Raw genomic sequence first — 57,671 nt, forward strand, 5'->3', positions numbered from 1 at the left:
TTTTATATTTGACTTTAACAAGCCAAAAGCCACGATAGCATTTTTCCCTTGTATATCAAGAACTTCTCCGGCAGAATTTTGTCCTTTTAGACGCACAGCATCTCCAACAGTTATTACATCAGGACGAAATATTTCCTTTTGTTCTTTCTGAAGAGAATTTTTCTTCTTCTCTTCACGTTCTTTTATTTTTTGTATTTTTCGAGAAATTTTATCGTCTATTTGAATTTCTCCTGATATATGACTTTTAAAATCATTCAACTGACGACGTATCTCCCGGGTTTTTTCTTTTTCAGCCTGGACTTCCTTTATCTGACGAATAGTATTTTCAATACGTGCGTTTGTTTCTGACAATATCCTTTCTGCTTCAGCCTTAGCTGTAGCTAAAATTTCTTTACGCTGTTTCTCTAACTTCTTAATATCTGCTTCATAGCGTTCGGTAATCTCCTCCAAACGTTTTTCTTTCTGTCGTATGTTCTGTCTTTTACTTTCCCAATAACGTTTGTCTCTAACGATATCCTGTAAATATTTATCCATATCGACATAATCAGAACCAACTTTATCTGACGCTTCTGCAATGACATCTTCCGGCAAACCGATTTTTCGAGCGATTTCTATGGCAAACGAACTACCGGGGTTACCAATTGATAATTTGAATAACGGCTGCATTAAATGGCGATCATATAGCATAGCTCCGTTGATGATGCCTTCTGTATCTTCTGCAAAATGTTTTAAATTTTGGTAATGTGTCGTAATGACTCCATAGGTATGTTTTTGATTAAATCGGTCAAGTAATGCTTCAGCTATAGCTCCACCAATCTGAGGTTCTGTTCCTCCTCCAAACTCATCGATTAACAAAACTGTACTCTCGTTACTATTCTTCACAAAGTACTTCATGTTAGTAAGATGAGAACTATATGTACTTAAGTCATTTTCAATAGACTGCTCGTCTCCAATATCAATGAAAATATTATCGAATATTCCACATCTCGAATTTTCATATACAGGTATTAATAAGCCGCATTGCAACATATACTGCAATAGTCCCACCGTCTTTAGACATACGGATTTTCCTCCTGCATTCGGACCGGAAATCAGCAATATCCTGTTCTTTTCGGTCAACATGATATCCAAAGGAACTACTTGTTTATGCTGTTTCTGTAACGATAAATATAAAAGCGGATGCACTGCATGATACCAATCTATTTGCCGGCAATTTTCGACAACAGGTAAAAGAGCATTTACTTGTAAAGCAAACAAAGCTTTGGCTCGTATAAAATCGATATCTGCTAAAAACTCATAAGAATAGAAAATATCCTCGGATAATGGCCGCAATTCATCTGAAAAAGAAGTTAAAATTCGGATAATTTCCCGACGTTCTTCACTTTCAAGTTCTCGTATCCTGTTATTGGCTTCTACAACTTCAGCAGGTTCTATAAATACCGTTTTACCACTGGCTGATTCATCATGTACAATCCCTCGTATTTTTCGTTTAAAAGCTGGCATAACCGGAATTACCAAACGTCCGTCACGCATAGTTGGAGTAACATCTTTATCTACGATGCCTTCGGTCTGAGCTGTTTTTAATATATTACTTAAACTTCTGGATATTCCCGATAGAGTGGACGATAATTCTCTTCTGATTCGTGACAGTTCGGAAGATGCATTATCTTTTATTCTTCCAAACTTATCTATCATCTGGTCTATACGTGAAATCAGATGCGGAAATACCGATACATTTCCTGACAATTCAGATAAATACGGATACAAAGGTTTTTCGTCATCTTCATCAGTTTTGAAAAATTTTACAATATTCCTTATTGTATCCAAAGACCTGCGCAGGTCAAACAATTCTACCTCATCGATATAAGTTCCCTCTACCCGGATTCGTTTTAATGCCGGCCGTACGTCAAAAAAATAATTTGCTGGAAACTCATTTTTCCCATTTAATACAGCAACAAATTCCTGAGTTTGATGCAATAATTTTGTTACCTCGTCATATTTATTCAGAAATACCATCTTTGATACACGTTCCTTACCAAGCGTACTAAGACACTTATCGGTTATCAATTCTCGAATTTTGTCAAATCCGGTTTTCTGTTCAAAATTATCTGGATATATCACTTAATTTTATAATAATAATTAGTCCGTCAAAGATAATAAAAATCCTCTTAATAAAGAGAGTTCGTAAAACATGAACAAAAGTAATCGATAATCGTTATTGCAATAAAAATGTTGTTTTATATAAGATAATAGTTCAAACAACAATTTTTTGTTCTATGCTGATAAATTGATGTCGTAAAAATAATAATAACATTTAAATTTGATTAATTATGGAGGTTGTAAACAAGGCATTTGACGATGTCAAAGAATTTCTAAAATCTGTGGTTCCTCCCTGTACTGCTACTATTGATGACCACTATCATTATGAAGTATGGGCTATAAAGGAAGAAGCAAAGCTATCACAAGAAAATCATGTATTTTTCGGTTCGGTAATAAAACATGCCGATAGTATTACTGTTACTTTTAATGATAAATTAGGCAAAGAAAATTCTAAAGAACTTTTCTCTGATTACTTATTGCAAAAAATGCAACATGGTCGCATTTGTATTCATGAAATGAACCGTCAATTACACGAAGATTTACAAAACGCAGTACAAAATCTGACAAGGTATTATAATAGCATGGGATGGATATAAGCTCAAAATATTTTTAATCATGTCCAGAAAAAAAGTGGACATGATTAAAAATAAACTCATGTCTCCAATTAAATGATAACACACTCTGATAACATCTGTTTTTTATTACACTAAAATATTGAGTATATTTTCTCTATTTTTTTTCGAATAGTATATATTTTTCAGCCGAATCTATTATTTTTGGAGCAAAATAAAACAGCTAAATAATGTTTACGGTAAAAAAGACTCTTGAAATTTCGGCTTCACACAGTTTAAAGTTATCATATGAAAGTAAGTGTAGCCAATTACATGGACATAATTGGATTATCACTATTTATTGTCGTTCAAAAGAATTGAATGAAGATGGGATGGTAATAGATTTTACCCTTATAAAAAAGAAAATACAGGATAAACTTGACCATAAAAATTTGAATGAAGTACTGTCCTTTAACTCTACAGCAGAGAATTTAGCATACTGGATATGTAACCAGATTCCCCAATGTTTCAAGGTCGAGGTTCAAGAATCAGAAGGAAATATTGCAATTTATGAAAAAGATTAATGAAATATTTTACAGTCTACAGGGCGAGGGGTATTACACAGGAACTCCAGCTGTTTTTGTAAGATTTTCAGGATGTAATTTGAATTGTGATTTTTGTGATACGGAACACTTATCCGGAGTATTTATGTCTGATAATGAAATCTTAACTGAAATAACACAATATCCTACAAGGCACATTGTTTTGACTGGCGGAGAACCAACTTTACAAATAGATGTCCCTTTTATGCAAATGCTAAAAGAAGATAATTGGTATATTCAAATTGAGACGAATGGGACATTGACTTCTGGATTATCGATTGCTGACAGATGGGCTGATTGGGTCACATGTAGTCCCAAAAAAGATTGTATTCGAGAAAAGGCAAATGAACTCAAGGTTGTATATACAGGCCAAGATATGTCTCAATATGATTCCTTTATATGTGACATACGATCATTGCAACCTTGCTCTATGCTCAATACACAAGAAGTTATTGATTATATAAAAAAACATCCTCAATGGAGGTTAAGTTTACAAACACATAAAATGCTCGATATAAGGTGAGCTGATATATCCTTTATGTATAAATATGATATAAATACTACCGGATATATATTAATTATTGATATATTTGCAAAAATTTTTTGATACTTGTTTAGATTAATGACATATGACACAAATTGAAAATAACGAAGAAGAAAAAAGAAGCCTTAATTTCATTGAAATTGCTGTCGAGAATGATTTGGCTGCTGGGAAAAACGGAGGTCGTCTAAATACCCGTTTCCCTCCAGAGCCAAATGGATATTTGCACATAGGACATGCTAAGGCTATATGTATGGACTTTGGTATTGCTCAAAAATATGGAGGTACATGTAATTTGCGCTTCGATGATACAAATCCTGTTAAAGAAGATGTGGAATATGTTGATTCTATAAAAGAAGATATTCACTGGTTGGGTTTCGACTGGGGAGACCGTCTTTACTATGCATCTGATTATTTCCCCAAGTTATGGGACCTTGCAGTAAAGATGATTGAAGAAGGAAAAGCTTATGTAGATGAACAATCTGCAGAGGAAATAGCACAACAGAAAGGGACTCCGACCCAGCCGGGTACTGAGAGTCCATATCGAAATAGGAGTGTTAAAGAAAATCTTGATTTATTCACTCGTATGAATAAGGGAGAGTTCGAAGAGGGTTCGATGGTACTTCGAGCCAAAATAGATATGACTTCTCCCAATATGCATATGAGGGATCCGATCATGTATCGTATTATCAAACATCCTCATCATCGTACGGGGAATACTTGGAATGTATATCCCATGTATGATTTTGCACATGGACAATCAGATTACTTTGAAGGAGTTACCCATTCTATTTGTACTCTTGAATTTGAAGTGCATAGGCCTCTATATGATTGGTTTGTTGATGAATTGGCTGATGATAGCTATCGCCCCCGTCAGTTAGAGTTTAATCGACTAAATCTCACGTATACGGTCATGAGTAAGCGTAAATTATTGCAACTCGTGAAAGAAAACTTAGTGGCCGGATGGGATGATCCTCGAATGCCTACTATATGCGGACTGAGAAGGAGAGGGTATACCCCTTCATCTATCAGGAACTTTATTGACAGAATCGGATATACCAAATATGATGGATTGATCAGTGTATCTTTATTGGAACATAGTATACGCGAAGAGCTTAATAAAACTGCAAATCGAGTATCGGCAGTTATTAATCCAGTAAAATTGGTTATAACGAACTATCCCGAAGGGCAGGTTGAAAACTTAATAGCAGAGAATAACCCAGAGAGTCCAGAAGCAGGTTCTCATGAAATTCCTTTCACTCGTGAACTTTACATCGAACGTGAAGATTTTATGGAAAATCCGCCTAAAAAATTCTTCCGTATGACTCCGGGACAAGAAGTTCGTTTGAAATCGGCTTATATAGTAAAATGTACTGGCTGTAAGAAAAACGAGGCAGGAGAGGTCGAGGAAATATACTGTGAATACGATCCCTTGACTAAAAGTGGTATGCCTGAAAGCGGTAGAAAAGTAAAGGGAACTTTACATTGGGTATCAGCTCAATATAATCAAAAAGTGGAAGTCAGATTGTATGACCGATTATTCAATGTTGAAAATCCTGCGGAGGAGAAGGAAAGAGATTTTAGAGAATTGTTGAATCCTGATTCGTTAATTGTAAAAACGGACTGTCGTATCGAGCCTTATTTGGCGAGCATTGCAAAACCTGGTGATAGATTCCAATTTCAACGTATGGGATATTTCTGTGTCGATTCAGACTCAACATCTGACAAATTGATATTTAATCGGACTGTCGCGCTAAAAGACAGTTGGGAAAAACAAAAGAACAAATAATCTTATTTAAAACTTATAGTTACGAGCTGCTGTCTATCGAAACGGTACACGGCAGTTCGGTTTTTATATAAAATGTCCGAAAAAAAAGGATCTGGCTTGTTAGCTCGTTATGAGCAAATGCTAAAGGAAAAGGGAAATTACTATTTCGATGCCGATGAATGGGAGGAAATAGCTTATCAGTATGAACTTACTGATAGATACAAAGATGCTTTGGAAGCCATAAATCATGGGCTATCGATACATCCGGGAAATATTTCTTTGAATATAAAAAAGGCTCGTTATTTACTGGATATTGATGCAGTAGAAGAGGCCGAAAAGTTAATCTATTCTCTTCCTAATGATTCGGTAGATGCAATATTGATCCGGGCTGAAATCCATTTTATTCAAAATAGGCCTCAAAAAGCCAACCACCTTTTGCGAAATCTTCTTAACAGTGAAGAAATTTCTTGTGATTTATGTTTTGAAATAATGGACATGTACCTTGATTTTGGCTATTTCGATGAATTAGTTGAATTCGTTAATGAAGCAGACAATCTATTAAGTGATGGCTCAGAATTATTACGAGAAATGGCCCTCATTTATGAAGATAAACAGGATTTAAATAAATCTATAGAAATATACAATAAACTTATCGATAGGAACCCTTATTCTACAGTAGACTGGTTTAATTTAGCCAAAGTTTATGCATTACAGAAAAAATATGAGAAGGCAATAGATGCTTGTGATTTTGCCTTGACTACCAAAGATGATGACGAGAACATATTATCATTCAAAGGGTACTGTCTTTATGACCAAGGATCATATAGGGAAGCAATCGACGTCTTCCTCGAATATGCTAAAGTTGCTGATGAAAAATCAATAGCATATGAATTGGTTGCCGAATGTTATGTAAAACTGGAACAAAATGGCGAAGCGATAAAGTACTTGAATGAAGCATTATCTCTTTCACCCGAAAGTTCAAATTTATATTATCAGTTGGCAACTAATTATTATGATATGGGGAATACTCCCAAAACAATTGAATGTTTGATTAAAACATTAGAAATAGACCCGGAAGACGCAGAAGCTCTTGTATTTATGGGGGAAATAAAAGTAGATGAAAAAAAACTCGATGAAGCAAAGCAATACTTAGTCCGAGCATTTAAAATAGACTCGTCAAATATAGATGTCTTGACTCTTTTGGGTGATATTGCGACAGAGCAAGAAGACATAGAAGAATCTATCTTGTATTATGAAAAGGCATTAGAAATAAACCCTTATGATGTAAAACTCATTTTTAAATTGATTCTGGCTCATTACAATACCGGAAACCAAGATAAAGCTGCTTCATTAATAAAGCATTTGGACGAGAGTACTTTAAAAATTGATGATATTGAAGAAATTTCAGAAGAAAACAAAAATGAACTGAAACAAACAAAAGAAATGCTGGATAAACTGCGAAATATCCTTCGAAAAAATTTGGATGAAAATTTATAACTATAGGATAAAATAAAAATGAGAAAATCAAAAGATTATTTGTTATTAGCTCTAAAAGGCATGGGAATGGGAGCTGCAGATGTTGTCCCTGGTGTTTCTGGTGGAACAATAGCTTTTATTGTTGGCATTTATGAAGAGCTTATTGATTCGATAAAAAGTATAAATCTAAAAACAATAAAACTTTTTTTTACTCTAAGATGGGTCGCTTTTTTTAAAGCTATCAATGGATCATTCTTATTTTCTGTTCTTGCGGGTATACTCATCAGTGTATTTTCGTTGGCAAAACTTATTACATGGTTACTTGAAACACATCCGATTCTTGTCTGGTCTTTCTTTTTTGGATTAGTTTTGGCTTCTACATATTTCGTCTCAAAACAAATTGAAATATGGGATTGGAAAAGATGGTTATCTTTTGTCATTGGAGTAGGGACAGCTTATTATATTACGATAGCTACTCCGGCACAAACACCCGATTCCTTACTGTTTATTTTTATGTGTGGATCCATTGCTATTTGTGCTATGATTCTACCAGGGATATCAGGCAGTTTCATACTGTTACTCATGGGAAAATATGAGTTTATTATGAACGCAGTCAAGTCATTAGACATAGTTATTATCGTTATATTTGCTGTAGGTGCAGCAATCGGGCTTATCCTATTTTCTAACGTACTGTCTTATTTATTAAAAAATTTTCATGATATTACTATTTCTGTCCTATCAGGCTTTATGTTAGGTTCCTTAAACAAAGTTTGGCCATGGAAAGAAACTATTCAAACTTTTACCGATAGTCATGGCAACATAAAACCTCTTATAGAACAAAATGTACTGCCCAATGAATATCTTTGGCAAGCCATATTACTCATGATTATGGGATTTCTTATGGTATACATCATTGAAAAAATTTCTGGTAAAAAAGAGAAACACGAATAAAATAAAAGTTTCTCATCCTCTCTCATAAAAATATAACATGATTCTATTATTCTGGACAAACAAAAATTAGGACTAAAATCTTTCTCCTTATTACGATGCACAGAATAATAGAATTTTTGTAAAAATCAAATTCATTGTAAATCTACTTTTGGCATATTGACCAAAGAGGCAGAAGGAAAATACTTATTCATATATAATTTTATTATCTGTAGTGTATCATCTTCTATAATTTTATCAGTTGACGGATACATGTTATATATTACTTTATACAATTTTATACCTCTTTGCAACAATGCTTCAAAACACAATAAAGTATGACTGATGCTTCCCAGCCGTCCTGATGTTACCAATATAACCGGGTAAGCTCGTTGTGCAATGTAGTCAATAGTCAATAAATCTGTTGTCAAAGGTACCATAGGCCCTCCGGCACCTTCTAACAAAACTATGTCATATTGGTTTGCAAGCTTTTCTGTTGCTTTCGATATTATTTCCAAATCAAGATTTTGGTTATCGATCCGAGAAGCCAAATGAGGAGATGCTGGGTATGAAAAAATTACTGGGGCAGTAAGACCTTTTTTATCTACTTCAGTAAAATCTATACCCATTATTTTACGATGCAATTCTATATCTTCAGAATAACCACTATTACCAGTTTGTACAAGTTTTTGTGTTATAACAGAGCGACCACAATCAAATAGCTGCTTAGCCAACCATCCAGTAGCAATTGACTTTCCTATATTCGTATCAATTCCGGTTACAAAATAAGTCCCATTCATATTCATCTTTTTTTTCGTGCTATAATATATATCGGATGATATGTCAGTGTTAGACCATTTTCCGACATATGTTTTTTTTTATAATTTTCACAAAACGATACAACCTGACTTGGAGATAAAGGATTTTCATTCAGTCCATTAACTCCTGTTTTTTTTAAATGTTTCAATACTTCTATTGGAGTTTCAAAAAAAAGAGGTACAAATTCTTGAGAAATAGTTATCATTTCAAATATTTCAGAAATAATAGAAATCCATCTTTCAAGGGAATAATAAGACAATCCTCTATTTGTAAGTGTTTTTATTTCCTTTAAATTGTCCAAACCAAATGTAGATATAGCTATTATCCCGTTTTCAGACAAATTTTTTTCTATTTTTCTTAAAAAAGATTCTATGTCTTCAAACCACTGTATAGTAGAACTACTTATAATCAGGTCGTATTTACCATCAAAATTCAATTGCTCTGCGTCTCCCGGAACAAATATTATACTATCTTCCCACGAAGAGTTGAAAAATACATCACAAAGATCATTAACAACAAATTTTATAGGATGGAACAATCGATAAAGTTCTCGGGTCAATAAACCTGTTCCACAACCAATTTCAAGCACATATGGGAAACAGGTACCTTGGGTGCGAATAAGGGTATTTAATAAATGCTTTATTATCGTTCGTTGAGCATAAGCTTCCCCGTCATATGAGATAAATGATTGAGTAAATGCATTTTTTATCTTTTCTTTATTTATACTCTTCTTCATCTCTTAATATAAAATTGAAATTAATGTAATGAGATGCCGGAATGACATTACAACAGGCTTGGCCATTCCAAGCATTCTTTTGGTTAGCAGTTGTAAATATCAGATCTTTATCACCGATAAAAATTTCATCCCAATTAAATATCGGAGTAGGAGAGGACAGTGCTGTTTTTCCTATCATCATCAATTCTCTTTTAACACTATCTAAGGTTCTTTGGGGCTTATGTTCCATAAAGAGAGCCAATAAATCCTTTCCATTACACATACGACGGTAAAATTTCAATAAAGATTTTTCCGTCAAAGAATGCAACGTTGCATCATAGATTTCCGGAATCAATCCTTTATTGTAATCAATCGGATAAAGAGTACCATTTATCGCTATTTTTTTTTCAAATTTTAATCTCTTATGTTGTAATAAAAAAGATGCAACCCAAACGCCCATTGACCAACTAACTAACTTTATATGATTATACTCAACAAATAAGCTTTCATTAAAATTCATTTCTGCATAATCATAACAGATACATACATCACCGTTGAACTCTCCCAATTCAGGAAAGACGTGATAATCCATTCCCCAACCGGCAAAGAACAATAATAAACGGCTCTCGTTATTATGTTTAAGAAAATAATACTTCATTCCGATTTGTCTTCTTTCATGATTATAGATAATAACTCTTTTGTATCTTGCAAAGAGCAATCCGCAGTAAGTGAAATACGTAATCGTGCCGTCCCCAAAGGTACAGTTGGCGGACGTATCGGTAATACATAAAATCCTGCTTTTTGTATCTCTTTAGCCAGATGGCTTGCTCGCTCAGAGGCTCCAACTATATAAGGAACTATATGGCTACAACTTTGGTGTTGCTCTCCGTTTAAACGATTCAAAGGGGTGTATAATATTTGGCTAATTTTATGTAAATGCATTCTTTTATCAGACATTAGAATCGCTTTATTCAATATAAATAGTGTCCATTCCAAATTCACAGGCGGTAAAGCTGTTGTAAAAATGAGAGTACGCATTGTATTTATAAGAAAATCCCGACATCTACGAGTACAAATTACATAAGCTCCCATCGATGCAAAAGCTTTTCCAAAAGTTCCTACTAAAAAATCTATCTTGGAGATAATGCCCCGTTCTTCACAGCATCCCAATCCCTGTTTCCCTCGTACTCCAACAGCATGAGCCTCATCAACGTAAAGCATAACATTCTGATAATTATTTTTTATTTCCACCAAGCGATTGAGTTCCGCTTCATCACCATCCATACTGAAAATACTTTCAGTAACTATAATGACTATATCAAAATGAGATGTTTTAGTATCCAATATTTGTTCTAACTGTGCATAATCGTTATGTCCATATCGAATACACTGCGCATCAGATAGGCGAATTCCATCGATTAAACTGGCATGAACCAATTTATCTGCCAATATAAGAGACTTACGTGTCGTGACAGCTGGCAATATTCCTATATTTGCATGATAACCACTATTGAAAACCAGTGCAGATTCTGATTCGTACAATTCTGCCAAACGGCTTTCCAATCGATTATAAACATCGTAATTGCCCGTCAACAAACGAGAAGATGAAGAACCTGCAATAAAATGTTCAGCTGTCAGTCCTTCTAAAAATTCGTTTCTTAACTCAATATTGGATGCTAACCCTAAATAATCATTCGAAGATAAATTCAGTAACCACCGGTCTTCATAATAAATCTTATTTTTTTTATGTACAAGAGTAGAAAGTGTACGATAATTTCCATTATGAATGATAGTAGATAATTGATTCTGAAAGATATTTTTCATCCTATTTTTGTTGTTTAATGACGTGTAATAACGCAGATATAAGAATATCAAGCTGTTCCTCCTTGATAATGAAAGGAGGCATTACATATACCAATTTCCCGAATGGCCGTACCCAAACGCCGGAATCGACAAATTGTTTCTGGATAGTTGCCATATCCACAGTATTTTTCATCTCTATCACACCGATAGCCCCTAAAACTCTAACATCAGCAACTTGAGGATACTCCCTTGCTGGAGCTAATGATTGCATTAGCCGTTGTTCTATCCAGTGTACTTTATTTTTCCAATTTTCTTCGAGTAGGAGAGACACAGATTCTTTAGCTACTGCACAAGCCAGAGGATTGCCCATAAAAGTAGGCCCATGCATGAATACTCCAGGCATTCCCGTTGATAGAGTCGTTGCTATATCATCCGTTGCTAATGTAGCAGCCATAGTCATATATCCTCCTGTCAGAGCCTTTCCTATGCACATAATATCTGGATAGATATTGGCATGTTCGCAAGCAAACAATTTGCCTGTTCGTCCAAATCCTGTTGCTATCTCGTCAAGAATCAGTAATACATCATGTTTCTTACATAAACGGCGCGCTTCTGTAAGGAAACGAGGATGATAAAAATTCATACCGCCGGCACCTTGTACTACTGGTTCCAAAATGAGTGCAGCTATTTTATCGGAATTTTGAACCAGACATTTTTCCAACGGTTCCATACAAGAATCCTCCCACTCATCATAATAACGACACGAGGGGGAAGGTATAAAATAACGCTTAGGTAGGGTATTTCCAAATATAGAATGCATACCCGTTACCGGATCACAAACAGACATAGCATTCCATGTATCGCCATGGTAGCCCGAACGAATTGTAACGAAGTTACATTTTTCAGAAAGCCCTTTCGCATACCAATATTGTACCGCCATTTTGAGTGCAACCTCTACTGAAACAGACCCTGAATCACAATAAAAAATCTTCTTTAAGTTTTCAGGCACAATTCTCAATAGCAAACGTCCCAACTCCACTGCTGGACGATGAGTAATTCCTCCAAACATAACATGAGACATCTTTTTAAGTTGTTCATTCACAGCGTGATTAAGCCTGGGGTGATTATAACCGTGAATAGCAGCCCACCAAGAAGACATACCGTCAATTAGCTTTCTCCCATCTTTTAAATTCAAATATACATTGTTTGCACTTTCTACTTCATATACAGGTAAAGGATTAACAGTGGAAGTATAAGGATGCCATAAATGCTCTTGATCAAATAAGTATAAATCGTCTATATCCAGTTTATAATTCATATCCAGCTTTCTTAATAAGTTTATAATCTTCGTCGATTTTAGAACTTACAGTAGTCAACATGTCTCCGACAATAGTAGCGTTAATGCCTATTTTCAGGGCTCTCAACTGTATACTTTCAGAAATTTGGGCACGTCCTCCGGCAAAGCGCAAATAAGATTTGGGATGGATAAACCTGAATATAGCTATTGTTGTCAATATTTCATCATCCGAAAGGCCACAAATATTTTCAAGTGGAGTGCCTGATATAGGTTGCAGTATATTGATAGGAATAGAACATACATTTAATTCTTTTAGTTTAAAAGCCAGTTCTATGCGCTGTTCCATCGATTCCCCCATTCCTATAATTCCACCCGAACAAATCTCCAATCCAACTTCTTGAGCATCTTTTATCGTTTTTATTTTTTCCTCCTGAGTATGTGTTGAACATAATTTTCCAAAATAAGATGGAGCTGTCTCAAGATTACAATGGTATCGACTGACACCGGATGCCTTCAATGCTGACAAGTTTTCTTTCGACAATAATCCCAAAGATGCACATAGAAACATGTCGGTTTTCTTCGATAATAAATTATATATTTTACAAATTTCAGACATTGAATTTCCTGTAACTCGTCGTCCGCTGGTAACCAAAGAAAAACGTTTTACTCCTTTTTTCTGATTCCATAAAGCATGTTCAAGTGACACCTCCGGAGATACCAAATCATAAACTTTTATATTTGTTTGGTAATGTACCGATTGTGCACACCATTTACAATCTTCGGGACAACGGCCAGAACGAGCATTGATAATAGAACAAGTATCGAATTTCTCCGTATGAAAAAAATGAGTTATTTCTTCTGCGGCTTCATACAGTAATTCTTTATTTTCTATCCTGACTAATTTTAATGCTTCGGAAAACTCAATTTGTCCTCCTGCCAAAATTCTCTTTTTAATTTGTGACACCATATTGGTATAGTTTTTATAAATAAAAATCCGGAATAGGTATATAATTATACCTATTCCGGATTTGGTAATTAAGTGCAAATTAAATTTTACGTAGTTGTCCCTTTTTGCCGAAATATTTTCCAACAAAATAAGTAAATATTCTTTTTCCCATAAGCCTATATCCGACTCTTCTAAATCGACTTCTGACCCAATCAAAAAAGTAGAATATTCTTTATTTGTATAGTATAGTGAAAAATGTCTTTGCTTACGGAGAGATGCTTCTATAACACTTTTAGATAATGTTCCTATATTCACACAGCGACCTAAACTGTAAAATGCAGCATAACGATTCCGGCTCCAACGCCGAAATCGAATATGATCGGATGTAATAGAAAACTTCTGTATCATTTTTCTAAAAATAGTAATACAAAGATAGCGAAATAACTGAAAGTTTTTGATTTTTCTCTATTTCAAAAAACACGATTTAATAAATCTTTATGCAAGATTTACATCATTCTTAGTATATTTGGAGATTGAATATCATATAACAAAAAGCTATATACAGTAAGAATATGATAAAAACTAAAAAGTATCACACAGTATATTTATTTACATTTATTTTCTTATTCTTTACATGCTATCTTGATGCAGCATCTATGGTTCGGCGCAAAAAAAAAGACAATCCAGATGATTTGGCAAGCAAAGAATTTCTTTTTATGGAAAAGAACTTTACGTCTCAAAGCTGCACTCAATGGAAGCAAGGAGATAAATTTGTCTATTTAAGTGATGATTTAAGCGTTTTACTACATCCGGAAACGCCATTGGATAATCCGAATCAATCCTTTAAAAATAAAATATTTACATTTGAAGGAATGACAGAAGAATCTATTTTGGGATACAAATCATACGTTAATCTCATTTTTGACTGTGAAGGAATTAAATATAGATTTGAGACTGGTAAGAGTAAAGATGATATGAATAAAACTTCATATAAACCTTTATTACCAGACCTCATACAATTATCTGTATTAGAAAAGGCTAGAGAACTGTTATCTGGAAAAAAATTATACATACGTACCTCAATCTGGTATAATGATGAAGGTTATGAGATAGAAGGCCGTAAATATATTCCTGTGACTATAATAGATGTATTACCTGGAAATAATATTTTGCCTATACAATTCCGATTTGTAGATGATATTGGTAAAGAAGGCCGTGTGTTTGGCACTTTGTTTCCTGATGCAAATATCGGACAGTTTATCTCTTTTGATCGATTATTTACTTTTGATAATCCTCGGGACAAATATAAGACTATCAACAATGAAAATTGGTCAAGAATAACTTCTGGTAAAGTATCTAAAGGTATGACAAAAGAAGAGTGCCGATTATCGTTGGGTCGTCCCAATGAGGTAAAAAGGATTCCTACATATGAGGGATTGAAAGAACAATGGTTCTATAATACCGGAGCTTACCTATTTTTTGAAGATGGACTGCTGACAAGTTTCAGACAATAAGTAAATACAAACCAATATTATAAATGCACAATGATTATCAAAGAAAATTACTCATTACAAGCTCATCATACATTCCATTTGCCAATTAAATCTCGTTGGTATATTGAATATAAATCTATTGAAGAATTAAAAAAGATCCTGAAAGAGGATTTATTAAAAAAACATTCGTTTCTGCATATTGGAGGAGGGAGCAATTTGCTTTTTATACAAGATTATAATGGAGTTATTTTACATTCTGGTATACAATACATTGATATTTTAGAAGAAAAAGATGATAGTATTTTATTAAAAGTTGGTTCCGGAATGATTTGGGATGACTTTGTCAAATATTGTGTAAATAATAATTGGGGAGGGACAGAAAATCTGTCCATGATTCCTGGAGAAGTAGGAGCTAGTGCTGTACAAAATATAGGAGCTTACGGTGCCGAAGTAAAAGATATTATTGAAAATGTCAATACTATAGAAATTGCAACAGGGCACGAGCGAACATTCAAAAACATGGATTGTAAATACAATTATAGAGAAAGTGTTTTCAAGAAAGAACTGAAGGGAAAATATATTGTTACATCAGTTGAGTATCGGGTAAGAAAGAATCCTGTTTTCAATCTCTCTTATGGAAATCTAAAAGAGGCCCTTTCCAATTATGATACTATAACCTTGCAAAATATAAGAGAAGCTGTAATGACTATTCGTGAAAGTAAACTTCCTGACCCTAATACTTTCGGTAATGCAGGAAGCTTTTTTATGAATCCTATAATTTCTTTGAAACAATATAAAAAACTCCAAGAGAAGTATCCCGATATGCCCCATTATCCTATAGATGATAAGCATGTGAAAGTACCAGCTGGATGGATGATAGACCGATGTGGTTGGAAAGGAAAAGAGCATGGTGGTGCTGCTGTATATGATAAACAAAGTCTGGTTCTTATAAATAAAAATGATGCGACTCCGAAAGACGTTATCGAACTTTCTCAACAAATACAAAAATCGATAAAAGACACTTATGATATAACTATTTACCCTGAGGTAAATTTTATTTAAAAATGATTTTGAGGTAAAAAATGATGCAAATAGAATTTTTGGGAACTGGCACATCTACCGGAGTTCCTCAAATAGGTTGTAAATGTGAAGTTTGTACTTCTCTAAACATAAAAGACAATCGGCTGCGAGCATCAGCACTATTTTCTGTCGACAATAAAAATATACTTATTGATTGTGGCCCTGATTTTCGCCAGCAAATGTTACGTTCAGGTATAGAGAATATAGATGCAGTACTTATTACCCATGCCCATTATGACCACACTGGCGGCATAGATGACTTAAGACCATATTGTGCACACTTTCCTGTTCCCATTTATTTGGAACCAGAAGTTGCCGGTGCAATAAGGACAAGACTTCCTTATTGCTTTTCAGATAAACGATATCCCGGTATACCAGACCTTCAGTTAATAGAGATAGATACTGAGCCATTTGAAATACAGGGAATTCCTATTATCCCTATTAGAGCTATGCATTTCAAACTGCCTGTTTTAGGTTTTAGAATCGGGAGAGCAGCCTATATTACAGATATGTTGACCCTTCCCGAAAGTGAGTATAATAAGCTCAAAGATTTAGATGTACTTATAATCAACGCTTTACGACATACGGAGCATATATCTCATCAAAATCTGAAGTCTGCATTACAAGTAATAGAACGTATTGCCCCCAAAAATGCATATCTAACACATATGAGCCATCAAATGGGATTACATGAAGTTGAATCAAGACAATTACCTCCCAATGTCCAGTTTGCGTATGATGGGCTTATTATTAAGGTTTGACATTGAACTAATCTTTTAGAATACTTGTTTTAGTCATAATCAGTTACTCCTTAATATTTTTAAATTATGGCTAAAGCAAAAAAAATAAAAGTAGAAACTGGGTCTAATATGGCTCCAGAATCTTACTATATTAAAGTTACGTCTGACGGGCCTTATCTTGTATATGGAAATCCGCCTATTGACCAAGAAATCATTTTGCCTAACGAAGAGGGTTCTTCTTGGGTTTATCGTAAAGGAAAACATTTCACACCAGACCCTGCCCATACAGCTTTATGTCGATGTGGCGAATCAAAACACAGCCCTTTTTGTGATGGTTCCCACGAACATGCCCATTGGAACCCCAAAGAGACTAATAACAAACGCCCTTTGTTAGAAGACGCTGAAGAATTTGAAGGTCCTACTATGATTTTGGCCGATAATGAAAAGTATTGTGCTTTCGCTCGTTTTTGTGATGCCTACGGACGTATATGGAATTTAGTTCAAGAAGCCAAAACCGAAGAAGAAAAAGAGATTGTACGTCATGAAGCCGGTCACTGTCCTGCTGGGCGTTTAGTGTTATGGGACAAAGAAAAAGAAAAAGTTTTTGAACCACCTTTCGAACCCTCTATCGGAATTATTGAGGATCCAGGAATAAAAGTAAGTGGTCCTATTTGGGTAAAAGGAGGTATCCGCATCGAAAGTGCCGATGGTACAAGTTATGAAATAAGGAACCGAGTAACTTTATGCCGATGTGGACATTCCTCTAACAAACCATTTTGTGATGGAACACACGCATCTATGGAATTTAGGGATGGAATACCTTTTGCAGATACTGATAAAGAATGGTAACTGTTACAAATTGAAAATAAGGAATATACGAAAAAATATTCCTTATTTTCAATCATTTCGCATTCAGAGAATAAAAGATAGATTTTGAAATTTCAGGAAAATAATGTAACCTTGCGCACTTGAATCGATAAATTTTCAAAACATGGAAGAACTGACATTGACGACTCCGTCTCTTTTATTTTCAGCCGTATCTCTCATTATGTTGGCATATACCAATCGCTTTTTGTCGTATGCGCAAATTGTAAGAACATTGAAGACTGAATATGACTTGCATCCATCTAAAATCACGGCTGCACAAATAGAAAACTTGCGTTCCCGACTATATTTAATACGTATGATGCAAATTTTAGGAATTGTCAGTTTATTGCTAAGTGTAGTCTGTATGTTTTTAATATATGTAGGTCTTCAAACATTTGCTGTAATTGTTTTTGCAATATCATTACTATCCCTTATTGCGTCTTTAGGAATATCTATAGGAGAAATTATTATTTCTGTCCGTGCTCTCGAACTGCATTTAAGTGCGATGGAGCATAGAAAACCCGAATAGTGTAGGGGAATTAAGCAATCCATTTTTCGACCAATGGAATCAGTAAAGATGTCATAATGCCCATCAAGCCTATTGCCAATCCACTGATAGCTCCCTCGACTGCTCCGAGTTCTATAGCTCGAGCAGTACCTAATCCATGAGCTGCCGCACCTAATGCAAGACCTTGTGCAACTTTGCTTCGCACATGAAGTTTACGGAGTATAAACGGTCCTATAATTCCTCCTAATATACCGCACAAAACTACTGTTACAGCTGTTAACGACGGTATTCCTCCTGAACGAGCAGATAAGCTCATTGCAATAGGCGTAGTGACAGATTTAGGCTCCAAAGATGCTATAACCGAATGGTCAACATTCATTAACTTACAAATCAAAATAACGCTGACAATACCGACAAAACTGCCAACTATGATAGAGCTGGTTATAGATAAGACTTTTCCTTTTAAATAGCCGATTTGTTCATATAGAACATAGCCTAAAGCCACTACAGAAGGTCCTAACATAAAATTAATAATATAGCTCCCATGAAAAAATGTATCATAATCTATGCCTGCCCATTTTAGCACTCCAATTATTACAGCTATACTTATTATGATAGGATGCAGAAGAGCAATATGGCTTTTTGTATATATAAAAACGCCCAACAAATAACTGCCCATCACCAAAAAAAGGAGAAATGGTTCCGAAATCAATAACTCATGCATAATAATACTACTATAACCTTTAGATTTTCTTTTCTAATTTATCTTGCATAATACCTACTACTGCTATAATAACAGCAGTAGTAACAACTGATACGACCAGCAAAGCTATCCAATATCTGGCAACTAATTCATAAGAAGCCATCAATCCTACACCTGCTGGGACAAAAAATAAAGCCATATTTTTGGTCAATGTATTCGATACACTCTGAACATCTGTCGGTTTCACTATTTTTGCGACCAACGACAGAAATAACAAAATCATACCACATACACTTCCTGGGACTATACCCCCGATAAAATGACTGATACATTCCCCCAAAAAGTAAAACAACATTATTAATGCAGCACCTTTAATCATAATTTTGCTTATTTATTCTATAAAGTCCATTTTCACAAATTACAAAATTTTCATCACATAGAAATCGTAAAGTCTCAATTACTTTGTCTTGAGGATAAGAGATATTTTCGACTAAAGTTCCTAATTCTGCAGCACCTTCAGCAAGATACGTCCGAATATCCTTTTCTATATAAGAAAATTTTTCTGTTGACAATTTACCTCCTAATTTATTCTTACAAACATCGCAATTACCGCAATCATCAATTCTCTCTCCAAAATAAGAAAGCAATGTTTTTACACGACAATTATCATCTTCTACAGTATATTTAAGTATACTGTTTACTCGATGTTCAAACCTATCTTTTCTTTCCTCATATATTTTCCGAGTAAGCATAAGATATTGGCTTTCGACCCGACGTGAGGTATATATGATATAAGGTGTTTTTTTTCTTGGAATGTAATGTATAACATGTGATTTAGAAAGGAATATCAGCCCTTCATATACATCCTGCTTTGTCAGTCCACTTCTATGGGCTAATAAATCTTCCTGAATAAATACATAATCAGCAAATAATCCAGTATATGATCTTAGTAATGTTTGTAATAGTCGTTCGTTCTTTTCGCTTTGGTTAAATTTGTACAGTTCATCTTTGTTTACAGTTACCATAATACGCGAAAGTGAATCGATTTCTTCCGTAAATATAATATATTCAGCTTGTTCCAAAATTTTTAGAGCATTGAAAGTTGGTAGTAATGGATACTTGTAAGCTGCGCAAAACTGATTTAGATTAAATTCAAACATTGTATCGGTACCTTCTCCTTCCGCTATTTTCAAAAAATATCCCAACGAGTCATATACTTTTCTGATAAATTCTTTTTCAGGAAATGTATCACTTATCCTCTTTTTCAATTTACTTTTGTCTGCCTTTGACCAAATAATAACAGCGTAGGCTCGTTTTCCATCTCTTCCGGCACGTCCAGCTTCTTGGTAATATTCTTCGGGAGAATTTGGCAAGTCGAGATGTACAACTAATCGGACATCAGCTTTGTCTATACCCATTCCAAAAGCATTGGTCGAAACAATGATTCGGCATTCTCCCGATTTCCATTTTTGTTGTTTTTCATTCTTAATTTCAGTCAATAATCCTGCATGATAAAAATCAGCACTATACCCATTCCGTGAAAGTTCTTCTGCTATTTCTTTCGTTCTTTTCCGACTTCTTACATAAATAATTGCAGTTCCCGGCACACGGTCTAAAATATACATTAATTGTTGCATTTTATTTTCACCATACCGTACTACATATGATAAATTGGGCCGGTCAAAACTTTTCCTAAAAATATTTTTTTCTTTGAATTCTAATTTATCTTGTATGTCATCGGCAACCTGTGGTGTCGCAGTTGCTGTGAGTGCTAAAACTGGAATTCCAGGCAAATATTCCCGAATACCGGCAATCTGTAAATATGATGGTCTAAAGTCATATCCCCATTGGGATATACAATGAGCTTCATCTACAACCAGTAAACATACATGCATGGCTTTTAGTTTCGCTTGAAATAATTCTGTATAAAGTCTTTCCGGAGAAACATAAAGAAACTTATAATTGCCGTATATGCAATTATCCAATGCTATTAACGTCTCGTGACGAGACATTCCAGAGTGTATATAATTAGCTTTAATTCCCTTTTGACGCAAATTATCTACTTGATCTTTCATCAAAGCAATAAGAGGTGTTACAACGATGCAGATACCTTCCATTGCCATCACTGGAACTTGAAAAGTCAAAGATTTTCCTCCTCCCGTAGGCATCAAACCCAATGTATCTTTCCCCTCTAATACAGAACGAATGATATCTTCTTGCAGAGGCCTGAACTCATCATAGCCCCAGTATTGCTTCAATATTCCATATATCTTTTGCGGCATATCAATGCTTTTTGCTCTGCAAAATTAATAATAGTAACGTCAGATTATAACATATTCTTTTCATTTTTTATAATAATTCAGTCTTACATATGTGATTACGGTATAAATATCTGTAATTTGTATAAATGCAAGATAAACAAATCAGATTATATTTGCATATATTTAAAATAGATATTTGATTTATGAACATTTTTAACTTCCAAAACCATACTATGATGTGGTGTATATTGATAATATTGATTTTAGGAATAACCGTATTTGCATTTGTTAATCAACGCAGTTTCGGAAGAAATCCTCAGGGTGAACGTTTAGATAGAATCAAACATTCTCCCCATTATTACGACGGTGAATTCCATAACAAACATGAAACCCCGGTCATGACTTCCGATGAAAACCGGTTTAAAGGCTTTATGAAATTTCTTTTCGGCAAAAGAAGTAAGAAATTACGGCCAGATACTCCATTAACCGTAATAAAAACAGATTTAAAAAATATAGATGTCGACAAAAATATGATAATTTGGTTCGGTCACTCATCATATTTAATGCAAATTAGCGGTAAGCGAATTCTTGTTGATCCTGTTTTCCATATAGCATCTCCTGTTTCATTTATCAATAAACCCTTCAAAGGTACAAATATTTATCAACCGGAGGATATGCCAGAAATAGATTATTTGGTTATTACTCATGATCATTGGGATCATCTTGACTACAAAACTGTAATGGAATTGAAGGGGCGTATTGACAAAGTAATTTGCCCATTGGGAGTAGGGGAGCATTTTGAATATTGGGGATTCAAAAAAGAATGTATTATTGAACTCGATTGGGAGGAGCATGCAAATTTGGAAAAAGATTTTACTTTTTATTGCTTGCCTACTCGGCATTTTTCCGGTCGAGGATTGACGCCAAATCCTACTTTATGGGCTTCGTTTTTACTCGAAACGCCTTGCTTAAATGTATATATCGGTGGAGACGGAGGGTATGATACTCATTATACAGATATTGGCACTCGTTTCCCTAATATAGATTTTGCTATTCTTGAAAATGGACAATATAACGAGGATTGGAAATACATACATTTGATGCCCCAGTATATGGCTCAAGCAGCGAAAGACCTAAAAGCAAAAAAAATAATGACAGTTCATCATTCTAAATATGCACTGGCACGACATGCTTGGGACGAGCCATTAAAAAATGAGCAGAATATGATACAAAAAGATTCTTTAAATTTAATTATTCCTCAGATTGGAGAAATTGTAGTATTAGAAAGATAAAAAACTATGATATCAAAATTGAAACATGACATTTAAGTATAGAGTTTTTATTACCGACAAAAGTACCTTTAATACAGAACCTGTAATATGGGTATAATTCTCTGTAACTTATATACAAAACATATAAGATTTTCAATTATTTTTGTAAAGCGATATTCTTAGTGAAATAGAATTTATACGAAAAGAAAGAGCAAATTCCGGATATTAATCGAACCACAATAAATAAAAATTATGTTACGAACTATCAGACTAACAGTGGCCATTGTATGTTTTATTCTCATCACCTTACTGTTTCTTGATTTTACAGGAACATTACATACATGGTTTGGATGGTTGGCAAAAATACAGTTTCTGCCAGCTCTTTTAGCTTTAAACATTGGAGTTTTAATATTTCTTATATTATTAACTTTTTTGTTTGGTAGGATATATTGTTCAATAATTTGTCCACTTGGTATATTTCAAGACATTATTTCATGGATAGCTGGGAAAAAGACCAAAAACAGATTTCGCTATTCTCCCGCTGTAAAGTGGTTGCGGTATGGGATTTTAGGAATATTTATAGTATCCATAATTATCGGATTACACTCGGTTGTCGCTTTACTGGCACCATATAGTTCTTATGGCCGTATAGCGTCCAGTCTAATTGCCCCTTTCTGGCAATGGGGAAATAATCTTCTGGCTTACTTTGCTGAACGAATTAACAGTTACACATTTTATGAAACAGATATGTGGCTCAAAAGCATTTCAACTTTTATAATAGCCATAATTACATTGGGAACTCTTGTCATTTTAGCATGGAAAAATGGCAGAACTTACTGTAATACGATATGTCCTGTTGGGACAATATTGGGATTTATATCACAGTACTCTATATTCAAACCTGTAATCGATACATCAAAATGTAATAGCTGCGGGCTTTGTGCACGCAATTGTAAATCTTCATGTATAGATTCAAGGAATCATACTATCGACTACAGCAGATGTGTCACATGTATGGATTGTATTGGAAAATGTAAGCAAGGAGCAATAAAATATGCCAGACCTATAAAAAAAATCAATTTTACTGAAAATAATCAGGTTACAACAGAACAAATAAACGATGCCCGCCGTACCTTTTTATCCATATCAACCATGCTTGCGGCAAATACGGCACTTAGAGCTCAGGAAAAAAAAGTTGATGGAGGGCTGGCAATCATTGAAGAAAAGAAAATTCCTCAACGAGCGACCTCTATTATTCCTCCTGGGGCAAAGAATTTTCGTCATTTTGCTCAGCATTGTACTGCTTGTCAATTATGTGTATCTGTATGTCCTAATCAGGTACTACGTCCTTCCAGCAAACTACAAAATTTTATGCAGCCGGAAATGTCTTATGAAAGAGGATATTGTCGTCCGGAATGTGCCAAATGTGCTGAGGTCTGTCCAACAGATGCTATCCATCTTTCTGGATTGGCCGAAAAATCAGCAATACAAATTGGACATGCTGTATGGATTAGGGAAAATTGTGTCGTACTGACTGATAAAGTAAGCTGTGGGAACTGTGCCCGACATTGTCCAACAGGGGCAATACAAATGGTTCCTTTAGAGCAAAATTCAACAGATTCTCTCAAAATTCCAATAGTAAATACAGAACGTTGTATCGGATGTGGAGCATGCGAAAACCTCTGTCCGGCACGACCGTTTAGCGCTATTTATGTCGAAGGTCATCAAATGCATAGAACTGTATAAACACTTTTATTATGAATTTATGAAAAAGAGAAAAGAAATAAATCGGAGAGATTTCCTTAAAGTTTTAGGTACCAGTACTGCATCGGCTGCACTTCTTTATGGCTGTACTTCAAATAATAATTCTATATCAAGCAAAGCGTCGGTACAAGGAGAAATTCCTACAGACAAAATGACCTATCGGACATCTTTATCTGGAGACAAAGTTTCTTTATTAGGTTATGGATGTATGCGTTGGCCTCTCAAGGCTTCACCCGATGGAAATGGTGAAATAATAGACCAAGATGCAGTAAATGAATTAGTTGATTATGCTATTGCTCATGGTGTAAACTATTTCGATACGTCACCTGTGTATGTACAAGGTTTTTCGGAAAAAGCAACAGGAATTGCCCTGAAAAGACATCCAAGGGAAAAATTTTTCATTGCAACTAAAATGTCTAATTTTCAGAACTATACTCGGGAAAATTCTATTGCTATGTACTACCAATCTTTTAAAGAGTTGCAAGTCGATTATATTGATTATTACTTATTGCATTCAATAGGTGGGGGCAGTGGCATAGACACTTTTAAAGAACGTTATGTCAATAATGGAATCCTTGATTTCTTACAAAAGGAAAAGGAGGCCGGACGTATAAGAAATCTTGGTTGGTCATTTCATGGTTATGTTGATGTTTTTGATTATTTGTTATCTTTGGATATAAAATGGGATTTTGTCCAGATTCAAATGAATTATGTAGATTGGCGACATGCTTCTGGTAGAAATGTAAATGCAGAATATTTATATGGAGAACTGGCCAAACGAAATATCCCCGCTATCATTATGGAACCATTGTTGGGAGGTCGCTTATCTAATCTAAGCGATAATCTTGTAGCCAGATTAAAGCAAAGGCGTCCGGATAGTAGCGTAGCTTCTTGGGCTTTCCGATTTGCCGGATCATACCCAAATATTCTTACTGTATTGAGTGGTATGACTTATATGGAACATTTACAAGACAACCTGCGTACTTATTCGCCATTACAACCTCTAACAAATGAAGAAATGGATTTTTTAGAGGAAACGGCCCAGCTAATGTTACAGTATCCCACTATTCCATGTAATGATTGTAAGTATTGTATGCCATGTCCTTATGGTTTAGATATACCAGCTATTCTTGTACATTATAATCGATGTGTCAATGCAGGTAATGTTCCCAAAAGCTTACAGGATGAAAATTATTTTCAAGCTCGACGAGCATTTCTAATTGGTTATGATCGCAGTGTACCTAAGCTCAGGCAAGCAAGCCACTGTATCGGATGCGAACAATGTAATTCTCATTGCCCCCAGAATATAGATATACCTAAAGAACTTCACCGGATAGATGATTTTGTAGAAAAATTGAAACAAAAGAAAGAAATAAGTTTAGGGTAAATACATCATTTATAAAGCAAGAGGGTGTGTCAAAACTTAATTTTTGAAAATATAAACTTTCAATTTGAAATTTAAGCGCCTTAAAAGACAAAAAGGTCGTATCATTACTCAAAACGAAGGTTGATACGACCTTTTTTAGGTATTATAGTTACAATCTATAACTTTTCGGATTGGTCATTTTAGTTTTGACACACCTTTTAGTTTTATATTATCGTTTTTCCAGAGGAATAAAAGATTTATTTTCTGCCACATTTTTATATGCGGGACGAATAATACGTTTGCTGTCAAAATTCAGTTCTTCAATACGATGAGCTGTCCATCCAGTAATACGGGACATAGCAAATAGGGGAGTATAAACCTCCTTGGGAAGTCCTATCATCTCATACACAAATCCCGAATAAAAATCGACATTTGCGCATACTCGTTTTTTTACCTGATTTCCTTTGAATTTCATAAATGTCTCGATAGCTCTTTCTTCTATTAATTCAAGAAAAGCAAATTCTTTATCCAGGCCTTTCTCTTTAGCTAAGTCTCGAGCCCATTTTTTCAGTAATAATGCTCGAGGATCAGAAATCGTATATACTGCATGACCAATTCCATATATTTTACCGGTTTTATTATACACTTCCTTTTTCAGCATTCGTGTCAAATAAGCGTCTATCTCATCTGTATCGGTCCAGTCACTAATAGCTTCTTGCAAATGATGAAACATATCAATAACCCTGAGATTTGCACCACCGTGTAATGGGCCTTTTAGAGATCCGATTCCTGCCGCAATGGAGGAGTAAGTGTCTGTTCCTGACGAACTGGTTACCCGAACCGTAAAGGTTGAATTATTTCCACCTCCATGATCTGCATGTAACATAAGAGCCAAATCAAGAATCTTTGCTTCCATCGGGGTAAATTGACCTTTTAACATAAATAAAAAATTTTCTGCAATAGAAAGATTCTCTTTAGGATGGCGGATATGTAAAGAACGACCTTGTTGGCTATGTCTCAATATGTTATATGCATAAGCAATAATTGTCGGGAATTTTGCTATAAGCTCTATCGACTGACGCATCAAATTGTCTCTTGATGTATCGTCTGGGTTAGGGTCGAATGTATACATTTCTAAAACACTACGAGCCAAAATATTCATAATGTTATGACCTTCTAGGTCCAGAATATTCATTGTCGTTTTTTGCTCCAACGGCATTGCTTGGTTCAGTACTCGAGTAAAGACTTCAAGCTCTTCCTTGTCTGGAAGGTATCCCGATAATAATAGAAATGCAGTTTCTTCAAAACCGAATCGATTTTCACTCTCAATCCCCTGAACCAAATCATCAATACTTATACCTCGATACACCAATTTTCCCGGAATTGCTTTTAATCCATCAGATTGACGTTCATATCCAACAACATCTCCGATTTTAGTCAATCCGACTAATACTCCTGAATGGTCTTCATTACGTAAACCACGCTTTACATTGTGCTTCACGAATAATTCATTATCTATCCGGCTAGTCTCTTTTATAGACTCCGACAGCTTATAAACCATGTATTCATCTTTCATCGATTCTTTGCCATTATCACAATTAAACATCTAATTTGTCTACATTCACAAATTTTCAATTAACCGGTCTTTAAACTCTGTTGTCGTAAGTATGGTAGAGTTACTCATAAAACGAGCCAAATCGGCGGTAGCAGTATGGGTTTCGAATGTATATTCTAATGCATTTACAATACAGTCTGCAGCTTCTTGCCATCCCAAATATTCAAGCATCATGACACCAGATAATAGAATAGAAGAAGGATTCACCTTATTTTTTCCAGCTATATTAGGAGCAGTTCCGTGTGTAGCTTCAAAAATAGCATGTCCTGTAATATAATTGATATTTGCACCCGGAGCAATGCCAATGCCTCCAACCATAGCAGCCAATTGATCAGAAATATAATCACCATTAAGATTGAGAGTGGCTATCACAGAATATTCTTCCGGTATCAACAGTGTATTTTGTAAAAAGGCATCGGCTATCACATCTTTAATAATAATCTTTCCCTTTTTCTTAGCATCCAACAAAGCTTTTTCTGCTACCGACTCACCACTTTCTCTTTTTATGCGTTCATACTGCATCATTGAAAAAATTTGGTCGCCAAATTCCCTTTCTGCCATAGTATATCCCCACAACTTAAATCCACCCTCAGTAAACTTCATGATATTGCCTTTATGAACCAACGTTACAGATGGTAGATGGTGGGCGATTGCATACTCTATCGCTGCACGGACCAGTCTTTCACTTCCTTCTATTGATACAGGTTTCACTCCCAACGATGATGTTTCTGGAAAACGAATTTTCTTTACATTCATTTCAGTTTGTAAAAAGTGGAGTAATTTTTTTACTTCCGGAGTTCCCTGTAACCATTCAATCCCGGCATATATGTCTTCTGTGTTTTCACGGAAAATATACATATTTACTTTCTGAGGTTCTTTTATCGGTGAGACAACACCCTTAAACCAACGTACAGGACGTAAACAAACAAATAAATCCAACTCTTGACGTAATGCAACATTTAGAGATCGTATGCCGCCTCCTACAGGAGTTGTCAATGGCCCTTTTATTCCCACAAGATATTCACGAAAAGTATCCATTGTTTCGTCAGGTAACCATGAACCTGTTTTATTAAAGGCTTTCTCTCCAGCAAGCACTTCCAACCATTCGATACTTCGGTACCCATCATAACACTTTTTTATAGCAGCATCAATAACAGCTTGGGCTACAGGGGTTATCTCCATACCTACACCATCACCTTCAATATAAGGTATTGTTACACAATCGGGTACAGAAAGTTTTCCGTTATTTATTTTTAACTTTGCCATATTACTTCTTTAATTGAGACAAATAATTCAAAGCACTTCCTGATTTAAACCAGTTTATTTGTAAATCATTATAAGTATGCGCAACTTCAAATAGCTCTTTAGTTCCATCTTTGTGAGAGACCTCTATAAACAAATTTTTGCCTGGAGCAAATGTATCCAGCCCTTTAATCGTCATAGTATCGGACTCGCATATTTTATCATAATCCGACTTATCAACGAATGTAAGAGCCAGCATTCCTTGTTTCTTAAGATTTGTTTCGTGTATTCTGGCAAAAGACTTGCTTATAATCGCCTTTACATTTAAAAAACGAGGTTCTAAAGCCGCATGTTCACGAGATGACCCTTCACCGTAATTTTCTTCTGCTATTACAACTGAAAATATACCCTGAGCTTTATAGGTCTTGGCTACTTCCGAGACTTTGTCGTAACTACCATTCAGGACGTTTAATACAGAGTTTGTTTTTCCATTGAATGCATTCACTGCACCCATCAACATATTTCCGGATATATTTTCCAAATGACCTCTATATTTTAACCAAGGTCCCGCCATAGAAATATGATCTGTAGTACATTTGCCCGATACCTTTATCAATAATGGCATATTGACAAAATCTGTAGGCAAAGGTACAGGGAAGGGATTTAAAACTTGTAATCTTTCCGAGTCAGGAGATATGTCTATTGTTATCCCTTTTCCGTCATTTTTCGGTGCTATATACCCGGAGTCCTTGACGTCAAAACCTTTTATCGGTAAATTGTCACCATAAGGCTCATCCAATTTTACTTCTTTACCATTTTTATTTTTCAATGTATCGGTCAGAGGATTAAAACATAAATCTCCGGCAATAGTCAAAGCTGTAACAATTTCTGGAGATGCTATAAAGGCATGTGTATTGGGATTTCCATCTGCTCTTTTAGCAAAATTTCGATTAAAAGATGTCAATATTGAATTTTTCCTCTCGGGATTTTCTGTATGTCTCTTCCATTGTCCTATACATGGGCCACAAGCGTTGGTCATAATAACACCACCAATAGATTTAAAATCTGAAATGATACCGTCCCTTTCTGCTGTATACCGGACTTGTTCGGAACCCGGGTTCACAATAAATTCGGCATTGACAGTTAGCCCTTTTGCTGCGGCCTGTCGTGCCACCGAGGCTGCTCTACTCATATCTTGATATGAAGAGTTGGTACAAGACCCAATAAGACCTACCTCCATTTTCTGAGGGTATCCTTTTTCTTTAACAATACGGGCAAATTCCGAAATGGGCTGAGCTGCATCAGGCGTAAAAGGTCCATTAATATAGGGCTCAAGTTCTGACAAATTAATTTCAATCAACCTATCAAAATATTTTTCCGGTTCAGCCATGATTTCATCATCAGCTTTCAGATATGACTTGATAGCAGACGCAGCTTTTGCAACATCCTTTCGTCCTGTCGCAATTAAGTATTCTGACATATTATCATCATAAGGAAAAATTGAAGTTGTTGCACCAACCTCAGCTCCCATATTACAAATAGTAGCTTTTCCCGTTGCTGAGATAGACTCTGCACCTTCTCCAAAATATTCTATTATGGCATTGGTTCCTCCTTTTACTGTCAAGATTCCTGCTAATTTCAAGATTACATCTTTTGGGGAAGTCCAGCCTTTCAGTCTACCACTAAGTTTTACACCAATCAATTTAGGCATTTTCAATTCCCAAGGGATAGCGGTCATAACATCAACAGCGTCTGCCCCTCCAACTCCAATAGCAAGCATTCCTAAACCTCCAGCATTGGGTGTATGCGAATCGGTTCCGACCATCATTCCTCCCGGAAAAGCATAATTTTCAAGGACTACTTGATGGATAATTCCAGCTCCCGGTTTCCAAAAATCAATGCCATATTTGCTGGATACAGATTGGAGAAAACTATAAACCTCCCTATTTGTATTCAGAGCTGTTTTTATGTCAGTTTCTGCATTAACATCTGCTTGTATTAAATGATCACAATGTACGGAAGATGGTACAGCAACTCTATTTTTCCCTGCAATCATAAATTGCAATAAAGCCATTTGTGCTGTAGCATCCTGCATGGCAACCCTATCCGGTGCAAAATTTACATAATCTATTCCTCGTACATAACTACCCAATTCTTTTTTGTCATAAAGATGTACATAAAGAATTTTTTCAGCATATGTCATTGGACGGCCTAAAAATGAACGAGCGAAGTCAACTCTTTCTGAAAAAGATGAATATACTTTTTCTATCAAATCTATATCAAATTGCATTTCTATAAATATTTTCCACAAAGATAAAAACAAATTGTTCAAAAATGAATACAAAATCGAACAAATTTAACATGAAAAAAATAAATATTTATAAATAATGCAACTAAAATGTATAATCAGGAATAAATATACACAATTTATACATTTATTCCTGATTATACATTTCTACAATTTATTACAAAGAAGGGCGGATATCTTTAATCATTAATTGAATTGAAGAATTTCCATTATGATTATTTTCCTCTAATGTATAACAAATATCAAAAGGTTTATGTTCCTTTATATATTGATGGTGCTCTCGCTTGCCGAATGCTATACCATTCATAATATTTTCCGAGCGGCTATCTACCATCTCCAACTTCAAATGTTCTAAATCCCGGCCTACCAATCGGCTTGTGCCATAATCGTATACATTACGAGTGCAAAAAACAGGTTTCGTATTTCCTGGGCCAAAAGGATTGAACTGTTTCAACGTTTTGAAAAATGATGGAGTTATTTCTTTAAAATCGAGAATGGTATCAATATCGAGCTGTGGAGACATTTGCGTCGGAAGGATATTCTCGGCTACATGCTTTTCGAAGCGTTCGATGAAAGCTGGGATATTTTCCTCTTTTAAAGATAAACCTGCAGCATAAGTGTGGCCTCCAAAATTTTCTAATAAATCACGACACGATTCTATTGCCTTATAAATGTCAAATCCCTGTACAGAACGTGCTGAACCTGTAACCAATCCATTTGAATAGGTTAACACTACAGCCGGACGATAATAGAGTTCGGTCAGACGAGATGCAACAATACCAATAATTCCTTTATGCCATTCGGCATTATATATAACGATAGATTTCCGAATGTCAAAATCTGGACATTTTTCTAAACTGGCATTGGCTTCTTCTGTTATTTTTTTATCTAGTTCTTTGCGGTCTTCATTATACTGATTTATACTCTCACTTTTTTCCTGAGCACGTGCATAATCTTTACTAATCAACAAGTCTACAGCTTCCTGTCCCGACTGCATCCTACCAGAAGCATTGATTCGAGGGCCTATTTTAAACACAATATCGCTGATAGTTATCTCCCGATCTTTTAGACCACAGACATTGATAATACCTTGTAGACCTACACTTGGGTTTGAATTGAGCTGTTTCAATCCATGAAAAGCTAAAATACGATTTTCATCAGTTATAGGTACGATATCAGAAGCAATGCTGACAGCCATAAGGTCGAGTAGGGGAAACAGCATTTTTTTTATGTTCATACCATTGCTCATGGCAAAACCCTGCATGAACTTAAAACCGACACCACAACCAGACAAATGTTGGTATGGATAAGTAGAATCAAGACGTTTAGGATCGAGTACGGCAACAGCATCAGGTAATTCATCATCTGGCATATGATGGTCACATATAATAAAGTCTATCCCTTTAGCCTTTGCATATGCAATTTTTTCAACAGCTTTAATACCACAATCCAATACTATAACTAAAGATATGCCATTCGCATATGCATAATCTATACTTTTTATCGAGATACCATATCCCTCATCGTACCTATCGGGGATATAATATTCCATACTCGAATAAAAGTTTCGAAGGAATTTGTAAACTAATGCGACCGCAGTCGTCCCATCCACATCATAATCACCATAAATCATAATTTTTTCTTTCCGTCCCATTGCCTTATTCAATCGTTCCACCGCTTTGTCCATATCATTCAGCAAAAATGGATCATACAGGTCAGACAACTGAGGTCGAAAAAATTTCTTAGCTTCTATTGTAGAAGTTACCCCCCGCTGAACCAAGAGTTCGCATAGCGAGGGGCTTATCGACAACTCCCGGGCTAATCTCATCTTTATTTCTTCTTGTTCTAATGTAAGGGGTAAGTAATTCCATTTACTTATCATTTATATGTTTTTTTATTTTTATCTGATCTTATCTTCTGCATAAAGCGGAAGAGACGCGACACAATCCGATTTTATTTACTCTTTAACCGATTTATTTTGTGTCATGTATATAACGGAAAGTCTCAATATAATTATATGATATCTTTCCAAATTCTTTTTGAGCAGGTGTAAAGGTATAAAATCTGTTCAATAAACAGACTCCATTTTTATATAAAAAATAAAAAAGCCGACAAAAGATCTTTCTTTTCTTTTGCCGGTTAAATAAAATATACAAACAATTATTCTTCGTTTGTCGAAAAAAGATGTACATCCATCTGAGGAAAAGGTATATTTATTCCTTCTTTTTCAAATTCTTTATATACACGCTCATTCATACTGAAAAATACATTCCAATATTCTGATGATGGTACCCAAGCCCGAACCGTAATATTTACGGAACTATCTCCTAAACTGGATAAGACAATCAAATACTCAGGAATTTTTAAAATTCTTTCATCGCTGTCTAATAGTCTTTTTAATACATCTTTAGCATGGTCATAATTATTACCATAGGCAATGCCGAAGACCCAATCAACACGTCGGCGGGTTTCTTTCGAATAATTGTTAATAATTCCGGTAGACAATCCTCCATTAGGAACAATAATTGTTTTATTGTCTGGCGTATTCAATACCGTATTAAAAATTTGTATTTCCTTTACGGTACCACTCTGTCCTTGAGCCTCAATATAATCGCCGACCTTGTATGGTTTAAACAGCAGCACCATCACTCCTCCCGCAAAATTTTGTAAAGTTCCGCTTAATGCCATCCCTACAGCAATACCGGCAGAAGCAAATAGTGCTACAAAAGACGAAGTATTCACACCCAAAATGCTGACAATTATTACTAATAATATCAACATTAATGTTATATTGATAAGACTAAGTAAAAATGTTTTTAACGAAGGCTCTACATGCCTTCGTTCTAAAATATTGGTAACAATATATTTTATTTTTTTTATCAACCAACGGCCTATCCAAAAGATGATAGCTGCAATCAATATCTTTATGATCCCATGAATCAAACCGCTAATCATTTGTTCCATGAATTGCTGAACGCCCATATTAGAAGCATGGGATAACTTCTCAAAAAACGACGAGACTTTTGTTGTATCTGCCGTTGGAATAGGAATTGAAGGTATTTGTAATAAGAACATAGATAGATATTTTGTGAGTTTAAATAATAGAGTTAATTGTTTATAGCTTTACTCCACTCTAAATTGTCATAAAAGTCATTTTTTTCATTTGGAAGAGGAATATATATACTGAGCCCGCAATATTTTTCGAGGGCGATTTCAAAAAAACTATTTGTATAGTTAACATAAGGAATTGCTAATTGTAATTGATTAGAGAACTCCTTATATTCTTCACTGTCAGTAGGAACAACATTTGAGATGAAATCGTTCATGTCGAAAAATTTATTATTGAATTCATTTCTTCCAAATTGTTGTATAGATGTACGATCTGGTAATAAGTATTTTTCTTTATATATATTTCTTATTTTTTTTACAACTCGAGCCAATGAATCTAAACTTTCACTATGTATTAGACTGACTGAAGCATAAGGATAAGTTTGCTGGGTATAATAATGATAAAAACTTTCACATATGTTTTCTAAAACTAAAGAATTACGATATATATGGGGGATTATTAAGTCATATGGGTATCCATTTCCCATTACCTCTGTAGCAGAAGCTATCAAAAATTCAGTTTTATTTCGAAGTGCGTAAGCCGTCTCAATGCCTGCCATATAGCAAACATCAAATAAGATAAAATGAAACGTATTATCCGGTATTCCTTCTACTAAATCATCGATATTCATCCAGTAATTACCATCTACTCCATATGCACGAGTCAATGGTAACCCTGATAAATTCCGCTTTTGTAAATTGTACATTGTCTGAGACGTAGTACCTTCCATCCAACCACTACCATGTCCCCAAAATATCAAACCATAATCTTTGGCCGGGTACATTGACATCATATCTTCAATAACTTCCTTTAGAACCATACTATTGGCAGAATTGCGCTCTCCATACTTCTTTATAACCTTATATTCTTTGGATTGAGTTATTCTGATTAGCTGGGAATTTCCTTTCTTATCATCAAGATAAACTATTAGATTTCCTCCATTTAGAGCTCCTTTAGAGGCAGCTGAGAGCATTAGTTCAATATTCTGATTTGCATATTCCGATAAATTATTATTTGCAAGCATATATACAAGGACTGTACGGTCTACAGGGGCCTCCACAACAAAATTTTCTTTCTGGCAACCGGTAAAAAGGAATACAGAAAAAAAGAGATACAATATATCTATTATTTGGAATTTACTGTTCATATAAAAAATAATAAATTAGAACCTTAAACGTACAAACTTACTTAAATTTATATCATAACAAATATGAATCTCCTAAAAACTTTTATCTTCTCTAAATGATTACTACAATTATAAATACCTTTGTAAGCGATTATATAATATAATTTAAACACTATGAACCGACATTTGTTTTCAATCATTCTGGTATTTTTTTCGTTAAATATATTTTCCCAAAGTCGCAATGAATGGGTAGATAAATCTTTTGAATGTATAAAAAACGAAGACTGGACAGGAGCAGAAGAAGCGATATTAAAAGCTCTAAAGAGCGACCCGGGAAATGCTCAAAATGCTTTGTTATTATCAAACCTCGGAACTATACAGCGAAACCTCGGGAAAAAAGAAGAGGCGTTAAAATCGTACAATAATGGGCTTATGATTACCCCTCGCTCTGTAACATTATTAAAAAACAGAGCTGCATTGCTTTCTGAAATGAACAGAATTGAAGAAGCGTTGCAAGATTATAATCAAATCCTTTTGTTAGATGAAAATGAAGAAGAATCTTTATACTTACGAGGTCTTATCAGATTAGAAAAAGGTGATACTTCAGCATGTAGAAAAGACTTTGAACAATTAGTTAAATTAAATCCAACTAGTTCGAATGCACGGCTCGGTTTAGCTGCATTAATGAAGTGCCGACACTATTACAAGGAAGCTATAGACCTCTATGGACAAGTAATAAAATTTAATCCTAATCAGGCTCAACTATATATCAGTCGGGGAGAAGCATATTATTATAGCCGAAAATTGAATGATGCAGATAAAGATATTGCCAAAGCTTTGGAACTTGACCCTAAAGACCCTCTAATATATGTATTAAGAGCAAAAGTAAAACTTGCCAGGTATGAAAAAGAGGATGCAGCAAAAGACTTAGAAAAAGCTATATCTCTTGGTTTTGACAAAGAAAGTGCAGAAACAATTTTAAAAGAACACGAATAACGTACCTAATTTGTTAAAAAAGGATTAAAACTTTCTTTTTACTCTATTGTACTATTTCGTATAAACCTAAAATAGCATACATTTGTAATATGCTTGAGTTAAGTAATTATATTGAATATTTATTGGCGGAACATGATTGTGTTATTGTTCCGGATTTTGGAGGTTTTGTAAATCAATACCGATGTGCGTCGTTTTCTACAGACCATAAAGAAATTTTACCTCCATCAAAAAATATAGTATTCAATACAAATCTTAACCATAACGATGGTTTGCTCATAAATACCATTATGCTTAAAGAAAATATTAATTATGAGCAGGCTTTGTCTTTTATAAAGGAAGAAATATTTCAATTAAAAAAGCAGCTTAAAGCATCACCTAAAACGTTGTATTCTTTAGGTGAGCTAGGGCATATTTCGATGGATGAGAATGGAACAATATCTTTTATTGATAATAAGAGAGATACATCCCTTTATCCAGAAACATTTGGCCTTACAGCTCTTAATATTTTGCCGTTAAAAGAATATATATACCAAGAAGAACTTCCGAAAACAAATAAAAACAAGAAACAGAGTTCTGACATTATTTACATCCCTGTAAATCGTCGGATAGTGCGTCGTATTGTGGCAGCTGCAGCCATTATCATTGTGTTGATGATGATCTCAACTCCCATAACAAATATAGAAAGTGATACAAATTATGCAGGGATTGTTTCATCAGAATTATTTGATCATGTAGAAAATAATGTAGACAAATTGCCTGAATTCACTTTAAATGAAAATTCAACCATTCAAAATGACGATACATTTACGGATGGTAGCAGTCAGGTTTCAGTGGAAAATGCGCCATCGGATGAGATTACTAACGTATCAGTTAAAAAGAAACAGTATATAGTAGTTATTGCTACATTAGTATCTAAAAAAGCTGCAGAAAAACAACTTCAATATTTAAAAAATGCAGGTATAGAAAATGATATAAAAATTTTGGAAGGAAGTGGAAAATCAAGGTTGTATATTGAATCATTTTCTAATAAAGATGAAGCTCAAAAATATTTAATGCAATTAAAATCTGATACGAAGTTTACAGATGCATGGATAATGGCTATAGACTAATTTAGAAATAATAAATATCACGAAAAAGAGCTATCAAAAACAATAGCTCTTTTTTTGTTTACAATAACTATAACAAATGGAGGGACAAAGAAAATTATAAAAAAGAAAAACTGCATTATTTAAATTGAATATAAATAAAAACCTCTAATTATTATGTAGAATCAGAATAAATAAGCATCTTTGCATCACAAAAAACAAATATTTCAAAAAGCAAGAAATAATATGCGTTTATCTGATTTACAAACAGGAGAAAAAGCCGTTATAGTAAAAGTCCTTGGGCATGGAGCATTCAGAAAACGAATCATTGAAATGGGGTTTGTTCGAGGTCAAAAAGTTGAAGTATTATTAAATGCTCCGCTAAAAGATCCCATTAAGTATAAAATTATGGGATACGAAGTATCTTTAAGAAGAAGCGAAGCTTTTATGGTAGAAGTTATAAGTATTGATAATTTAATAAATACAGAAAATACAGAAACAACATCAACTTCTATAATCAATGATGAAACTGTAAAGCAAATTGTAGACCGATCAGCTAAAACTATAAATATAGCATTAGTAGGGAATCCTAATTGTGGAAAAACTTCATTATTCAATATCGCTTCAGGCGCGCACGAGCATGTAGGAAATTATAGTGGAGTAACAGTTGACGCAAAAAAAGGTTATTTCAATTATAAAGGATACCATTTTAATATATATGATTTACCTGGAACTTATTCATTATCAGCTTATACCCCAGAAGAAATATATGTCCGTCGCCACTTGAGTGAAGAAATGCCCGATGTTATCGTCAATGTCGTTGTAGCTTCTAATTTGGAAAGAAATCTCTATCTGACGACAGAACTCATCGATATGGACATAAGTATGGTTATCGCTTTGAATATGTATGATGAACTGGAAGATAGTGGCAATACTCTTGATTATAATACCTTAGGGAAGATGATAGGGGTTCCGATGGTACCTACTGTTTCAAAAAACGGAAAAGGAATAGACAAACTTTTCGATACAATCATTAACGTTTACGAAAATCAAGAACCCACGGTAAGGCATATACACATAAATCATGGCCCTGTAATTGAAGAAGGCATTACAGTACTTAAAAATGAACTAAAAACGGATCCTAGAATATTGAAGCATTTTTCCCCTCGATATTTGGCTATAAAATTATTAGAAGGGGACAGAGAAATAGAGATACTTTTGCATAAGGAACAAAATTATGATAAATGGATAGCTATTCGGGATAAAGAAAAAATAAAAATAGAAAAAACGTTAGGGGAGGATGTAGAATCTGCTATAGCAAATGAGAAGTATGGATTTATTTCTGGAGCATTAAAGGAAACGCTGACTTTAGGAAATAAAGAAACAGCTCGTACAACCCACCTAATAGACTCTTTAGTTACCAGTAAACTTTTTGGTTTTCCGATATTTATATTTATCATGTGGCTCATGTTTGAAGCGACATTTACTGTAGGGGCGTATCCTATGAATTGGATAGAATCGGGCGTAGGGTTACTATCTGAATGGGTAAATTCCATTATGTCTCCAGGGCCTTTAAAAGATTTAATTATTGATGGAGTAATCGGTGGAGTAGGGGGAGTTATTGTTTTCTTACCCAATATCCTGATACTTTACTTTTTTATATCTTTTATGGAAGACTCCGGATATATGGCTCGTGCGGCATTTATTATGGACAAAATAATGCATAAAATAGGTCTTCATGGAAAATCATTCATTCCGCTTATTATGGGTTTTGGATGCAATGTTCCTGCAATAATAGCAACCCGAACTATTGAAAGTCGAAGCAGTCGTTTGATTACAATACTTATAAATCCTTTTATGTCTTGTAGCGCGCGGCTTCCTATATATTTATTATTAGTCGGGACATTTTTCCCTAATCATGCAAGTATTGTTTTCTTAGGATTGTATTTTACAGGTATACTTTTGGCTATTGTTACAGCAAAAATTTTAAGACGTTTTCTTTTCAAAAAAGATGAAACTCCCTTTGTTATGGAGTTACCGCCATATCGGCTTCCAACTGCTAAAGCCACTTTCCGACATATGTGGGGAAAAGCAGAACAGTATTTACGAAAAATGGGAGGAATCATATTAGTCGCATCCATTATTATATGGTTTCTCAGTTATTACCCTCGTACGAATGTTGCACCAGAAACAATAACTAATACGACTGAAGAAAGCATGCTGCAACAGAAGAACTCGTACATCGGACAAATAGGTCAATTTATAGAACCTGTTGTAGAACCTCTTGGTTTCAACTGGAAAGTTAGTATTGCTCTCATTTCTGGAACTGCAGCGAAAGAATTAGTTGTTAGTACTATTGGAGTTCTTTATTCAGAAAATGACGCAGAAGAAAATATGGGACCATTATCTGAGAAACTCAAAGCTATTAATCCAGAAACAGGACAGCCTGATTTTACACCATTAATCGCTATAAGTTTTATGGTATTTGTTCTTTTATATCTACCATGTATAGCGTCCATTGTAGCTATTGTAAAAGAAGCTGGAAGTTGGAAATGGGGAGTATTTTCCATTGTATATAATACATCTATTGCCTGGATAGTCTCTTTCTTGGTATATAATATTGGGAAATTATTTATTTAAAAAAACAGAAAATTATGATACAAAATATTATAGTCGGCATTATTGGTATAGTGGTATTTTTATATGTTATAAAAAAAATAATTGCTATGTTCCGCCCGAATAAAAGAAAATCGTCTTGTGGATGTTGCTGTGGTTGTGGAAGTCCAAAGATTCAAAATCAATCAGATACATCTTGTTCTCAATTTGAAAGGAAAGGAACAAAGAAATAATTTTAATAAAAACTTTACAAAGGTCTTGTAAGATAAAAAATATATACTATCTTTGCATTCGCAAACGGGAAATAAGGTTCCTTGGCCGAGTGGTTAGGTACCGGTCTGCAAAACCGTTTACGGCGGTTCGAGTCCGCCAGGAACCTCAAAAAAACCTCTGAAACTACTTATAATAAGGCGTTTCGGAGGTTTTTCTTTTGAGAGATAAGAGGGGAGAAACTTTTTATTTAGTCTTAGAAATTTAGCCTTTTTCATTAAGCTTAAAATTAAATTCTCTTGTAGGAGATATCCCCTTAGTATTAGGAAAGATTTTTGATAACATTATGGTTCTACTATATAGAAGTCTTTTATCAGGGGGAATTTTTTATGCTTTCTAATGCCTGAATACATTTGTCCCTATACAATTGGACTTTTTCTCCAAATATAATAAGAAACACATTGGTTACATGTTACGTTGTTACTTAGTAAATAAATTTTAACTTGAACAAATTTTTATTGTCTTTTTGTTTCTGCAGAATATTCTTTCAATACCTTCAAATGGAGATACGATTGCATTGTCATTGCAGAAGCCTTCTGTTGAATCATTTAATTTTTTTCATTGGGAGAAAATGATTTTTTATGAAGGTGTTTATATTCCTCTCAAATATTGAGTTACCGTCTTTATCAAAAGAACTAATTTTTATACCTTTCCTTATTTATTATGCTTATAATAACTTTATTTTTGATTAGTAACATTTATACTCTTTAGTCATTACAAAGAATAAAGTTACTGATACGTGTATATATGTCAGACAGATTTATATATACGGATTTTTATCACTTTGTCAAAAATAATAAAAAATGTGGACTCCTTCTCATATTAAAGAATCCACATCACAAAAAATGAACTTATCTTTACGGGCGTATAAATGCCAATCGTTTGTCTTCTTCTGCAAATAATATGGCAGTATTGACCAATGCCAAATGAGAATATGCTTGTGGAAAATTTCCTAATTGTTCTTTGGTATCAAAATTAATATCCTCACTAAATAAACCTAAATGATTAGAATATTTCAATACTTCATCAAATAAGGTTCGTGCTTCATCTTTTTTCCCAATAACAAATAAAGCCCGTACCAGCCAAAAAGTACATATAGTGAAAGCTGACGAGGGTAATCCAAAATCATCTTTACTATTGTAACGATACATTAGACCTTTGTGCAAGAGGGCATTTTTTACAGCATTTACAGTTTTATGATAACGTATATCATTTGCCTCTATAAAACCATAAGGCTCCATAAGCAATAATGATGAGTCTAAAGCAAAGTTATCATATGTCTGAGAAAAACTTTGAATTTCGTCTTTCCATCCATGTATCAGGACATCTTCACGTATCTCTTCGGCTTCCTTTTTCCATTGCTTACAATACTCATGCTTATTTAGCATCATTGCTATTTTTGCTCCACGGTCCAATGCAACCCAACACATTACTTTCGAAGATACAAAATGATGACTCTCTCCTCTAATTTCCCAAATCCCTTTATCGGGCTTTTTCCAATCTCTTAATACGGTAAAAATAATACTTTTCACCATTTCCCACATATCTTCTATCTCATCAAGCGTTCCGGGCATCAATCTATAATATTGATAAATTAAATCCATCAAATATCCGAATGAATCATTCTGTTTTTGGTGATATGCATCATTTCCTACTCTCACAGGTTTAGAATTTTTATATCCTGATAGATGGTCTAAAATAATTTCTGTCAATTGTCTTTCACCCCTTATTCCATACATTATTTGATACGATTCATGAGTAGATACAAATGTCGATTGTATAAACTTCATAAAACGCTTGGCTGCTTCAGGATGTCCTATTTTAAATAGTGTTTCAATGGACATAGATGCATCTCTTAGCCAACAAAAACGATAATCCCAATTACGTACATTTCCTACTGATTCAGGCAAGCTGGTAGTCAGTGCTGCCAAAACAGCTCCATTATAATAAGACATCAATTTAAGAATCAGCAAACTTCGTTCGATTACATCATTGTATAGGGAATACTTTTTAGTGCGATTAGTCCAGTTAAGCCAATAGACTAATGTCCGGCAATATTCTATTTTTTCTCGTTCAATATCTACCGGTATTACTTTCTCATTATAGGATAAAAGAAAGAATTCATCTTTTTCCAAAACAATTTCCTTTTTTTGTCCGATATCTTGAAGAGGAAGGGAAGAATAAAGATACTGCCTGTCTTTACTACACGAAGAACTGTAACTTTCTATAAACTCAGTAGTAGTATTATATATTGCTTTTCCTTGTGCATAATTGGGAGCAGGAGAGTAATTTACTCTGAAATGAGGTTTTCCTTTGATCCAATGGACATAACGATATAATTCTGCAGGAAGATAGTATCCGTTATCACGAGAGTGGTAACAAGGCATGAAATCAAGAATTTCAAATTCTCCTTCTTCAGACTTAAATAAAGTAGAAAGGATATTTGTATGAGGAACGTATGATTGTGTAATATGATATTTGTCCGAAACTTCAAATCCAAAACACCCGCCTTTTTTTCGGTCAAGCAATGCTGCAAAAACCGAAGGAGAGTCGAAATCTGGGAAACATAACCATTCGATATTTCCTGTCTTAGAAATCAATGCCGCTGTACGACAGTTCCCTATAACTCCATAATCCAAATTATTCATTTTTACTATTAATTTATAATCAATTATTTTTTAATAAATCTCTAACAAAGCCTAATACACCTTTTAGTTTATCTTTTACACTACTATCTATCAAATGTCTTTCTTTTTTATTTACTAATGTTTCGAGGAAAGGTAAAACTTCTGCTTGAGTAGACATATTGTAATTAGCAGCTTCCGATACATAGCCAATTTTTATAGTAACAGAATTTTTTGGTAATGCTTTAAACATGTCATCATCTGTTGTATCATCACCCATTGCTAAAATAAAATCATAATGTTTCTTCCCCAATTGACGGGCAACTTCAGAACCTTTATTATAATCTGGTGATTTTATTTCTACGACCTTATCTCCTTGCAAAATTTGTAATTTCTGTTGTACACAAATAGAAATAAGTTCGTTTGTAAGTTGTTGTGCTCTTAGAGAACCTAACCATGCATCACATTCTCTATAATGCCATGCCAGAGCGGTTTCTTTGACTTCTAAATGGGAGTTAGGGGTCTTATCTACAAAAAATTTCAAAACTGAAAGTAATCCCGAACTCCAAACTATTTTGTTCATATTATTATGCCATACGCCATTCTCTTTATAGAAAGCGCCATGTTCCGCAGCAAGTGATATCGGTAAATTTCCTAACCATTTTTCTAAAATAATATGATCGCGGCCACTGTTGACTACTACTTGATTAGTCGGGTCATCCGATAGTTTCTGCAAAACCTCAATAAGTTCTGGTGTAGGTCTCGCATCTTCTGGGTGTAATTTGATTGCAGACAGTGTTCCATCGTAATCGAGTAATATAAGACGTTGTCTTGCATTATCATATTTCAATTTGATTGTTTCAATAATTTTAGATGATACTCGTTTTTTTCGAAGCTCCTCATTTTTATAGTAAGATTCATCCCATCCTCTTATAAAATCAGTAGCCCACTTATCTACTGTTTGTGCCGAAATGATAGCCTGCATACGCTGTAGTCTTTCTTGCTGTTCAGAAACAGGCATTTCCAATGCCTTAGAGATTGCCTGTACAATTTGTTCTGTATCATTCGGATTAATGAGCAATGCATCTGTCATCTCAACGGCAGCACCAGCCATTTCACTTAAAATCAATACTCCCGGATTTCCACATTTAGAAGCAACGTATTCTTTTGCTACTAAATTCATTCCATCTCGAAGAGGTGTAACTAATGCTATATCGGCCATATAATACATAGCCGATAGTTCTTCAAACGAGAATCCATGATAAAAATAACAAACTGGAGTCCAGTCGATAGTAGAGTAGTGCCCATTGATTGAACCTATTTCCTCATCAATCTTTGTTTTCAATTCCGTATAACTACCAACATGATCGCGTGAAGGGACTATAACCATAGCCAAAGTTACTCTTTCATGATATTGTGGATAATGTTCAAGAAACGAAGCAAATCCACGTAAACGATGCAATATTCCTTTACTGTAATCTAAACGATCTACTGACAAGATAACTTTGTGATTCCCAAAAAGTTTTCTTGTCCGGTCAATGGCTTGTCGGACTTCTGGCTTCGAAGGCGCATCGTGGTAAAGATTATAATTGATCCCCATTGGCAAAGCTTCAACTCTAATAACGCGATCGCCTAATTGTACTTCGTTCAACTTAAAACTTACATGTAACACTCTTTCTACTGTACTGATAAAGTGCCTCATGTAATCATGTGTGTGGAAAGCAATAAAATCTGCACCTAATAATCCCTTTAATATTTCTGCTCGTTCTGGCAAAATACGAAAAAGTTCATATGAAGGGAAAGGTATATGATGAAAATAACCAATACTTAAATTAGAGTATCTCTTTCTTAACATACCGGGGAGTAGCATCAGTTGATAATCTTGAATCCAAACTTTATCTCCCGGTTGTACCAATTCTGATATTTTCTTACAAAAAAGAAGATTTACTTCCTGATAAGATTGCCAAAAACAACTTTTATATAAAGTATATACAAAAAAATAATGGCATAATGGCCATATTGTACTATTACTATAACCTTCATAGTAATTCTCTACTTGAGATTCCGACAAAAATACTGGATGAAGGTTCATGCTTTCTAATTTGGAGGTTACTTTATTTTTGTCCTCATTCTCTTGTATGCACATTCCTGGCCATCCAATCCAATGCTTTTCATAAGGAGTTTGCAAAGAATCTAAACCGGTTGTTAAACCTCCTTCACTTCGGGAGAAAATAAATTCTCCCTTTTGCCCGCTTATCTTAACGGGTAATCTATTCGATACAATATATAGTTTCATATTGAGGTAAAAACAAGATACATACCAATAAACTATATATTATATAAATAACTGATTTATAATAATAAATGGAGAACTAATCTCTATTATAAACCTTCAATTTTGAAAAATATTTTTCAAAATGAAAGTATGGTATAAAAAAGATAGGGAAGAAGTCATTTTCCCTATCTTTTTTATACCATACTTTCAAGATTATTTTTAATTATTTTTTATATCGTTTCCTCCTCCTAAAGCATGATACAGATTAATTACGCCTTGTATTTCATCAAAACGGTCTGATACGACAGTTAATTCTGCTTGTAATAAAGACTGACGGGCAGTCAATACTTCCAAATAATTCTGTGAACTATGAAGCATCAACAGTTCAGAGTTACGAACGACATTTTGTAATGATTCTATTTGCTGCTCTGCCAGTTCCAATCGCTGACGTGCCGTTTGCCACTGCACCAAAGCATCATTAACTTCTTTTCCTGCATCTAACAGACTTTGACGAAAAGAAAGTAAAGCTTCTTCTTGTTGTGCTTTTGCAACTTTCAGATTTGCTATATTATTTCCTCGGTTAAAAAGAGGCTGTACTAAAGAACCAACGGCTGAAAGTAGCCATTGTCCCGGATTTGTTATAGCAGAACCGGCTGCATTAGTCCATCCTGCAGATCCACTCAATGTTATTGAAGGATAAAATGCAGACCGAGCCTGGTTTGTTATATAATATGCTTCTGCTAGTTCTGCTTCTTTTTGTTGAATATCTGGACGGTATTGAAGCAACTGTAAGGGAACTCCAACTGAAAAAGTTTCGGGAAAGGATTGTTTATTTAATGTAGAACGAACTATTGCCTGAGGAGCAATACCTAACAAAGAAGAAAGAGAATTTTCCATCTCAGATATTTGTTGTTGAAGGGATAATAAAGATGCATCTACAGATAATTTACTTGCTTCTGTCTGTGCTACTGCCATCTCTGTGGATTGTCCGGCTTTTTTTAAAGCTTTCATAACCCTTAAATTTTCAGCCCAATTTTCAGCTGTTCGTTTACTGATATCCAATTGTTCATCCAACATCAATAATGTATAATAACTATTAGCAATAGTTGCAATCAACTGAGTTTGTACAGCTTGGCGATAAGCCTTGCTCTGTTCCAATACAGCTTTGGCTCCTCGTTTAGCATTCGTCATTTTACCAAAAATGTCCAATTCCCAATCGGCTGTTACAGCTAAATTATACGTTTTAGTTACTTTACTGTTTTCTGTTTTAGACAGAGACCCTTGGGGAGATAAAGATAAAGAAGGCAAATAGGCCAATTTAGATGAAAGCAACAATGCTTCTGCTTCTTTTACTCTCAGACGTGCTATATTCAAATCCGTATTGTTACGAATTCCCATTTCAATAAGCTCCTGCAATCGAATATCTGTAAACAGTTCCCGCCATGAAAGGGATGCTAACGATACAGTATCTTCAGTTACTACAGGACGACGATAAAGACTATCGACTACCATCATATCAGGATGTTCATAAGCTTTATAGATATGACAGCTCCCTAAGCCTATTAACAAAAATAAACATATAATTATTTTTTTCATATAATTTTCATTACATATAGAATTAATTATTCTCCTTTCTCTACCTCTGGATGCCTACGTACAGGCATTAACCGTTCCTGTAAATATTGAAAAACAATGAATAAGACCGGAACAATAAACAAAAGGGCTATAGTTCCTATCAACATTCCACCTACAGTAGCTACCCCAATAGAAATATTTCCATTAGCTCCTACACCGGTAGCGAACATCATAGGTAGCATACCAAAAATCATAGTAAGTGATGTCATCAATATAGGACGTAATCTGACTTCTGCCGCAGATACTGCCGCTTGGGTGATTGTCATTCCTTGATGGCGACGCTCAGATGCATACTCTGTTAATAAAATAGCAGTTTTAGCCAATAGACCGATCAGCATAATCAATCCTGTTTGCATGTAAATATTATTTTCTAAATCGAACATTTTCGCAAAAAGGAAACTCCCTGCCAATCCAAATGGAACAGAAAGAATAACGGCTATCGGGATAAATAAACTCTCATAAAGAGCACACAAAATGAGATAAATGAATATTATACAGATAATAAATACCAATGCTGCCGTATTGCCAGTAGAAGCTTCTTCTCGAGACATACCTCCGAATTCAAATCCATAACCGGCTGGTAATGTCTGTTCTGCTACTTCTCGTACAGCTTGGATAGCTTGTCCAGAACTATAGCCTGCTGCAGGAGTACCGTTGACGGTAATAGCGGAAAAAAGATTAAAACGGGATAAAGTCTCTGCACCATATACGCGTGTCAATGTCAAATATTGGCTAATGGGAGACATTTTTCCGTCTGTATTACGAACAAATATGTTGTTCAATGCTTCGGTATCTAATCGAAATTCAGGTGAAGCCTGTACCATCACACGATATAATTTTGAGAATCGATTCATATTTGAAGCATAATTTCCTCCGACATATCCAGATAAAGTACTCAATACATCTGCAGGAGATACTCCATTACGTTTACAAAGCGCAGCATCTACTTCTACTAAATATTGAGGATATTTCGTATCGAATGACGTTGTGGCTCGGGATATTTCAGGTCGTTTATTCAAAGCGTCAATCATTTGTTTGGTATATTTCAGTAAATCATCAATACTTCCACCTTTCTGGTCCTGTACATATATTTCAAATCCACTGCTCACTCCATATCCTGGAATCATCGGTTGGGCGAAAGCCATAATTTGAGCTGATGATATATCATCGGTGCGTCGATATATTTCATTTATAACAGAATTTATATCATCACCTTTTTCAGTACGTTCATCCCACTGGCGCAATCGTATAATAAACATTCCATTTGAGGCACCTTGGCCACTAATCATTCCGTTACCTGTTACTTTAGAATACATTCTGACCTGAGGTATATCTTTAATGCGCCTGTCTATCTCATCCATAACTATTTTAGTTTCTTCCAAATTACTTCCTGGAGAAGTACGTACATCCACAAAAATAGTACCCATATCTTCCTGTGGAACCAATCCGGTCTTTGTTGTTTTCATAAATATGAGCAGACCTGCACAAGCAATGACTAATAAGGCTGCAGCTACCCATTTGTGCTTTAAGAAAAAGAAAACACCTGTCTTATATTTCAACACTAAACGGTGGAAAGCTGTGTCAAATGCCATATGAAATCGTGACGAGAAACTCATTTTACCACCATTCACTGCTACAGAGTGAGGTGTCATAATCAAAGCGCAAAGAGCAGGACTTAGCGTCAGAGCATTAATCATGGAAATTGCAACAGCAACAGCCATAGTTAATCCAAATTGCGTATAAAATGTACCTGTAGTTCCCCCCATAAAACATACTGGAATGAATACAGCCATAAAGACAAACGTCGTAGTAATCAAAGCTGATGTAATTCCGCCCATCGCATCAATAGTTGCCAAATAAGATGATTTATAACCTTCATCAAATTTTGCCTGAACAGCTTCTACTACCACAATAGCATCGTCGACAACTGTACCAATAACTAAAACTAAAGCAAACAATGTCAACATATTCAGACTGAAGCCTGCGACATAAAGAAATGCAAAAGTTCCAATCAACGATACAACAATGGAAATTGCAGGAATAAACGTAGAACGCATACTCTGCAAAAATACATACACAACTAAAATTACTAATATAATGGCCTCAATTAAGGTTTTTATGACATTATGGATAGAAGCATCCAAAAAGTCTTTTGTACTCATCAGATCGACCAGCTCCATTCCTTTCGGCAAAGTTTTTGAAATTTCTGCTACAACTTTGTCTATTTCTTCTATAATTTCATTGGCATTCGATCCTGATGTCTGAGCAATCATACAGTTAGAACCCGGATGCCCGTTTACCTCTCCGATATAAGTATATGTCCTAGAACCTAATTCAATACGTGCAACATCTTTCAATCTCAAAACCTCACCGCCAGAAAGAGAACGGATTACTATATTTTCATAATCTTTTTCCTCTTCATAACGTCCGCGATATTTTAATACATATTGAAATGTATTTTTAGACTCTGCACCCAATGTTCCGGTAGGGGACTCCAAATTCTGTTCGTCGAGAACTGTTGTAATATCTGACGGTACCAAGCCATACTTGGCCATTTTTCCTGGGTCAAGCCAAATGCGTAATGAATAATCAGAACCCATTACGTTTACTTCTCCGACACCTGCAATACGCGAAAGTCGCGGTTCTATATTAATCTTCAGATAATTATTCAAGAAACTTTCATCAAAAGTATTATCAGGACTATAAAGAGCTAATGCCTTAATGTTACTCGTCTGCCGTTTCCTGACAGTAATACCACTACGAGTAACTTCTGCAGGTAAAAGTCCTTGTGCTGAAGCAATGCGATTTTGTACGTTCACTGTTGCCATATCAGGATCTGTTCCCTGTCGGAAATAAATGGTAACTCTTGCAGAACCTGTATTAGTTGCAGATGACACCATATACATCATATTCTCAACGCCATTGAGAGCTTCTTCTAAAGGTACGACAACACTTTTCTGCACAGTTTCAGCATTAGCCCCGGTATAACTGGCTGAAACGCTAACAGTAGGAGGTGCTATTTCCGGAAACTGTTCAACAGGTAATTGAGAAAGACCAATAAGTCCTACTATAAGAATAACAACAGAAATAACCATTGCCAAAATAGGACGATCTATAAATGTTTTTATTTTCATAATAGTATTATTATCATTATTTGGTCGATTGACTTTCAATTACAGTTCCTTCACGTACCAGTCCGGCACCTTCAGCAATAATAACATCTCCTGGCATAAGTCCGGATTCTACAATATATTCCGTACCATTGTTCAATTTAAAAAGTTGTACTGGTACTGATTGCGCTTTACCTTCAACAACTTTGTAAACAAACGCCCGATTCTGTAATTCATATGTGGCTGCTTGAGGAATAATGATGCAATTTTTCTTAACTGTCGGTATAATGACTTTGCCACTTCCTCCATTACGCAACATTTTTTCTGGATTTAGAAAGCTAGCCCGTAAACTAATCGCACCGGTATTTTCATTTACAGTACCACTGATAGCATTTATTTTTCCTTTATGGGAATAGATGTCGCCATTACTTAGCTCTAATTCCACATCTGGCATTTGTAACATAGCCTTTTGTAGAGAACCATATTGTTGTATCAAATCTAATATTTGATTCTCACTCATTGAAAAATAAGCATATACTTCCTCATCATCTGATACGGAAACAAGAGGCTCGGTAATATTGCTGTTAACTAATGCTCCTACACGATAGGGTATCATACTGGCAACTCCGTTTACCGGACTTTTTACCTCTGTATACGAAAGATTGTTACGTGCATTTATTTCCTGAGCTTTAGCTTGGGCCAAGGAAGCTTGTGCTTCAGCCTGTGCATTCTCTGCCGTTTGCAAATCAAATTCTGATATAACTCTTTCTTTATAAAGTTCTGCTTTACTTTCGGCTGTCAATTTCGCTGTACGAAGTTTTGCTTCCGCACTTTTAACATTGGCTACGGCTGTTTCTAATGCAGCTTTATAAGGAACTTGATCTATGACAAACAATACCTGTCCTTTACGCACGATGTCCCCCTCATTAATACGGATTTCAGTAATAATGCCACTTACCTGAGGCCTTATTTCTACATATTGACGACCTCGGAGAGTCGCTGTGTAATCAGACTTTAATGTCTGATCTGCTTGAACTATGGTAAGTGTTTTGTAGGTAGCTTTTGTCTCCTTCTGCCGGGAATCTTTACAAGAATAAAAAAACGGGAGACAGGCAACAATTAAAATGAGAACTTTTTTCATTGTTACAATTTTATAGTAATAACTTAATTTGTTTTTATTCGCACTCTTTCTGGTACATACATGAGTAATCAAATCTATAAATTATTACAGAATAAAATGAAAAAGTATTGATAAACGACAAAAATGTAGTGTCAAACAACAATTCTCAGGAATTGGACATTTCATAGCAATATTATATCTTTGTCATTATGATGATGGTCTTACAAAAATTTTCTAGTCTCCTTTTTCTTCAAAATATAGACAATATACAATGAAATATACAACCATAAATATCTGTATAAATCTATTGTTTTGCCTTGTTATTTTACCGCTTATTATTATGCTGGTACCCGTAGACAAATGGTTGGAACATAACACGGCTTTTTTGATAACTCTTATTTTCTATTTGTACTTTACTTATTTCGTCTATCGCAAGGCCAAGCTTCCATCATTACTTATGCACAAAAAGTATGTACATGCTGCTATTTTGATGGTAATACTTATCGGGATTACTGTCATGATGTCCCACTTTCCTTTTCCACCAGTGGAAAATAATGCTGATACACATCTTTTTGAAGCAAGGAAACACATGCGTATCCAAACCGTTTGGTTTTTCTTTTTAATAGTTACAGGATTCAGCTTATCTATAGAACTTACTTATGAACTTTTCAGACAAATACTCTTAAAACAAGAAATTGAGGCTGAAAAAAATAAAGCAGAATTAGCTCTTTACAAAGCTCAGATCAATCCTCATTTTCTTTTCAATACTTTAAATGCTCTTTACGGTTTAGTACTGACAAAATCTGATAAAACGGAATCTGCTTTCATTAAATTTTCTGAAATTTTAAAATATATGTATGCATATACTACATCTGAGACTATCCCTATCAGTAAAGAGATAGATTATATTCAACAATATGTCGATTTACAATCATTGCGGTTGAATAAGCATACACAAGTCTCATTTGAAACGCAAACTGATGACGAACAAATATTAATCCCTCCGATGATTCTTATAACCTTTATTGAAAATGCTTTTAAATATGGAACTTCGTCCGATGAAGATTGTTCTATACTTATCTGTATTATTATCAAAGATGGTAATTTGATATTTCGGACAGAAAACTCTATTATGAGAAATAAAAAGGATAATGATTCTGCTATAGGTATAGAAAATTGTCGGAAAAGATTAGAGTTGCTATATCCCGGGCGTTTTACTTTATCTACTTCTAAAATAGAAAATCTGTATAAAGTCCAATTGACAATACAATTAAGATGAAAAAAATAAAGTGTATAGCTATTGATGATGAGCCTCTTGCGTTATTAGTTATCAGTCAATTTTGTGAAAGGAAAGGTAATATAGAATTGACCACCTATTGTGAACCTAAAATCGGATTAGAAGAAATTATCAGGAAAAAACCGGATTTGGTTTTTCTTGATATAGAGATGAACAGCATCAGCGGATTAGATATAGCTCACATATTGCCTCATGATACATGTTTTATATTCACAACAGCTCATGCCCAATATGCATTAGATGGTTTTGACCTTAATGCAACAGACTTTTTGCATAAACCTTTTTCTTACGAACGTTTCGAAAAAGCTATCGAAAAAGCTTTTCGTTACATAGAAAATATTCCAAATAGAGTGACAGAAACCATTATAGTCAAACAAGAATATAATAATATTTCTATTGCTATTTCGGATATTTTATATATTGAAGCGATGGAAAACTATATAAAAATATTCCGTGTAAATGATAATTATATTTTAACTCATACGAATCTAAAAAATATACAGAAGATGCTTCCTGAAAATAAATTTATCAGAATTCATAGATCATATATAATACCAATTGAAAAAGTAGAAATATTTTCTAAAAAAGAAATAAAGTTATCAGGAAAAGAAACCCCGTTACCTATAGGAAGGCAATTTTCTAATAATGTATATAATATACTTACGGGTAAAAATGTCGAATATCATTAAAAGTAGAAAAACGGAATTTTACGATAATCCTGTTTTTCTACTTTTAATTTAGCCTTCTGTTTAGTCTTCTGAAAAGTGTACGAGAACTCGGCGATAAGAATTGAAAATTTTTGATTTCGATACAAAGCCTACATAGTGTCCATCCTCTACTACTGGCAAATTCCAAGCGTTTGTGTCGTCAAAGACCTTCATAACTTTATCCATTGTCATGCCTACCTCTATTTTTCCTGGAGGGCTTACCATAAATCTACGTACATACATGCGATTATATAATTCAGGTCTAAACATAATATTACGTATATCATCTAATAATACTATTCCCAGCAAGGTATTGTCATCATCTACAACTGGGAATACATTTCGATGAGCATTAGAAATAACCTTTACCATATCACCCAAACTCATTTCAGGTTTTACGGAAAGAAAATCTTTTTCTATCACGCTATCCATCTTAAGAAGAGTCAATACAGCTTTATCTTTATGATGAGTAAGTAACTCTCCTTTTTTTGCTAAACGCATTGTATAAATACTGTGAGGCTCAAATATTTTAATAGTACCGAATGCGACTGTGGAAGTAATCATCAATGGAAGGAATAAGCTGAAACCTCCTGTAAGTTCCGCTGTGAGGAAGATTGCCATCAATGGTGCATGCATAACTGCAGACATCACTCCGGCCATTCCCATAAGAGCAAAATTTTTCTCCGAAAGTGGAATAATATATCCAAAATGATTAAGTACAAACGCAAACAAGAATCCGGCCATACATCCTACGTAAAGACTTGGCGCAAATGTTCCACCCACACCACCACCACCATTGGTAGCTGCAGTAGCGAATACTTTTACCAAAACAATCAATGCTAAATTGAGAAATAATATCCAAAAATTATTTCGCCAAGGATAAAAAAAACTACCATCGGTCAAAGCCTGTGGATTACCTTCTAACAAACTATGTATCGATTCGTAACCTTCTCCATAAAGTGGCGGTAATAAAAATATGCATAAACTCAATATAATCGAACCAAACCCGAATTTAAACCAAGGTTTACCTATTTTTCTGAAAATACTTTCAAGCCAATTTATGACACGCGTAAAATATAATGATACAAAACCACAAAATATACCAAGTAGTATAACATAAGGTACACGTTCTATAACAAAAGGTTCAGGAGCAAAACTAAATTGTGCTGCTGAACCATTTAATATATAAGTAATAGTAGCTGCTGTAGTAGAAGATATAAGCAATGGCATCACAGAAGCAGTAGTAAGGTCGAGCATAAGAACTTCAAGAGTAAATAGTAATCCGGCTATGGGTGCTTTAAATATCCCGGCTATACCCGCTGCTGCTCCACATCCAACCATCAGCATAAGTACTCGTTGGTCCATACGGAACAGACTACCTATATTAGACCCAATAGCTGCTCCCGTATAGACAATTGGAGCTTCAGCACCAACTGAGCCACCAAATCCGATAGTAATAGAACTGGCCACTACAGAAGTATACATATTATGGGGTTTCAATCGGCTCTTTCGTTGTGAAATAGCATATAGCACTCGAGTAACACCATGACTAATATCGTCTTTTACAATATATCGAACATATAACCCAGCTAATAATATTCCGACAATAGGGTATACCAAATATAAATAATTGGCCCCACTAATTGAAAAATGCTCAGTCAATAAATTCTGAATTGAATGAATCAAAAACTTCAAAACATATGCAGCTAAAGCAGCCAATATACCAACGACAAAACTCAGAATAAGAATAAAATTTTTTTCTTTTATATTCTTTTCACGCCATATAAGTAACTTCAAAAACCAATCAGTTTCTTTTTTCATAAATTATCCTTAAATGCCTTTTCCGGTTACTACCGTCTTTATTGTATATATAATTATTTTAAAATCAACTATTAACGACATATTTTCAAGATACAATATTTCATATTTAAGTCGTTCTATCATTTCATCTATATTTCGAGCATATCCAAATTTTACCATCCCCCAAGATGTTATGCCTGGACGTATTTGATGTAATAAAGAATAATGTGGAGCCCTTTTTATAATTTGTTCTATATAATAAGCTCTTTCAGGACGAGGTCCGACAAGAGACATATCCCCAATAAAAACATTCCAGAATTGCGGTAATTCATCGATACGATATTTGCGCATAAAATGGCCAAAAGGTGTAACACGGTCATCATTTTCACGGGATAGGGCAGGACCGTTCTGTTCTGCATTGACACGCATCGTCCTAAATTTATATAATATAAATTCTTTTCTTCGATAACCCACTCTTTTTTGCCGGTAAATAACCGGACCTTCAGAACCTAATTTTATTTTTAAGGCAATAATAAGAGCAAATGGTGATATTATAATAAGAGCAACGAAAGATATCAAAATGTCTAACAAACGTTTGATATTTTTTTCACATTCGGATAAAGAGCATTTACAAATATCAATAAATGGTTTGCCATATATGTTTGATAGTTTTACCCTTGTGGTAAGCATCTCAAATTCATTTACTTGTAACTGTATCGGTAAATTATATGGATACAGGCGATTTACTGTTTTATGTAAAGCTCTCTTATTCTTACTATCTAATGCAATAATAAGCTCTTCTACATTATGCTCTTTAATGACTTTTTCCAAATCCTCAATGTTATAAATAGGGCAACCTCCGATTGAAGAATATTGTTCATTTTTCTCTTCAGGTATACGAACAAATCCAACAACAAGGAATCCCAGCGAACGGTCCATTTGCATTAAGTCTAACCATAGAGCCTTGGCCTTCTTACCAGAACCGATAATAAGTGTATTAAACCCCCAACGTTTTCCATGAATGCGTCGAGTAGCTCTTTGTGTAATAAATGCCCGACAGATGTAAACACATACAAAATTGAAGACAAACATACCTACCAACAATTCGTAACTATTTACCGGTAATCGCTGTATATCGTTTATTAGTGCTATAAAAAAAATAATTAATACACCTATTGCTACAGAGAATAATGTCGTAAAAAATTCTCCTAATCTCGATTTCAAAAAAGGACGGTTGTAATATCCGGAAAGATAAAAAATAAATATAAAAAGTAATGGGAACAATATCTGTCCTTCAATAACTCGATGGTATCCCAAGAAACTTTTTATATTACTAAAGCCGACTACAGGCGAAAATACATAGTAACGAAACACATTGAATAAAAACCAACCTATATTGGCAGAAAAAATATCTCCAACAACATATTTTATTATTTGTTTCGTTCTTCTCATCGATAATTAAGGTCCAATTAAGGTCTCAATATTTTTATTATACCTCCTGTATCCAATTTTATAACACTTGAAGGTGTCGATCTGGAAACATCTTCCTGCCGGTATTTAACGATATAATCTACTGCATTTTTTATTATATCAGGAATTTCTGAAAAATTCATTGGAGTAGGCATACCACTTACATTGGCCGAAGTAGATACAATCGCTTTTTTAAAACGGTCGCATAATTTTTTAGAAAACTCTTCATGTGTAACTCGTATTCCCACACTACCATCCTCGGCTAATAAATTAGTAGCTAAATTTCGTGCATTAGAATATACCACAGTAAGGGGCTTATTTGTTAATTCAATAAGATCCCAAGCTATCTCAGGAACATCACGAACATAAAAATCTACTTTCTGTGGATTACCAACTAATACGATCAAAGCTTTACTGTCAGTTCTTTTTTTTATTTCATATACCTTTTTTACAGCTTTTTCATTTGTAGCATCACAACCAATTCCCCAAATTGTATCCGTAGGATATAAAATGATCCCACCTGCTTGCATCACTTCACAGGCATTTTTTATATCATCTTCCATTTATTCTGCAAATTTCATTATAAAAATCTTTTATCAAATTTTCTTTATTACATTGGGCAAATTTAGTGAATCGGATTCCGATAACAAAATAAATTTGAAATTTGTCGCTAATTGTACTAATGACAGTATTATTTATCGAAATTTTTCAGTTTAAACGAATAATCTAAAATTGTATTTGTGGCACGAGAATCTATTAAAAAAATGTTTTGTAATCGAAACATAAATATATTTACTCATTTAATGGATTCTTATCTGTTAAGTTATAAATGATTTTTTCGGGATAGAAAATGAGTTTATTTCCGAAAATTTAAATTTCTGTGTTTGTTTATCGAATTTTATTTTTAGAATTATTTTTGTATTCCTTTTAATACATTGATTCAATTATTATTGAGTTAATTTTGAGGGAAGTTTCAGGTAAGGTAGTGGAATAATAAAATGAGATTTTATTTTGTTTTTTTGATTTTTTTTACAAAATTGCAATTATTAATAATAACAAACATATTTACAAACCAAAAATCAATTTTATGAAGAAGTTTTTATTTTTATTCCTTGTTATGGTATGCAATTTTACTATTAATGGTCAAGAAAAGTTAACAGATACGATATCTGTAAAGAAAGTGTTTTGTGAAATTGTTGGTAGAGGAAATTTTACGGGTACAAAAGTGGATATATCTATTGATTTTGGACAAAAGATTTCATTTTTTAAACAGTATAATCAAAAATTAATGGTTGATGAAGAAGGGAAAAAAATCAAGTTTAATTCAATGATAGATGCTTTGAACTATATGGGAAAGTTTGGTTGGGATTTTGAACAAGCTTATGCAGTATCTATGGGAAACACAAATGTATATCATTTTTTGTTGAGTAAAGATATTACTTCTGACAAAGAATTTCTTGATGGTATCAAGACAAAAGCAATGATAAAAGATATAGAATAATTTTCAATGGCTGTTTTACTAAAATCTTTATCTGTTCCAGTATATACCGATAATTATTTGACGATACGGGAACAGCAGTCATTTTTTTGCTTAAAAACAATGAAAATAAGAAGTTTTGTTGAACCAACAGAATAAATTAATTCTCATTTGTCCAAATTTAAATATTT

General features: G+C 34.4%; 43 protein-coding genes, 1 tRNA gene and 1 pseudogene. 22 read left to right on the plus strand and 23 right to left on the minus strand.

The window, feature by feature from the left end; all coding sequences use genetic code 11:
* Positions 1 to 2,121, minus strand: a 2,121-nt coding sequence (locus tag BN2628_RS02590; protein WP_055095936.1) for an endonuclease MutS2, incomplete at its 3' end; no start/stop codon positions are given.
* A gap of 209 nt (positions 2,122 to 2,330) precedes the next feature.
* On the opposite strand from BN2628_RS02590, the gene BN2628_RS02595 reads away from it, so the two are divergent.
* The 6 genes from BN2628_RS02595 (at position 2,331) to BN2628_RS02620 (ending at position 7,989) form a co-directional block, all read left to right on the plus strand.
* The gene (locus tag BN2628_RS02595; protein ID WP_055095938.1) at positions 2,331 to 2,696 is read left to right on the plus strand and encodes a hypothetical protein; all 366 of its coding nucleotides are present in this window, start codon (positions 2,331 to 2,333) and stop codon (positions 2,694 to 2,696) included.
* A 206-nt stretch (positions 2,697 to 2,902) separates the two neighbouring features.
* Positions 2,903 to 3,235 (plus strand): 6-pyruvoyl trahydropterin synthase family protein, encoded by a 333-nt coding sequence (locus BN2628_RS02600; RefSeq protein ID WP_044230807.1) that lies wholly within the window; start codon positions 2,903 to 2,905, stop codon positions 3,233 to 3,235.
* Positions 3,222 to 3,776: a 7-carboxy-7-deazaguanine synthase QueE gene (locus BN2628_RS02605; RefSeq protein ID WP_044230806.1), complete on the plus strand. Its 555-nt coding sequence runs from the start codon at positions 3,222 to 3,224 to the stop codon at positions 3,774 to 3,776. The genes BN2628_RS02600 and BN2628_RS02605 overlap by 14 nt, the downstream gene beginning before the upstream one ends.
* Before the next feature lie 106 nt (positions 3,777 to 3,882).
* Positions 3,883 to 5,583, plus strand: coding sequence for a glutamine--tRNA ligase/YqeY domain fusion protein (locus BN2628_RS02610; RefSeq protein ID WP_044230805.1), 1,701 nt, complete (start codon positions 3,883 to 3,885; stop codon positions 5,581 to 5,583).
* A gap of 72 nt (positions 5,584 to 5,655) precedes the next feature.
* On the plus strand, positions 5,656 to 7,059 hold the full coding sequence (locus tag BN2628_RS02615) for a tetratricopeptide repeat protein (protein ID WP_055095941.1): 1,404 nt from the start codon (positions 5,656 to 5,658) through the stop codon (positions 7,057 to 7,059).
* A gap of 18 nt (positions 7,060 to 7,077) precedes the next feature.
* Positions 7,078 to 7,989, plus strand: coding sequence for a polyprenyl-phosphate transporter (locus BN2628_RS02620; protein ID WP_055095943.1), 912 nt, complete (start codon positions 7,078 to 7,080; stop codon positions 7,987 to 7,989).
* 131 nt (positions 7,990 to 8,120) lie between these two features.
* Here BN2628_RS02620 and bioD read toward each other — a convergent pair whose 3' ends face one another.
* The 5 genes and pseudogenes from bioD to bioA form a co-directional block, all read right to left on the minus strand.
* Positions 8,121 to 8,765, minus strand: coding sequence for a dethiobiotin synthase (gene bioD, locus BN2628_RS02625; RefSeq protein WP_154668385.1), 645 nt, complete (start codon positions 8,763 to 8,765; stop codon positions 8,121 to 8,123).
* 2 nt (positions 8,766 to 8,767) lie between these two features.
* The gene (gene bioC, locus BN2628_RS02630; RefSeq protein WP_055095946.1) at positions 8,768 to 9,520 is read right to left on the minus strand and encodes a malonyl-ACP O-methyltransferase BioC; all 753 of its coding nucleotides are present in this window, start codon (positions 9,518 to 9,520) and stop codon (positions 8,768 to 8,770) included.
* The gene (locus tag BN2628_RS02635) at positions 9,501 to 10,157 is read right to left on the minus strand and encodes a DUF452 family protein (protein ID WP_021930231.1); all 657 of its coding nucleotides are present in this window, start codon (positions 10,155 to 10,157) and stop codon (positions 9,501 to 9,503) included. The genes bioC and BN2628_RS02635 overlap by 20 nt, the downstream gene beginning before the upstream one ends.
* Positions 10,154 to 11,323: an 8-amino-7-oxononanoate synthase gene (locus BN2628_RS02640; protein WP_055095948.1), complete on the minus strand. Its 1,170-nt coding sequence runs from the start codon at positions 11,321 to 11,323 to the stop codon at positions 10,154 to 10,156. Before BN2628_RS02640 ends, BN2628_RS02635 begins: the two co-directional genes overlap by 4 nt.
* A 1-nt stretch (position 11,324) precedes the next feature.
* A pseudogene (gene bioA / locus BN2628_RS17455) lies at positions 11,325 to 13,566 on the minus strand (adenosylmethionine--8-amino-7-oxononanoate transaminase).
* Between the two features lie 551 nt (positions 13,567 to 14,117).
* Here bioA and BN2628_RS02655 point away from each other — a divergent pair.
* The 5 genes from BN2628_RS02655 (at position 14,118) to BN2628_RS02675 (ending at position 18,254) form a co-directional block, all read left to right on the plus strand.
* The gene (locus tag BN2628_RS02655; protein WP_021930227.1) at positions 14,118 to 15,059 is read left to right on the plus strand and encodes a hypothetical protein; all 942 of its coding nucleotides are present in this window, start codon (positions 14,118 to 14,120) and stop codon (positions 15,057 to 15,059) included.
* A gap of 30 nt (positions 15,060 to 15,089) precedes the next feature.
* The gene (murB, locus tag BN2628_RS02660; RefSeq protein ID WP_055095952.1) at positions 15,090 to 16,100 is read left to right on the plus strand and encodes a UDP-N-acetylmuramate dehydrogenase; all 1,011 of its coding nucleotides are present in this window, start codon (positions 15,090 to 15,092) and stop codon (positions 16,098 to 16,100) included.
* Positions 16,101 to 16,123: 23 nt separating this feature from the next.
* Positions 16,124 to 16,879: an MBL fold metallo-hydrolase gene (locus BN2628_RS02665; RefSeq protein WP_021930225.1), complete on the plus strand. Its 756-nt coding sequence runs from the start codon at positions 16,124 to 16,126 to the stop codon at positions 16,877 to 16,879.
* 66 nt (positions 16,880 to 16,945) lie between these two features.
* Positions 16,946 to 17,707, plus strand: a complete 762-nt coding sequence (locus BN2628_RS02670) for a CDGSH iron-sulfur domain-containing protein (RefSeq protein WP_021930224.1) — start codon at positions 16,946 to 16,948, stop codon at positions 17,705 to 17,707.
* 142 nt (positions 17,708 to 17,849) lie between these two features.
* Positions 17,850 to 18,254 carry a DUF2721 domain-containing protein gene (locus BN2628_RS02675; protein ID WP_055095954.1) on the plus strand — a complete coding sequence of 135 codons (405 nt, stop codon included), beginning with the start codon at positions 17,850 to 17,852 and terminating at the stop codon, positions 18,252 to 18,254.
* Positions 18,255 to 18,264: 10 nt separating this feature from the next.
* On the opposite strand, the gene BN2628_RS02680 is transcribed toward BN2628_RS02675, so the two are convergent.
* The 3 genes from BN2628_RS02680 to BN2628_RS02690 are packed head-to-tail and all read right to left on the minus strand — an operon-like array spanning position 18,265 to position 21,218.
* Positions 18,265 to 18,957: an LrgB family protein gene (locus BN2628_RS02680; protein WP_021930222.1), complete on the minus strand. Its 693-nt coding sequence runs from the start codon at positions 18,955 to 18,957 to the stop codon at positions 18,265 to 18,267.
* A 19-nt stretch (positions 18,958 to 18,976) separates the two neighbouring features.
* Positions 18,977 to 19,315 carry a CidA/LrgA family protein gene (locus tag BN2628_RS02685; RefSeq protein WP_021930221.1) on the minus strand — a complete coding sequence of 113 codons (339 nt, stop codon included), beginning with the start codon at positions 19,313 to 19,315 and terminating at the stop codon, positions 18,977 to 18,979.
* Positions 19,308 to 21,218, minus strand: coding sequence for a RecQ family ATP-dependent DNA helicase (locus BN2628_RS02690; protein ID WP_021930220.1), 1,911 nt, complete (start codon positions 21,216 to 21,218; stop codon positions 19,308 to 19,310). The genes BN2628_RS02685 and BN2628_RS02690 overlap by 8 nt, the downstream gene beginning before the upstream one ends.
* Before the next feature lie 182 nt (positions 21,219 to 21,400).
* Here BN2628_RS02690 and BN2628_RS02695 point away from each other — a divergent pair, with 182 nt between their 5' ends.
* The 3 genes from BN2628_RS02695 (at position 21,401) to BN2628_RS02705 (ending at position 25,619) form a co-directional block, all read left to right on the plus strand.
* On the plus strand, positions 21,401 to 22,489 hold the full coding sequence (locus BN2628_RS02695) for an MBL fold metallo-hydrolase (RefSeq protein ID WP_055095956.1): 1,089 nt from the start codon (positions 21,401 to 21,403) through the stop codon (positions 22,487 to 22,489).
* A 231-nt stretch (positions 22,490 to 22,720) separates the two neighbouring features.
* The gene (locus BN2628_RS02700) at positions 22,721 to 24,214 is read left to right on the plus strand and encodes a 4Fe-4S binding protein (RefSeq protein WP_055095958.1); all 1,494 of its coding nucleotides are present in this window, start codon (positions 22,721 to 22,723) and stop codon (positions 24,212 to 24,214) included.
* Positions 24,215 to 24,233: 19 nt separating this feature from the next.
* Positions 24,234 to 25,619: an aldo/keto reductase gene (locus tag BN2628_RS02705; protein ID WP_021930217.1), complete on the plus strand. Its 1,386-nt coding sequence runs from the start codon at positions 24,234 to 24,236 to the stop codon at positions 25,617 to 25,619.
* 208 nt (positions 25,620 to 25,827) lie between these two features.
* On the opposite strand, the gene BN2628_RS02710 is transcribed toward BN2628_RS02705, so the two are convergent.
* From BN2628_RS02710 to BN2628_RS02740, 6 genes are all read right to left on the minus strand, one after another.
* Positions 25,828 to 27,174, minus strand: coding sequence for a citrate/2-methylcitrate synthase (locus tag BN2628_RS02710; RefSeq protein WP_021930216.1), 1,347 nt, complete (start codon positions 27,172 to 27,174; stop codon positions 25,828 to 25,830).
* Between the two features lie 45 nt (positions 27,175 to 27,219).
* Positions 27,220 to 28,479 (minus strand): NADP-dependent isocitrate dehydrogenase, encoded by a 1,260-nt coding sequence (icd, locus tag BN2628_RS02715; protein WP_021930215.1) that lies wholly within the window; start codon positions 28,477 to 28,479, stop codon positions 27,220 to 27,222.
* Position 28,480: 1 nt separating this feature from the next.
* Positions 28,481 to 30,745 (minus strand): aconitate hydratase, encoded by a 2,265-nt coding sequence (locus tag BN2628_RS02720; protein WP_055096287.1) that lies wholly within the window; start codon positions 30,743 to 30,745, stop codon positions 28,481 to 28,483.
* A gap of 175 nt (positions 30,746 to 30,920) precedes the next feature.
* Positions 30,921 to 32,645, minus strand: coding sequence for a single-stranded-DNA-specific exonuclease RecJ (gene recJ / locus BN2628_RS02725; protein ID WP_055095959.1), 1,725 nt, complete (start codon positions 32,643 to 32,645; stop codon positions 30,921 to 30,923).
* A 278-nt stretch (positions 32,646 to 32,923) separates the two neighbouring features.
* Positions 32,924 to 33,838 carry a mechanosensitive ion channel family protein gene (locus BN2628_RS02735; RefSeq protein ID WP_021930212.1) on the minus strand — a complete coding sequence of 305 codons (915 nt, stop codon included), beginning with the start codon at positions 33,836 to 33,838 and terminating at the stop codon, positions 32,924 to 32,926.
* Positions 33,839 to 33,870: 32 nt separating this feature from the next.
* Positions 33,871 to 35,019: a clostripain-related cysteine peptidase gene (locus tag BN2628_RS02740; RefSeq protein ID WP_021930211.1), complete on the minus strand. Its 1,149-nt coding sequence runs from the start codon at positions 35,017 to 35,019 to the stop codon at positions 33,871 to 33,873.
* A gap of 153 nt (positions 35,020 to 35,172) precedes the next feature.
* Between BN2628_RS02740 and BN2628_RS02745 the strand changes: the two genes are divergently transcribed.
* From BN2628_RS02745 to BN2628_RS02765, 5 genes are all read left to right on the plus strand, one after another.
* Positions 35,173 to 35,994, plus strand: a complete 822-nt coding sequence (locus BN2628_RS02745; RefSeq protein WP_055095963.1) for a tetratricopeptide repeat protein — start codon at positions 35,173 to 35,175, stop codon at positions 35,992 to 35,994.
* Between the two features lie 89 nt (positions 35,995 to 36,083).
* Entirely contained in the window at positions 36,084 to 37,103 is a 1,020-nt protein-coding gene (locus BN2628_RS02750; protein ID WP_055095965.1) for an HU domain-containing protein, read from the plus strand.
* Positions 37,104 to 37,325: 222 nt separating this feature from the next.
* On the plus strand, positions 37,326 to 39,719 hold the full coding sequence (feoB, locus tag BN2628_RS02755; RefSeq protein ID WP_044230820.1) for a ferrous iron transport protein B: 2,394 nt from the start codon (positions 37,326 to 37,328) through the stop codon (positions 39,717 to 39,719).
* A 14-nt stretch (positions 39,720 to 39,733) separates the two neighbouring features.
* The gene (locus tag BN2628_RS17460) at positions 39,734 to 39,928 is read left to right on the plus strand and encodes a hypothetical protein (protein WP_044230781.1); all 195 of its coding nucleotides are present in this window, start codon (positions 39,734 to 39,736) and stop codon (positions 39,926 to 39,928) included.
* Between the two features lie 75 nt (positions 39,929 to 40,003).
* Positions 40,004 to 40,074, plus strand: a tRNA-Cys gene (locus tag BN2628_RS02765).
* A gap of 748 nt (positions 40,075 to 40,822) precedes the next feature.
* Here the strand turns inward: BN2628_RS02765 and BN2628_RS02770 are convergent.
* The 5 genes from BN2628_RS02770 to BN2628_RS02790 form a co-directional block, all read right to left on the minus strand.
* The gene (locus BN2628_RS02770) at positions 40,823 to 42,613 is read right to left on the minus strand and encodes a glycoside hydrolase family 15 protein (RefSeq protein WP_044230780.1); all 1,791 of its coding nucleotides are present in this window, start codon (positions 42,611 to 42,613) and stop codon (positions 40,823 to 40,825) included.
* A gap of 19 nt (positions 42,614 to 42,632) precedes the next feature.
* Positions 42,633 to 44,885, minus strand: coding sequence for a bifunctional alpha,alpha-trehalose-phosphate synthase (UDP-forming)/trehalose-phosphatase (locus BN2628_RS02775; protein ID WP_044230779.1), 2,253 nt, complete (start codon positions 44,883 to 44,885; stop codon positions 42,633 to 42,635).
* A gap of 198 nt (positions 44,886 to 45,083) precedes the next feature.
* Positions 45,084 to 46,460: a TolC family protein gene (locus tag BN2628_RS02780; protein WP_055095968.1), complete on the minus strand. Its 1,377-nt coding sequence runs from the start codon at positions 46,458 to 46,460 to the stop codon at positions 45,084 to 45,086.
* A 26-nt stretch (positions 46,461 to 46,486) separates the two neighbouring features.
* Positions 46,487 to 49,633, minus strand: a complete 3,147-nt coding sequence (locus tag BN2628_RS02785) for an efflux RND transporter permease subunit (protein ID WP_044228926.1) — start codon at positions 49,631 to 49,633, stop codon at positions 46,487 to 46,489.
* A gap of 16 nt (positions 49,634 to 49,649) precedes the next feature.
* Positions 49,650 to 50,750, minus strand: coding sequence for an efflux RND transporter periplasmic adaptor subunit (locus BN2628_RS02790; RefSeq protein ID WP_055095970.1), 1,101 nt, complete (start codon positions 50,748 to 50,750; stop codon positions 49,650 to 49,652).
* Positions 50,751 to 51,000: 250 nt separating this feature from the next.
* On the opposite strand from BN2628_RS02790, the gene BN2628_RS02795 reads away from it, so the two are divergent.
* Both BN2628_RS02795 and BN2628_RS02800 read left to right on the plus strand, forming a co-directional pair.
* Positions 51,001 to 52,008: a sensor histidine kinase gene (locus tag BN2628_RS02795; RefSeq protein WP_044228922.1), complete on the plus strand. Its 1,008-nt coding sequence runs from the start codon at positions 51,001 to 51,003 to the stop codon at positions 52,006 to 52,008.
* Complete coding sequence (locus BN2628_RS02800; protein ID WP_044228920.1) at positions 52,005 to 52,715, plus strand: LytR/AlgR family response regulator transcription factor; 711 nt, start codon at positions 52,005 to 52,007, stop codon at positions 52,713 to 52,715. The genes BN2628_RS02795 and BN2628_RS02800 overlap by 4 nt, the downstream gene beginning before the upstream one ends.
* Before the next feature lie 60 nt (positions 52,716 to 52,775).
* On the opposite strand, the gene BN2628_RS02805 is transcribed toward BN2628_RS02800, so the two are convergent.
* Genes BN2628_RS02805 through BN2628_RS02815 form a run of 3 tightly spaced genes read right to left on the minus strand, consistent with a single transcriptional unit; the run spans position 52,776 to position 56,566 of the window.
* The gene (locus BN2628_RS02805) at positions 52,776 to 54,554 is read right to left on the minus strand and encodes a chloride channel protein (protein ID WP_044228915.1); all 1,779 of its coding nucleotides are present in this window, start codon (positions 54,552 to 54,554) and stop codon (positions 52,776 to 52,778) included.
* Between the two features lie 9 nt (positions 54,555 to 54,563).
* Positions 54,564 to 55,985 carry a sugar transferase gene (locus BN2628_RS02810; RefSeq protein WP_044228912.1) on the minus strand — a complete coding sequence of 474 codons (1,422 nt, stop codon included), beginning with the start codon at positions 55,983 to 55,985 and terminating at the stop codon, positions 54,564 to 54,566.
* Positions 55,986 to 56,002: 17 nt separating this feature from the next.
* The gene (locus tag BN2628_RS02815; RefSeq protein WP_044228910.1) at positions 56,003 to 56,566 is read right to left on the minus strand and encodes an L-threonylcarbamoyladenylate synthase; all 564 of its coding nucleotides are present in this window, start codon (positions 56,564 to 56,566) and stop codon (positions 56,003 to 56,005) included.
* Between the two features lie 524 nt (positions 56,567 to 57,090).
* On the opposite strand from BN2628_RS02815, the gene BN2628_RS02820 reads away from it, so the two are divergent.
* A complete protein-coding gene (locus BN2628_RS02820; protein ID WP_021930197.1) occupies positions 57,091 to 57,504 on the plus strand; it encodes a hypothetical protein in 414 nt (137 codons plus the stop codon).
* The last annotated feature ends 167 nt before the right edge of the window (positions 57,505 to 57,671 follow it).

Origin of the sequence: Gabonia massiliensis, assembly GCF_001403595.1 — a bacterium.
GTDB classification, from domain to species: Bacteria; Bacteroidota; Bacteroidia; order Bacteroidales; family Coprobacteraceae; genus Coprobacter; species Coprobacter secundus.

What these genes read in the sequence shown, in the direction of transcription:
- BN2628_RS02595 (WP_055095938.1), top strand. Translation starts at nt 2,331, where the DNA reads ATGGAGGTTGTAAACAAGGCATTTGACGATGTCAAAGAATTTCTAAAA.
- BN2628_RS02600 (WP_044230807.1), top strand. Translation starts at nt 2,903, where the DNA reads ATGTTTACGGTAAAAAAGACTCTTGAAATTTCGGCTTCACACAGTTTA.
- BN2628_RS02605 (WP_044230806.1), top strand. Translation starts at nt 3,222, where the DNA reads ATGAAAAAGATTAATGAAATATTTTACAGTCTACAGGGCGAGGGGTAT.
- BN2628_RS02610 (WP_044230805.1), top strand. Translation starts at nt 3,883, where the DNA reads ATGACACAAATTGAAAATAACGAAGAAGAAAAAAGAAGCCTTAATTTC.
- BN2628_RS02615 (WP_055095941.1), top strand. Translation starts at nt 5,656, where the DNA reads ATGTCCGAAAAAAAAGGATCTGGCTTGTTAGCTCGTTATGAGCAAATG.
- BN2628_RS02620 (WP_055095943.1), top strand. Translation starts at nt 7,078, where the DNA reads ATGAGAAAATCAAAAGATTATTTGTTATTAGCTCTAAAAGGCATGGGA.
- bioD (WP_154668385.1), bottom strand. Translation starts at nt 8,765, where the DNA reads ATGAATGGGACTTATTTTGTAACCGGAATTGATACGAATATAGGAAAG.
- bioC (WP_055095946.1), bottom strand. Translation starts at nt 9,520, where the DNA reads ATGAAGAAGAGTATAAATAAAGAAAAGATAAAAAATGCATTTACTCAA.
- BN2628_RS02635 (WP_021930231.1), bottom strand. Translation starts at nt 10,157, where the DNA reads ATGAAGTATTATTTTCTTAAACATAATAACGAGAGCCGTTTATTATTG.
- BN2628_RS02640 (WP_055095948.1), bottom strand. Translation starts at nt 11,323, where the DNA reads ATGAAAAATATCTTTCAGAATCAATTATCTACTATCATTCATAATGGA.
- BN2628_RS02655 (WP_021930227.1), top strand. Translation starts at nt 14,118, where the DNA reads ATGATAAAAACTAAAAAGTATCACACAGTATATTTATTTACATTTATT.
- murB (WP_055095952.1), top strand. Translation starts at nt 15,090, where the DNA reads ATGATTATCAAAGAAAATTACTCATTACAAGCTCATCATACATTCCAT.
- BN2628_RS02665 (WP_021930225.1), top strand. Translation starts at nt 16,124, where the DNA reads ATGCAAATAGAATTTTTGGGAACTGGCACATCTACCGGAGTTCCTCAA.
- BN2628_RS02670 (WP_021930224.1), top strand. Translation starts at nt 16,946, where the DNA reads ATGGCTAAAGCAAAAAAAATAAAAGTAGAAACTGGGTCTAATATGGCT.
- BN2628_RS02675 (WP_055095954.1), top strand. Translation starts at nt 17,850, where the DNA reads ATGGAAGAACTGACATTGACGACTCCGTCTCTTTTATTTTCAGCCGTA.
- BN2628_RS02680 (WP_021930222.1), bottom strand. Translation starts at nt 18,957, where the DNA reads ATGCATGAGTTATTGATTTCGGAACCATTTCTCCTTTTTTTGGTGATG.
- BN2628_RS02685 (WP_021930221.1), bottom strand. Translation starts at nt 19,315, where the DNA reads ATGATTAAAGGTGCTGCATTAATAATGTTGTTTTACTTTTTGGGGGAA.
- BN2628_RS02690 (WP_021930220.1), bottom strand. Translation starts at nt 21,218, where the DNA reads ATGCCGCAAAAGATATATGGAATATTGAAGCAATACTGGGGCTATGAT.
- BN2628_RS02695 (WP_055095956.1), top strand. Translation starts at nt 21,401, where the DNA reads ATGAACATTTTTAACTTCCAAAACCATACTATGATGTGGTGTATATTG.
- BN2628_RS02700 (WP_055095958.1), top strand. Translation starts at nt 22,721, where the DNA reads ATGTTACGAACTATCAGACTAACAGTGGCCATTGTATGTTTTATTCTC.
- BN2628_RS02705 (WP_021930217.1), top strand. Translation starts at nt 24,234, where the DNA reads ATGAAAAAGAGAAAAGAAATAAATCGGAGAGATTTCCTTAAAGTTTTA.
- BN2628_RS02710 (WP_021930216.1), bottom strand. Translation starts at nt 27,174, where the DNA reads ATGAAAGATGAATACATGGTTTATAAGCTGTCGGAGTCTATAAAAGAG.
- icd (WP_021930215.1), bottom strand. Translation starts at nt 28,479, where the DNA reads ATGGCAAAGTTAAAAATAAATAACGGAAAACTTTCTGTACCCGATTGT.
- BN2628_RS02720 (WP_055096287.1), bottom strand. Translation starts at nt 30,745, where the DNA reads ATGCAATTTGATATAGATTTGATAGAAAAAGTATATTCATCTTTTTCA.
- recJ (WP_055095959.1), bottom strand. Translation starts at nt 32,645, where the DNA reads ATGATAAGTAAATGGAATTACTTACCCCTTACATTAGAACAAGAAGAA.
- BN2628_RS02735 (WP_021930212.1), bottom strand. Translation starts at nt 33,838, where the DNA reads ATGTTCTTATTACAAATACCTTCAATTCCTATTCCAACGGCAGATACA.
- BN2628_RS02740 (WP_021930211.1), bottom strand. Translation starts at nt 35,019, where the DNA reads ATGAACAGTAAATTCCAAATAATAGATATATTGTATCTCTTTTTTTCT.
- BN2628_RS02745 (WP_055095963.1), top strand. Translation starts at nt 35,173, where the DNA reads ATGAACCGACATTTGTTTTCAATCATTCTGGTATTTTTTTCGTTAAAT.
- BN2628_RS02750 (WP_055095965.1), top strand. Translation starts at nt 36,084, where the DNA reads ATGCTTGAGTTAAGTAATTATATTGAATATTTATTGGCGGAACATGAT.
- feoB (WP_044230820.1), top strand. Translation starts at nt 37,326, where the DNA reads ATGCGTTTATCTGATTTACAAACAGGAGAAAAAGCCGTTATAGTAAAA.
- BN2628_RS17460 (WP_044230781.1), top strand. Translation starts at nt 39,734, where the DNA reads ATGATACAAAATATTATAGTCGGCATTATTGGTATAGTGGTATTTTTA.
- BN2628_RS02770 (WP_044230780.1), bottom strand. Translation starts at nt 42,613, where the DNA reads ATGAATAATTTGGATTATGGAGTTATAGGGAACTGTCGTACAGCGGCA.
- BN2628_RS02775 (WP_044230779.1), bottom strand. Translation starts at nt 44,885, where the DNA reads ATGAAACTATATATTGTATCGAATAGATTACCCGTTAAGATAAGCGGG.
- BN2628_RS02780 (WP_055095968.1), bottom strand. Translation starts at nt 46,460, where the DNA reads ATGAAAAAAATAATTATATGTTTATTTTTGTTAATAGGCTTAGGGAGC.
- BN2628_RS02785 (WP_044228926.1), bottom strand. Translation starts at nt 49,633, where the DNA reads ATGAAAATAAAAACATTTATAGATCGTCCTATTTTGGCAATGGTTATT.
- BN2628_RS02790 (WP_055095970.1), bottom strand. Translation starts at nt 50,750, where the DNA reads ATGAAAAAAGTTCTCATTTTAATTGTTGCCTGTCTCCCGTTTTTTTAT.
- BN2628_RS02795 (WP_044228922.1), top strand. Translation starts at nt 51,001, where the DNA reads ATGAAATATACAACCATAAATATCTGTATAAATCTATTGTTTTGCCTT.
- BN2628_RS02800 (WP_044228920.1), top strand. Translation starts at nt 52,005, where the DNA reads ATGAAAAAAATAAAGTGTATAGCTATTGATGATGAGCCTCTTGCGTTA.
- BN2628_RS02805 (WP_044228915.1), bottom strand. Translation starts at nt 54,554, where the DNA reads ATGAAAAAAGAAACTGATTGGTTTTTGAAGTTACTTATATGGCGTGAA.
- BN2628_RS02810 (WP_044228912.1), bottom strand. Translation starts at nt 55,985, where the DNA reads ATGAGAAGAACGAAACAAATAATAAAATATGTTGTTGGAGATATTTTT.
- BN2628_RS02815 (WP_044228910.1), bottom strand. Translation starts at nt 56,566, where the DNA reads ATGGAAGATGATATAAAAAATGCCTGTGAAGTGATGCAAGCAGGTGGG.
- BN2628_RS02820 (WP_021930197.1), top strand. Translation starts at nt 57,091, where the DNA reads ATGAAGAAGTTTTTATTTTTATTCCTTGTTATGGTATGCAATTTTACT.